The sequence below is a fragment of the Pseudomonas machongensis genome (assembly GCF_034961125.1).
GTDB classification, from domain to species: domain Bacteria; phylum Pseudomonadota; class Gammaproteobacteria; order Pseudomonadales; family Pseudomonadaceae; genus Aquipseudomonas; species Aquipseudomonas machongensis.
In genome coordinates this window covers 55,271-112,941 of sequence record NZ_JAYFUI010000197.1, presented here as the reverse complement: position 1 = coordinate 112,941, position 57,671 = coordinate 55,271, and the positions used below count along the sequence as shown (strand labels likewise).

Here is a 57,671-nt window from a genome sequence, read left to right as displayed (position 1 = left end):
CTGTTCGATGAATGGCTGATTCCGGTCTGCCACCCCGACTACCTCAAGGATCCTGAGCCAGACTTGTCGGTGCTACGCGACTGTGAATTCCTGCATCCCTCGTCCGACCGCCGTGATTGGCGGCGCTGGTTGGCGCGGGTCGATGCCCTGGACATCAGCATCGATCAAGGGCAGGTGTTCGACACCCTTGACCAAGGGATCTCCGCAGCCCAGCAAGGGCTGGGCATTTCGGTGGTCGATCTGGCACTGGCCAGTGCCGACCTGGCCGCCGGGCGCCTGATCACACCCTTCAAGCAGGCCGTGGCGACTGGCGATGGCTATTACATGACCTGGCTCAAGGCCAGCCCCAAGGCCCGGCAGATGAGCAAGCTGCGCGATTACCTGCTTGGCCAGGTGCCACCGCTGGCGCTCAAGGACATCAACTACCTGTACGGTTGAATACCGTAAAAGCACTTCGCCCAGGCCTGTCACGACAGGCCTGGGCGAATGCGTCTGCAAGATCAGAAACCGAAGCTGCTCAGCCCCGGATGGTCATCCGGACGACGCCCCAGCGGCCAACGGAACTGGCGTTCTTCTTCCGTGATCGGCATCTCATTGATGCTGGCGTGACGGTTCTGCATCAAACCATCGGCGGCGAACTCCCAGTTCTCGTTGCCATAAGCGCGGTACCACTGGCCGCTGTCATCGCGGTACTCATAGGCATAGCGCACGGCGATGCGGTTTTCGGTGAAGGCCCAGAGCTCCTTGATCAGGCGGTATTCGTGCTCACGATTCCACTTGCGGGTCAGGAAGGCCTGTGCCTCGTCGCGGTTGGTGGCGAAGTCGACCCGGTTACGCCAGCGAGTGTCGAGGGTGTAGGCGAGGGCAACCTTGGCCGCATCGCGGCTGTTCCAGCCATCCTCGGCCAAGCGGACTTTCTCGATAGCGGTTTCGCGGGTGAACGGGGGCAATGGTGGGCGGGACATCGCGGGACTCCTCATGTGCAGGCCCGGAAGAAGTGGCCTGATGGATGAAGCGTAGGCTCAAGCGTGTTCGCTGGGAATCAGTGCAAGCGGCAGTTCATAATTGCGGCAAGTGGAATAATGCATGGACCAGCCTCAGGGTTCGACTTCGTCCACATAGGCCTCAAAGAACCAGTCCGGGATCTCCTCGGTGCGATACTCCAGCTGCGTGCCATCGGTGATCTCTGCGAGCCATAGCGCGCTCTGCTGCGAGTTGTCGAATACATACGCCCGGTTGCTGGCGGCGATGGCCTCCGGCAACAGGTCGAGCGAACGTCCATAGCGACTGCGCACCAGGTCCGGCCTGACCGGATGCCCGCCCTGGCGGACACGGATGGCCACCCGGTCGATGTTGATTTCCGGGTTCTCCGTCGAGACGAAGTAGAGGTAGGTGCGGTAGCCACTGGCTTGCGCCTGGCGCATGAACTCGATCTTGCTGCCATGGGACATGACGGTCTCGAAGGTGAAGCTGGCCCTGGCTTCGAGCAGGCGCTGGCGGATGAAATCGGCGATGACCGAGGCGAAGTAGGCATCCATGCGTACCGCACGGTAGTCGATCCGCTGCTCCTCGAGCCCCAGTCGCCCGACCTGCCCGGCAAGTCGCTTGCTGATGATCAAGGGATGCTCGAGGTGGAACGCCAGCAAGTCAGGCAGCGTGGCCTGGATGCCGAAGAGGGAGAGGTCGATGAAGCCGCTGGCCTTGGCCTGGGTTTCCAGCTCGTCGGCATTGACGAAGAGGCGGGTCAGTGCGGCGGGGAGGCTTGCCTTGATGGTGCTCTTGCCGGAGCCGTTCGGACCGGCAAAGACCCGCAGCCTAGGCACGCTCACTGGCGCTGCTGTCGTCGACCTTGCGAACGGTGACAACCTCGCCGAGCTTGACCCTGCGCCGTGGGCCGGCCTTGGCCAGGACGGTCCGGGCGCCATCCGCGCTGACCCTGACCAGTTCGCCGTCGTCAGTGGTCAGCACCCCCTGCTGGCTCATCTGCAGGGCGCGCTGATAGGCGCTGAGTGTCGCCTCACGGGCATGCTCGGGTACTGTCTGCTCAAGGGCGTCGAGCTCAGGTTCGGAGACTTTCCTGGCTTTTGCGGTCATCGTGATGTACCTCCGGTCAGCCACGAAGGGGCTGTGTGCATGAGGAGCATCATAGCGCTGGCCGCGCAGGAAAACATCAGCAGGTGGCATGGCGAAGGTCCTGAAGAGGGGCCATTCGATACTGGCAGAAGACGCGGTTCAGCGTTTCCCCATTACCTGTAGTCCCCCTCCGAAGAGCCCTGTACCGCGCTTACAGCGCTTCGCTGATGGTGCTGTTCGCCACCTTGTTGCGTCCATCCAGCCATACCAGCAGCAGCGCGGCCGCCGACAGCAAACCGCCGGCCATCGGCACCGCGGCGTAGCCCAGGTCCAGGCTGATCACCGCGCCGCCCAGTGCGGCACCGACCGCATTGCCAAGGTTGAATGCCCCCACGTTGATCGACGAGGCCAGGCCTGGGGCCTCGGCCGCCGCGATCATCACCCGCATCTGCAGCGGCGGCACCACGGCGAAGGTGAATACTCCCCAGACCAGCAGGGCCAGCGCAGCACCGACATGGCTACCCAGCACCAACGGCATCAGCAGCATGATCACCGCCAGGGTACCGAGGAAGATCCGTGCCGCGCCGTCCAGCGACCAGTCGGCCAGACGACCTCCAAGGCTGTTGCCGAGGGTGAAACCGACACCGATCAGCACCAGGCCCAGTGTGACGAACGCATTGGAGGCACCGGTCAATTCCGCAAGCACCGGGGCCACATAGGTGTACAGCGTGAACATGGCGCCTGCGCCGAGCACCGGGGTGGCCATCGCCAGCAGCACGCTGGGGCGGGCGATCACCGCCAGTTCCTTGCGCACATGCGGCACGCTGCCACGCTCGCCTTTGGGCAGGGCGTACCACAAGGCACTGATGGCGATCAGACCGAGCACGGCGGTGCCGGCGAAGGCCATGCGCCAGCCGATCTGCTGGCCGATCCAGGTGGCGGCCGGTACGCCGCCGATATTGGCGATGGTCAAGCCCATGAACATGGTGGCAATGGCACTGGCCTGCTTGTCCTTGGGTACCACGCTGGCCGCGACTACCGCGCCCAGGCCGAAGAATGCGCCGTGGTTGAGGCTGGTGATCAGGCGCGAGGCCAGCAGGGTGTAGTAGTCCGGCGACAGCGCCGACAGCAGATTGCCGACGGTGAAGATGCTCATCAGCATCATCAGTGCAGCACGCTTGCCGAAGCGGCTGAACAGCAGGGTCATGATCGGTGCGCCGACCATCACGCCGATGGCGTAGGCGGTGACCAGCATGCCGGCAGTGGGGATGCTGGCGTTGACACCTTCGGCAATGACCGGCAGCAGGCCCATGGGGGCGAATTCGGTGGTGCCGATGCCGAAGGCGCCGATGGCCAGGGCAAACAGGACCCGTTTAGGGGAAAGCGCGCTCATCGGAAACTCCGGGTTATGGCGAATTCAGGAATGTCGGGTGTGGCGTCGACCGCAGTCGACGCCCAAGTACGGCGAGGGATCAGTCCCAGGCCGGCGCCAGGCCGTCCGGGCTGACTTCGCGGCCATTACGCTCCAGGTCTGCGATCTGCGCCATGTCCGCTTCATCCAGGCGCAGGTCACGGGCAAGCAGGTTGCTGGCCAGGTTCTCGCGCTTGGTGGAGGAGGGGATGACGGCATAGCCCAGTTGCAGCGCCCACGCCAGGGCGACCTGGGCCACCGTGGCCTTGTGCTTGGCAGCGATCTTGGCCAGTACCGGGTCCTTGAGCACCTTGCCGTAGGCCAGGGTCATGTACGACGTGACGGCGATGCCCTGTTCCTTGAGGAAAGCAGTGAGCTTGCGGTTCTGCAGGTAGGGGCTGAGCTCGATCTGGTTGGTGGCGATCTCGCCCTTGCCAACTACATCGATGGCTTGGCGGGTCAGCTCGATGTTGAAGTTGGAGATGCCGATCTGGCGGGTCAGGCCGAGCTTCTTGGCTTCGGCCAGGGCGCCCATGAATTCGCGCAGCTCGACACCGTTGCCTGGGGCGGGCCAGTGGATCAGGGTCAGGTCGACATGATCGGTGCGCAGCTTGGCCAGGCTCTCGCGCAGGCTGGGGATCAGCTTGTCGGCAGCATAGCTGTCGGTCCAGATCTTGGTGGTGATGAACAGCTCCTCACGAGGCACACCGCTTTCGGCGATGGCCTGGCCGACGTCGGCCTCGTTCTTGTAGATCTGCGCAGTGTCGATGACCCGGTAGCCCAGCTCCAGCGCGGACTTGACCGAGTCGATGACGGCTTGGCCGGTGAGGCGGAAGGTGCCGAGGCCGAAGGATGGAATGCTCATGGATCTGCTCCTGCTATAGGGGAATTCGGGATCGATCGGGAGGCGCTGGCGCCTGGACACATCGACCATTCGAGTGGGGAGCAGTTTGAAGGTTGCAGCGGGGTTGATTAAGAGCGGCGGGGGGCAAGGTCTTTTGACCTGGAGTCATGAATGGCGGGTGATTGCTTCGTGTGGTGGGCGTTTCGATCGCGCCAGAGTAGATCGGGCCTGGCTGGCAGGCCCGAGGGTGCAGAGGTTACAGCGTCCACCTCATGGTGACGGTGAAGTTGCGCGGATCGCCGAAGATGTTGGCCCCGGCCGGGTTGCTGATGTTCTGGTAGTAGCGCTTGTCGAACACGTTGTTCAGGTTGCCTTGCACGGTGAAGTGCTTGTTGATCCGGTAGGCGGTCATCAGGTCGGTCACGCTGTAGCCGCCCTGCTGCACACCGAAGCTGGTATAGGCCCGGCTCTGGGTGCGGAAGCCGCCACCGATGCTCCACTGGTTCAGGTCACCCGGCAACTGGTACACGGTGTTGACCTTGAACAGGTTGTAAGGGGTGTCGCTGTCGAAGCGGTCGCCCTTCTGTTGAGTACCGGTTTCCTTGGCGTACTTGTCGGCGGCATAGGTGTAACCGACCGACGCCTGCCAGCCCTCGGCGAGCATGCCTTGCACTTCCAGCTCGACGCCCTTGGTTTCGACTTCGCCCGCCGCCTCGTAGCAGCCGTCGGAGAGGTCCGGGCAGGACGACTGTGGCAGGGCCGTGGCGAGGTTCTCCTGGTTCAACTGGAAGTAGGCCAGGCTCACGTTCAGGGCGCCGCCGAAGTATTCGCCCTTGATCCCGGTCTCGTAGTTGGTGCCGGTGACCGGGTCGAGTATGGAGCCGGTGGCCGAGCGGGATACCTGTGGTTTGAAGATACGCGTCCAGCTGGCGTACACCGAGTAGGTGTCGTTCAGGTCGTAGACCACGCCGGCATAGGGCGTGAACTCGCGGGTGGCCTTGGAGCTGCCGCCAAAGGCGTACTGGCCGGATTGGGTCTGCTGTTCGTATTCATACCAGTCCAGGCGCGAACCGAGAGTCAGCTTGAGGTCGTCCTGGAGGTTGAAGCGAACGGTGGCGTAGGTGCTGGACTGCTCGACCTTGCCCTTGCGCGACCAGTTGAAGTCGATCTCGGGCTTGGGCACCGAGCCGAAATCGAACGACAGCGGATCGACCGGGTAATCGAAGGTGCCCAGCGGGCCGCCGCCAGGGCCGTCGTCGGTGCGGTCGTGGCGGTAGCTGCCACCGAGCACCAGTTCGTGGGTGCGACCGAACAGGCTGAACGGGCCACTGACATAGCCATCGACGCTCTTCTGGGTGTGCTCGTAGGTGTAGCGGCCTACGTTGAGCTGCAGGGTGTCGGCCGCCTGGTCGAGGCGATAGAAACTGGTACCGAGCATGTCCATCTCACCGCGCAGCCAGGTGGTGTTCAGGCGCAGCTTCCAGTCATTGTCGAAGTGGTGCTCGATCTCGGCGAAGACGCTCTTGTTCTTCTTGTCCCAGTAGGTCCAGGACGGGCTCATGCGGTGCGAGCGAGAGATCGGCAGGAAGTTGCCGTTGGCGTAGGTCGGCAGCCCGGACCAATCGGCGCCAGGGTTGTCCTCGCGGTTGTAGTAGCCGCCCAGGGTGAGGGTGGTGTCCTCGGTCAGGTCGAACTCGGTGATGCCGTACATCAACTGACGTTTGTTGCTGTAGTCGTCGACGAAGCTGTCCTTGTCCTGCAGCGCGACGACGGCGCGACCCCGTACGCTGCCGCTGTCGTTGAGCTTGCTGCTGGCGTCGAGTTCGGTACGAAAGTTGTTCCACGAGCCTGCGCTGGTGGTGATCGACATCTGCGGCTCGATGGTTGGTCGCTTGCGGATCAGGTTCAACGTCCCCGACGGGTTGCCGGCACCAACCATCAGTCCGGAGGCGCCGCGCACCACTTCCACGCGATCGAACATCGACAGCATCGAGGTGCCGAGGGTGTCGGTATCGTAGGCCACTGGCAGGCCGTCGATCATGATGTTGTCGACCGAGGTGCCGCGTGAATAGAAGGTCGGACGTTCACCGCCGGTCTTGCGCAGGGTGAGGCCAGGGGTGTACAGCGAGACGTCTTCGAGGGTCTGCATGTTCTGGTCGTTCATGCGTTGGCGGGTCAGCACCGTGACCGACTGCGGCGTGTGGCGCAGCGACGTCGGCAACTTGGTCGCCGTGCTCATCGAGCCTGTGGTGTACGAGCCTGTGCCTTCGGTGGTCTCGCCCAGCACGCCAGCGTTGACGTTGGTCGCCCCCAGTTCCACCGCGCCGCCTTCCCTACGGCCGCTGATGGTCACTGTGGTGCCGTTGATGCTGTAGCCAAGGCCCGTGCCGCCGAGCAATTGGCGCAACGCGGCATCGGGCTCCAGCGAACCCTTGACTGCGGTGCTGCGCAGGCCGCTGATCTGGTCGGGAGAGTACAGCAGTTGCCACTGGCTCTGCTGCCCGAACGCAATCAACGCGCTACCAAGCGCCTGCTGGGGAATGTTGAAGACCACTTGCTGGGCCTGGGCAACCATCGGCGCTGCCAGCATCATGCCGACAGCGGTGGCGGGCAAGCCGGACGCCATGAGGCGCCGGACAAGCATGGCCTTTGACAACGGGCGAAGGTTAGGGAAGACGTGCATTGGCAGACTCTATGATTATGTTGTAGATAATGATTTGCATTACATCTAGTGAGACGCACACACACAGCAGAACCGGAAAAATCCGGTTCTGTTTTTTTCAGGCGGGTGTCAGCTCCTCGACGACCTTGCCGGCTTCCAGCCTCACGAGCTGATCGGCCATGTCGAAGTAGCGGTCATCGTGGGAGATCACGATGATGGTCTTGCCCAGGCGCTTGAGGTCCGGGAGCAGCTCGGTATAGAAGATGCGACGGAAGGTCGGATCCTGGTCGGCGGCCCATTCATCGAAGACCAGCACCGGGCGTTGTTCGATCCAGGCATTGACCAGCGCCAGGCGCTTGCGTTGCCCGGTGGACAGGTCGGTGGTGCTGAACTGGCCATCGCTGACCTTGACCTTGTGGGCGATTTCCAGGCGCTCTAGGTACTGGTTGGCATCCTCGGGAATCGCCTGGTCGCCCTGAACCAGGTCGTCGAACAGGTAGTAGTCGGCGAAGACCGTGGTGAACAGTTGGCGGTAATCGTCGCGCGATTCGGCATCCACGGCCTTGCCATTGACCTTGATCTGGCCTTGCTGGGGAGCATACAGCCCCAGTAGCAGCTTGATCAGGGTGGTCTTGCCGCAGCCGTTCTCGCCGACGATGAACACGATGTCGCCTTGGGCAATCTTCAGGTTGACCGGCCCGAGGGTGAAGGGGCGGGCATCGCCGACCGCCGGGAAGGCAAAGCCGACATCGCTCAATTCCAGGCTGTGCACCTGCGGTGCGGCTTGACCGGAGTCGGCCAGCAACAGGTGAGGCTCCGGGGTGGCGAAACGCTCCGACAGCTCGGCAATGCGCTGGAAGGCAATGCGCGCCCGGCCAATGATCGGCAGGGTGCTGATCAGGTGCTCCAGCGGCCCTTTCATGTACAGCAGCACCAGCACGAAACCGCTCATGACGCTGGCATCGGCACTGGGCCAGAGCGATTGCAGTACCAGGGCCAGGCCGATGACCACGAAGAACAGCATCGAGCCCAGGCTCTTGGCGACCACGAAGGTGTTGATCGAGCGTGTCTGCAGATCGCGGATCCGTTCGGCGGTGTCGCTGATGCCGTGCTGGAACATGCGCTGGCGGCGCGGGCGGTGGATCCGCAGCTCCTTGGCACCGGCGGCGATTGCACTGTAGTGCTTCTGCAACTGGTCTTCGGCATCGCGCGCCGCCATGAACCCACGAATACCGCGGGACTGCGCCACCGACTGGATGGCGATGCCAATGGCCAGCGCAGCCAGCATCATCAGGAACATCGGCCAGGACAGCATCGCCAGGTAGCCCAGGCAGCCCAGGGTGACGGTCAGCGAAATCGCCAGTGGCGCGAAGGCGAAAGCGAAGTCGCTGATGGTGTCCACATCATGGGTCAGGACCGGGATCAGGCGGTGGCTGCGAAAGCGCTCGATCTGTTCGATCGGTGCCGCCAGCACCTTCTCGCCCAGCTCCTTGCGCAGCTTGGCGATGATGTGCTGGCCCACCTGGTTGGTGCCGATGTCGGAGAGGATGCTGCTGACCAACGCCAGGGCACACAGCCCGACGAAGCCCAGCACCAGCCCCTGGCTCAGCCCACCTTCGGTGTGCAGCCCGGTGTTGATGGTGGCCAACAGAGCGGTGACGCTCAGGCCACCGACCATGCCCAGGGCAATCGACAGGGCGACCACCGGCCAGAAGGGCCGCAGCAGCGTCAGCAGCTCACGCACGGCCCCACGGGGTTGTTTGCTCATCGGAAGGTTCCTGTCTTCAGGCGCTGGTCATGCGCAGCGCGGCGGGGGCGTTGCTGGCCTGCTTGCCCAGATGCTGATAAAGCGACTGACCGATTTCTGCGGCACGTGACGGCAGCACCGACAGCAGGGTGTCGCTGAGCCCATGCGAGGCTTCGCAGAAGCCTTGCAGGTAGACGCTGGCACCGAACTCGGGGCTGGCCAGGGCGCGGTAGTCGCGGTCGACCTCGAAGTCTTTCAGGTGCTGCTGCAGCGGAGCCAGCAGCTCGCGATGGGAGCGGCGCTCGTAGCCGGTGGCGAGGATCACCGCGTCGTAGCGGTGGGTCTGGCGAACGTCGGTGGCCAGGTCGCGCAGGGTCAGCTCGATACCTTCGGCGGTGTCGACCACCGTTTCGATGGTGCGTCGGCACAGCACGGCATGGCGGTACTGATGGGCGACTTTCTGGCGGTACAGGATGCCGTAGATGCGTTCGAGCAGGTCGAGGTCGACCACCGAGTAGTTGGTGTTGTGGTACTCGCCGATCAGTTTCTCGCGTTCGGCGTGCGGCTGGTTGAACACCAGGTCGGTGTACTCGGGGGCGAAGATTTCATTGACGAACGGGCTGTCGTCGGCAGGCTTGAGTGCCGAGGCGCGCAGGATCATGTCGACCTTGACCGACGGGTAGCTGTCGTTGAGGTCGATGAATGCCTCGGCAGCGCTCTGGCCCGACCCGATCACGGCGATGCGCATGGGCTTGCCGCTGTTGCACGGCAGTTGCTGCAGGGCACTCAGGTACTGGGAGTGGTGGAACACGCGCGGGTCGTTCTTGAACGGGCGGAAGGCATCGGGAACCTTGGGCGTGCCGCCGCTGCCGACCACCACCGAGCGGGCCCGGCGCTGGTGCTCCTGGCCGTGCTGGTCACGCGAGACCAGACGCAGGTGATCGACCCGGCCATCACGCAGTTCCGGTTCGATGCGCAGCACTTCCTCGCCATACACCGCCTGGGTGGCGAAATGTTCGGCGGCCCAGCGCAGGTAGTCGTTGTACTCCAGGCGGCAAGGGTAGAAGGTGCCCAGGTTGATGAAGTCGGCCAGGCGCTGCTTCTGGTGCAGGTAATTGACGAAGCTGTAGGGGCTGGTGGGGTTGCGCAGCGAGACCAGGTCCTTGAGGAAGGAGATCTGCAGTTCGCTCTGGGTAGCCAGGGTATTGCCGTGCCAGCGGTAGTCGCTCTGCTTGTCGATGAACAGCGCGTCGAGGGCGTGGCCGTTGGTTTCGGCGAGCTCTTCCAGGGCAATGGCCAGTGCCAGGTTGGAAGGGCCGAAGCCGACGCCGATGAGGTCGTGGATTTTGTCGGGCGAAGAGGTCTGGCTCATGGTTGCGGTTCCTTGGATGGTCGAGTGGGGGCGCCGCGTGGGGCGCCCCGAGTCCTGCGCAAGTACACCGATAAGAACGAGCCGAGGGTGGGAGAATTTACCGCCGCGTAGCGCCTCAGAGCTCGCGGACTACCCGAAAACCGAGCCAGTCGCCACGGTCGTCGCGAACCGTGGTGTTGCGGTTGCCCGAACGCGAGAAGATCGGCGCTTCACCCCAGTCGTTGCCACGGATGGAGATTTGCGTGCAGCTCGCCTCGGTGCGCGCGCTGCCGTCGGCGGGGGCGCCGACATAGCTGTCGTGGTAGCAGTCGGCGACCCATTCGTAGACATTGCCGTGCATGTCGTAGACGCCGAAGGCGTTGGCCGGGAAGCTGCCGACCGGCGAGCTGAAGCTGTAGCCATCCTTGGGGCCGTAGACGTTGGCGTTCTTGCTGATCTCGAGGTTGGCGTCCGGCTCGAACGGGAACATGCCGGTGCTGCCGCCGCGTGCGGCGTATTCGCGCTGGGCTTCGCTGACCATGGCGTAATGCTTGCCGGTCTTCTTCGACAGCCAGGCCACATAGTGCTCGATGTCGTCGTAGCTCATGCACACCGCTGGCTGGCGAGGGCCTTGCGGGTAGCTGGGCTTGCTGTTGGTGCAGCGCCGTCCGGGCCGATCGTCGCCGTCGGCGATGACGATGCCGGTGGCCTTCTGGTAGTCGGCCCATTCACCGGCGGTGATCTGGAAGCGGCTGATGGCGAACGGCTTGGCGAAGGTCACCGGGTGCTGCGGACCTTCGTCGTCCTGGCGGCCCATCTCGTCGGGCGGTGTGCCCATGGTGAAGGTGCCGGCAGGCAGCACGACCATTTCCGGGCAGGTCCTGGCGCAGTCGCGGAACACTGTGCCGGGCTTGTCCGACGGCTGCGCGGCCAGGGCCGGCAGGCTGCAGGCGGCCAGCACGGCGGCCAGGGTGAGGCGGTGCAGAGGTGTGCTCATGGAAGATGCCTTGTTCAAAGTTGCTGGGTAATCAGGTGCATGACCCGGTCGATCTGCTGTTCGTCGTTGAGCAAACCTGGCGCCAGGCGGATGACGGGGCCGACGTCGCGTTCGACGGCATCGCACATCACCTTGCCCGCGATCAGTTTGGCGGCGAAGGCATCCGGGTCCTTGCCGGGCACGCGGAAGAAGGTGAAGCCTGCCGAGAACTGCGCGCTGCGCGGCGTCACCAGTTCGATGCGGCGGTCTTCGAGCAGGCGCTCCTTGAGCAGCGCGTTGAGCTGGTGGATACGCGCCTGCACATCGGCCTTGCCCAGTTGCAGGTGCAGCTTGAACGCCTCGCCCAGTGACCAGCGGTATTCGAAGGCGTGGTAGCCGCCGGGGGTCATGATGGTGGCGAAGTCTTCATCGCGGGAGAAAGTGGCGACGCTGGGGGTCAGGTGATCCATGCCGGTCGAGGCGGCGCAGATGATGCCGGTGCCGCGCGGGCCGAACATCCACTTGTGGGTGCCGGCGATGAAGTAGTCGCAGTTGAAGTCGGCGAAGCGCTGGTTCTCCACGCCGAAGCCGTGCACGCCGTCGACCACATAGAGGATGCGCTCGGCTTCACTGCGGTCGCGGTTGTGGCGGCGCACCAGTTCGCCGATCTCGCCGACCGGCAGCTTGACGCCGCTGCTCGAGTGCACCCAGGTCATGCCCAGCACGCGGGTCTCTGGGCGGATATTGCGCTCCAGGGTTGTCAGCACCTGGTCGGTGGACACTTCCCATGGGTTGTCGAACAGGCGGATCTTGCGCACCTGCGTACCCTCGCGCTGGGTGCGGAAGGCCAGGGTCTTGTGGGTGGAGTAATGCTCGTGCTCGGTGGTCAGGATCTCCTGCTTCGCGCCGACCTGCAGGCCGCCATAGATCATGGCCAGGCCTTCGGTGGTGCTGCCGGTCAGTGCGATCTGCCGCGGACCGACCTCCAGATAGCGTGCGGCCCAGTCACGCACTTCGTCCTCGCGCTGCCATTCGTACTGGCTTTCCCAGTCCATCAGGGCGGCGGGGTTGCGGTCGAGGTCGGCGCGGTGGCGGTCGATCGCTTCCTGCACCGGCCGCGGGTGGGCGGTGACCAGGAAGTTGGCGAAGTGGGCGATGTCCGGGTCCAGCGGGAACAGCGTGCGCAGGTTGCGCCATTTGTCCGTGCCGGTGAGCGTTGCTGGCGACGAGGTTGCAGCCAGGGCGCCAGGCAGCAGCGGCAGGCTCGCGGCGACCAGGCCGGCCTGCTTGAGAAAGGTACGACGGTTGCTCATGCGGGCAGGCCTTGATCAGTGTTGGGTGGAAGCGACAGGTTGACCGGCTTTTTGCACCTGGTCCCAGACCCTCAGGAAGTTGCCGGCCCAGAGCTTGGCGATATCGGTTTCGCTGTAGCCACGGCTGAGCAGCTCGGCGGTGACGTTGCGAATCTCGCTGACATCCTTCCAGCCATCGAGGCCGCCGCCGTCGTTGAAGTCCGAGCTGAGGCCGACGTGGTCGATACCCACCTTCTTCACTGTGTAGTCGATGGCGTCCGCGTACTGCTTGAGGGTCGCCTTGGGTTCTTCTTCAAGAATTCCGTACAGGCTGCTGGCGTACTCGCCGAAACGTGATTCAGGCCAGATGGCGATCACCGCATCGCCCGGCATCAGGGCATTGGCCAGGCCCTGCAGGGGTTGCAGGTCGAAGCGCGCACGCAGCGCCTCGAGTTTTTCCAGCACCGGCTTGCCCAGGGGCTTGAGGTATTGGCCGAAGCCCACCACCTGGATCACGCCGCCGCTGTCCTTGATCAGCTGCATTTCCTTGTCGGACAGGTTGCGCGGAATGTCCACCAGCGCCCGCGGCGCCGAATGCGAGGCCACGATCGGCGCGCGGCTCAGGCGCACGACGTCTTCCAGTGCCAGGGTCGACATCTGCGAGACGTCGATGATCACGCCCAGGTCGTTGAGGCGCTTGACCGCCTGTTCACCCAAGGGCGACAGGCCGCCCAGGGCGTCGGCGGTGTCGTTGAAGAACGGCAGCGGGCGCGAGGAGTCGGCCCAGTCGTTGTTGCCGGTGTAGCTGAAACCGAACATGCGCATGCCGCGTGCTGCCCACAGGTCGAGCTGCGACAGGTCATGGCCCAGCGGGTAAGCGTTGAGCATGCTGATGAAGATGGCGAACTTGCCTTCGCCGTTCAGGCGCCGGAAGTCGTCGGGGGTATAGGCGATACCGACCTGGTTGGGGAAGTCGCGGACCATGCCGCTGATGATCTTGTAGCGCACTTCCTGCTGCTGGCGCGCCTCGTCGACGAAGCCTGGGGTAGGGCGGTGCGGGGCGTTCGGGCCGTTCCAGATTTCCGGCCAACCGAAGATTGTGAGGGCCGCACCGGAAAGACGACCGCGGTTGGCCTTGACCAGGTCGAACTGCCCCGGGCCGTCCTTGTCGATCTCGTTGCCGGTGCTGCCCAGGTCCAGCGGCACCGTGATGTGGCTGTCGAACGAGAGCATGTGCTCATGCAGGGCGTTGGCCTGTTCGACGATCTTGTGCGGGTAGCCAGCATCCTGGCGTTGCCAGTAGAAATAGCCGGCGGCACTGCCCAGGGCGGCCACCAGGGCCAGAGGCAGGCCTATATACAGGGCTTTGCGGGAACGGGTCTTGGTCATTGCCATCTCGTTGCAGGGCTGATCGCAACCGCCTGGCGGGCAAAGGAGCCGCCGGGCAGGGTTCGGGTATCAGGTGGACGAATGGCATGGGGCGAGATTTACGTGCAGCAGCGGGTTTACCCGCGAAAAGCGCGCCTCGGTGGGTGGCATCGGCAATGAAGCGTTCAGATCGACAGACGCACCATCCGGTTGTCCAACGGCTGCTCCGGTGCGCGGCGCTTGTTCACCACCAGCTCACCGATGGCGATCAGCCGCGTGCGCGTGACGTTGCGCGACAGCCCCAGCAACTGCGCGGTATGCACCTGGTTGTAATGGCAGAAGTGATAGGCCGAGCGCAGCAACGCATTCTCCACCTTCTCGTACAGGTCTCCCGGCTGCTCCTCGTACAGCCGGCTGAACGCCTGCTGCAGCAGTTCATCGATGCCGCCGTCCTTGCTGGCAGAGGCCGGCGAAGGCAGATCGTCCTGACGTTCCAGGCGCAGGTTCGACAGGCGCAAGTCGCGGGCATGGATCAAGCCGTCGCCGCAGGTCAGCAGACTGTGGTGAATCACGTTCTCCAACTCGCGGATGTTGCCCGGCCAGCTGTAGGCCACCAGCTTGGCCTGGGCGTCGGCTGCCAGTTCCACCGGGCCGTAGCCCAGGCGCTCGCTGTAGCTGCGGATGAAGTGGCGCGCCAGCGGCAGGATATCGCCCGGCCGCTCGCGCAGCGGGTGCAGCGAGAGGGTGACGACGTTCAGGCGGTAGTACAGGTCTTCGCGAAAGTGCCCGGCGTTGATGGCCTTTTCAAGTTGCACGTTGGTGGCGGCCAGCACGCGCACATTGATCGGGATGCTCTTGCGTGACCCCAGGCGCACCACTTCGCGTTCCTGCAGCACACGCAGCAGCTTGACCTGGATGGGCAGCGGCAGGTCGCCGATTTCATCGAGGAACAACGTGCCGCCGTTCGCCTCCTCGAACCAGCCGGCCTTGGACGCGAGAGCGCCGGTGAAGGCGCCTTTCTCATGGCCGAACAGTTCGGCCTCGACCAGCGACTCGGAAAACGCGCCGCAGTTGACCGCAACGAACGGGCCGTCGCGGCGGGCACTGAGGTTGTGGATGTGGCGTGCGACCAACTCCTTGCCCGTGCCGGTCTCGCCAATGATCAGGACGCTGGCCTCGCTGGGAGCGACCTGTTGCAGGTGGGCGAGCAGCGCCTGCGACCTGGGGTCTTCGAAGACCTGTGCGGTCGCCCTGATCGAGGTAGCCAATGACGGTGAAGGGGGGAGGGTCAGCAATTGCATGGACGTGCCTTTAGGAATAGAAGGACGGGGCAGGGCGTTTGTCGTTCAGCGCCCACTCGCCCAGTTCATGGATGCGATAGTCCACCGGGTCGTGCAGGGTCTGGGTCCTGAGGTTGCGCCAGTGCCGGTCGAAGCGCAGTGAGGCATGGGTGGCGCGGGCGCCGGTGACTTCGAACAGACGGTTGCAGATGTCCAGCCCATGGCGCGTTGCGGCAACCTTGGCGGTACCGATGGCCAGGGCCAGGTCGCCACGCGCCTCGGCGCTCAGGTTGTGCTCAAGGGCCCAGGCCGCATCGAGCTGGTCGCAGGCGCGGCGGATCAGCAGGCGCACGCTTTCCAGGCCGACCCAGAACTCACCATAGTGGCGCAGCACATAGGGGTCTTCGCGGCTCTCACTGGCGCTGGAGCGGAACCAGGGGCGACTTTCCTTCAGCGTGTACTGGCGCGCTTCGTCGAAGGCGCCTTCGGCGATACCCAGGAACAGGTTGGCGAAGTGCAGTTGCGCGATCAGCGGACGCAAGGCGGCGAACGGCGTGCTCAGCGGGCCGGGATCGAGCAGCAGTTCGTTGTGCTCGACCCGCACCCTTTCGAAGGTGGCGCTGCCGCTGTCGGTCTGGCGTTGACCGATGTTGTCCCAGTCACCGTGCAGGCTGATGCCGGTACGACCACTGGGGATTGCGGCGATCAGCAATTTGCCGCCGGCGCGTTCGTCCACCGCCGAGGCGATGAGCATTTCCGAGTCGCTGGCGCCGGAGCAGAAGCTTTTCTTGCCGGAAAACTCGCACCACCCCTCGAAGTGCTTGACCTGGGTGCGCGTGTCCAGCGGGTTGAGGGCGTTGCCCCAGAACCAATGCTTGCGCGCAGTCTGTTCGAACCAGGGTTGCCATTGGTCAGGGCGTGAGAACAGGCGCACGGTGGCCAGCATCAGGTGGTGGAAACCGAACACGTGAGCAATGGAGCTGTCGACCCGGGCGAACTCACGCACCACATCGAAGGTTTCACGCCAGGTCGCCCCTTGGCCACCGAAGGCCGTGGGGATGGCCAGTGACAGCAGGCCGCTGTCGCGCAGGGCATCGCGCTCGGCCTTGGGGGTGCCGCCGCGTTCGTCGCGTTCGACAGCAGTGAGGGCGAATTGGGCGGCCAGATCGTGGGCAATGGCCAGTGCCGGGCGCGTGGTGGGTGTCACGGGTGCATTCATGGTGGTCACTCAGGCACTCTTGCGCAGCTGATGGTGAGGGGCGAACAGCGGTACGGCACGTTCGGCGGCCAAGCCAATGCGCGCAGCCAGGGCATCACTGGAAACGCGATAGTCCTGCAGCTCGGCCTGGCTGGCATAGACGCCGATGGGCAGGGTCAGTGCCTGCAGGAAACTGAACAGCGGGCGCAACTGATGATCCAGCACCAGCGCGTGGCGCTCGCTGCCGCCAGTGGCTGCCAGCAATACCGGGGTGTCCACCAGGGCGTCCTGGCCGATCAGGTCGAACAGGTGCTTGAAGTGCCCCGGGAAGCTGCCCCGGTAGACCGGAGTGGTCACCACCAGCAGGTCCGCCTGTTCGATGTGCTGCAGTTGCTGCTCGACGGTGTCGGGCAGTTCGCTACGCCACAGTGCAGCACCCAGTGGGCGGGCAATATCGCCCAGCTCGATGAGGTGCGGCCGGATGTGCAGATGCTGGCCAAGCTCGGCGAGGATGGCTTCGGTCAATGCCAGGGTGCGCGAAGGGCGGGAAGTACCACCGGAGAGGGCAACGACGTTCAAGGGGGTGCTCATGGCGAGTCTCCTGTTCGGGTGAGCGGGGGACTTTGCTTGAGCAATCGTCGTGCCGAAGTTTCGATTCCTTTTGAATCAACGGGTTGCCGCGATTTCTGCGACAACGGCCGTGTTGCCAGCGCAGCGGGGTGTTGATCAGGTGTTGCGCTGCAAACAGTTGGCCGGTGTTGGCTGCTGTACAGTTCGAAACGTTATAGAGGAAGTTTCACACGCGTAAAAGAAATAAGAATTCATATTCTTATTCCTGTTTTGGCAGTCCGTGCTTTGTCCCCCCTTACCCTGTCACCCCTCGCACCCCCGATCCTTTAGCGTGGCGCCATTTCCGACTGGCAAAAGCAGGATGCTTACCCATGCGCTTCAGCGAACTGATGGCTGTGCTCTCCACCCGTGCGATCCGACTTCAGCGTGACGATCAGGACCTCGTCGTCCATGGTGACGACGATGCCCTGGATGACGCCCTGTGGGACGCATTGGCCGCACACAAGCCGGCGTTGCTGGAGATGCTCGCCCGGCAGAACGACGACTGGCTGAGCCCGGCGTTCAAAATTACCCCGCAGATGCTGCCGCTGGTGGACCTGGACCAGCAGGCCATCGACCGCATTGTCGCCAGCATTCCCGGCGGCGCTGCCAACGTACAGGACATCTATCCCCTGGCGCCGCTGCAGGAGGGCATGCTCTACCACCACCTCTCCGCCGATGCGGGCGACCCCTATCTCTTGCAGGCACAACTGCGCTTTGCCGACCAGGCACACCTGGATGCCTTCGCCGATGCGCTGGACTGGGTGATCCAGCGCCACGACATCCTGCGCACCTCGATGTACTGGGAGCGCCTGGACGAGCCGGTGCAAGTGGTCTGGCGCGAAGCACCGCTGGTGCGCGAAGCACTGCAACTGCCTGGCCAGGACGAGCCGCTGGCGCAATTGCGCCGGTTGCACGACACCCGCCACTATCGCCTCGACCTGCGCCAGGCACCGCTGCTGCGTCTGGTGCATGCCCGGGGCACAGGCGAGGAGGTCGTCGCCCTGTTGCTGTTCCACCACACGGTGATGGACCACACCGCACTCGACATCGTGCGCCGCGAGATCGGCGTCTGGCTGGCTGGCAATGCCGAGCAGGTTGGGCCGGCGGTGCCGTTTCGCAACCTTCTTGCGCAGGCGCGCCAGGCGCTGGACGTGCCGGCGCATGAAGCGTTCTTCACCGCGATGCTGGCCGATATCGACGAACCTACCCTGGCCTTCGGCGTGGCCGACGTCGAGGATCAGGCCGTGGAGGAAGCCCGCCTGACCCTCGAGCGCGGGCTGAGCCTGCGCCTGCGCGTCCAGGCACGCCGCTTGGGTGTGAGCCCTGCGGCCATCGCTCACCTGGGCCTGGCCCGGGTCCTGGGCCAGTTGTCCGGGCGCGAGGCGGTGGTGTTCGGCACCGTGCTGCTCGGGCGCATGGAGGCCGGCGAGGGCGGCGAACAGGCGCTGGGCATGTTCATCAACACCTTGCCGTTGCGCATCGATGTTGGCGAGCACAGCGTGCGCCAAGGGCTGCAGGCGACTCACACGCGCTTGACCGGCGTGCTCGGCCATGAACAGGCGCCGCTGGCACTGGCCCAGCGCTGCAGTGCGGTGGCGGCGCCTGCGCCGCTGTTCAACACCGTCCTCAACTATCGCCATAGCGATGCCGCCGACGCTGCCGAAGTCATCGACATCGCCCCTGGTATCCAGGTGCTGGGCGCCGAAGAACGCACCAACTACCCACTGACGATCAATATCGACGACCTTGGCGAGGACCTGCGCATCACCGCCCTGGTCGCTGGCGGGCTAGGCGCCCAGCGTCTCGCGGGTTACCTGGCGCGGGCGCTCGAGCAGATCGTCGAGGCCCTGGACAGCAATCCAGAAGCGCCGCTGAACGGCATCGATATCCTGCCCGCCGACGAGCGCGAGCAACTGATCCATGGCCAGAACCGCCCCTTGCTCGAGTTCGCCCTGACGCCGTTGCTGCACCAGCGTTTCGAGGCCCACGCCCAGGCGCGTCCGCAGGATACGGCGCTGATCTTCGAGCAGCAGAGCCTGAGCTACGGCGAGCTCAACCAGCGTGCCAACCAACTCGCTCATCGCCTGATCGCACTGGGCATCGGCCCGGATGACCGCGTGGCGATCTGCGTCGAGCGTGGCCTGGGCATGCTGGTCGGCCTGTTGGGCGTGCTCAAGGCCGGTGCGGGCTATGTGCCTATCGACCCGGCCTATCCTGCCGAGCGTATTGCCTTCACCTTGAGCGACAGTGCCCCGCGGGCCATCCTCACCCAGGCGGACAGCCTGGCGCTGTTGGGTGAGGTGGCGGCGCCGGTGATCGACCTGGACGACCCGTCGCTGCAGCTACAGCCCACCGGCAATCCGATGCTCGCTGGGCTGCTGCCTTCGCACCTGGCCTATGTGATCTACACCTCCGGCTCCACCGGCCTGCCCAAGGGCGTGATGGTCGAGCATGGCAATGTCTCGCGCCTGTTCTCGGCGACCCACGACTGGTTCGCCTTCAACCGCCAGGACATCTGGGCGCTGTTCCACTCCTTCGCCTTCGATTTCTCGGTCTGGGAAATCTGGGGAGCGCTGGCCTTCGGTGGCCAGTTGCTGATCGTGCCGCAACGCATCAGTCGCTCGCCGGACGAGTGCTACGCCTTGCTTTGCCGCACCGGCGTCAGCGTCCTCAACCAGACTCCCAGCGCCTTCCGCCAACTGATCGCGGCGCAGGAACGCAGCGAACTGCAGCATTCCCTGCGCCAGGTGATCTTTGGCGGCGAGGCGTTGGAGCCCGGGCTGCTCAAGCCCTGGTATGCACGCATCGGCAATGCCGGCACGCGCCTGGTGAACATGTACGGCATCACCGAAACCACCGTGCACGTCACCTACCGCCCGCTGCAGGCGGCCGATGCGCAACTGGTGGGGGTAAGCCCCATCGGTTCGCGTATTCCCGACCTGCAACTGTATGTGCTGGACGCCCGCCGTCAGCCTGTACCGACCGGTGTCACCGGCGAGCTGTACGTGGGTGGTGCCGGTGTCGCCCGCGGCTACCTGAATCGCGAGGCGCTCAGTGCCGAGCGCTTCATCGCCGACCCGTTCAACCCTGGCGGGCGTCTGTACAAGACCGGCGACCTGGCGCGCTGGGCCGCCGATGGCAGCCTGGATTACCTGGGCCGCAACGACGACCAGGTGAAGATCCGCGGTTTTCGCATCGAGCTGGGCGAGATCGAGGCACGCCTGGCGGCGTGTGAAGGTGTGCGCGAGGCCGTGGTCATGGCGCGCCGCGACAGCGCCGGCGAGCAGCGCCTGGTCGCCTACTGGCTGGCCGCGGCAGGCGCCGAGCCCGATGCGGCGGCACTGCGTGACAGCCTGCTGTGCCACTTGGCCGAGTACATGGTACCGGCGGCCTTCGTGCGCCTGGAGAGCTTCCCGCTGACCGCCAATGGCAAGCTCGACCGCAAGGCCTTGCCCGAGCCCGATGGCGAGGCCTTTGCCCGTCGCGCCTTCGAAGCGCCGCACGGCGAGGTGGAGCAACGCATCGCGACCATCTGGCAACAGTTGCTGGGCCTTGAGCAGGTCGGTCGGCACGACAACTTCTTCGAGCTGGGCGGCCACTCGCTGCTGGCGGTCAAGCTGGTGGAGCGCATGCGCCAGCAGGAACTGGCGGCCGATGTGCGCGTGCTGTTCGGTCAACCGACCTTGTCGGCACTGGCGGCTGCGGTGAGCGCCGATCTACCGGCGCAGGTGCCGATCAATCGCATTCCGGCGAACTGCCTGCGCATCGAACCGCAGATGCTGCCACTGGCCAACCTCAGCCAGGACGAGATCGACGCATTGACCGCCGGTATCCCGGGCGGTACTGCCAATGTCCAGGACATCTACGGCCTGGCACCACTGCAGCAGGGCATCCTCTACCACCACCTGGCCAGTTCCGGGGCCGACCCTTACGTGCTGCGGGCACGCTTCGCCTTTGCCGGTGAAGTGGAGCTGCAAGGCTTCGTCAAGGCGCTGGATGCGGTGATCGCCCGCCACGATATCCTGCGCACCAGCCTGCACTGGGAGGGGCTGCAGGAAGCGGTGCAGGTGGTGCATCGCCAGGCGCAACTGCCCGTGACAGAGCATGCCGACCTGCAGCGCCTGGACCTGACACGCGCGCCGTTGCTGCAACTGGTGCGCCATGCCCAGGGTGAGCGCCTGGAGGCGACCTTGTTGCTGCACCATATCCTGCTCGACCATACCGCCGTCGAACGGCTGGTGGCGGAGGTGGGTGCTGCACTGCAGGGCCAGCCAGTGCACATCGACAGCGTGCCGTACCGCAACTATGTGGCGCGTGCGCGACTGGATGCCGATCCTGCGGCCGATGAAGCGATGTTCAGCGAGATGCTGGCAGATATCGACGAGCCGACCGAGGTCTTCGGCTTGCGCGATGTGCAGGGCAATGGCGTGGAGGTGGTCGACAGCCACCAGGCGCTGGACGGCACACTGGCAGGGCGCCTGCGCGTGCAGACCCGCGCGCTGGGGGTGAGCGTCGCCAGCCTGGTGCACCAGGCCTGGGGGCAGGTATTGGCGCAACTGAGCGGGCGCAGCGAGGTGGTGTTCGGTACTGTGCTGCTGGGACGCCTGCAGGGTGGCGCCGGGGCAGATCGGGCGCTGGGCATGTTCATCAACACCTTGCCGCTGCGGGTCAGTGTCGATGCCGTTGGCGCCGCCGAGGGTGTGCGTCGTACCCACCAGCGCCTGGCACGCCTGCTCGGTCACGAGCAGGCATCGCTGGCGCAGGCCCAGCGTTGCAGCGGTGTGCCGGCGTCCCAGGCGCTGTTCACCAGTTTGCTCAACTTCCGCCACAGCAGCGCCAAAGGCGCAGGGGACGGCCTGGGTTGGTCGGGCATCGAGCTGTTGGCCTCGCGTGAGCGCAGCAACTATCCGCTGGTGGTCAACGTCGACGATCTGGGGCAGGGCCTGGAACTGACCGTGCAGGCTGTGCCGCAGGTCGATGGCGCTCAGGTGTGCGCCTTGCTCGGGAGTGCCCTGGCGAACTTGGCCGATGCCCTGGAGACTGTCCCGGAAACACCCCTGCACGCGGTGTCCTGCCTGTCGCCCGAGGCGCGCGAGCAGGTGCTGCACGGATTCAACGCCACCAGCCGCGCCTACCCACGCGAACACGCGGTGCAGAGCTTGTTCGAGGCGCACGCCGCCCAGACCCCGGACGCGGTTGCCGTGGTGCACGGTCAGCGCCACTGGCGTTACGGCGAGCTCGATCAGCACGCCAACCGGCTGGCTCGTCACCTGCTGGAACTGGGCGTGCGCCCGGGGCACCGTGTGGCGCTGCTGCTGCCGCGCTCCTTCGACCTGCTGGCCAGCCAGTTGGCCGTGATCAAGTGCGGTGCGGTCTATGTGCCAATGGATGCCAATGCGCCCGCCGAGCGTCAGGCGTTCATGCTCGAAGACAGCCGCGCCACGCTGTTGCTGACCCAGGCCGATCAGCCGCAGGTCGGCGCCACGCGCCGGGTAGAGCTGGATACGCTGGAACTCGCAGCCTATCCCGCCCATGGCCTGGACGTTGCCGTGGATGCGCGGGCTGCGGCCTACATCATGTACACCTCCGGCTCTACCGGCCTGCCCAAGGGTGTGCTGGTGGCCCATCGCTCGATCGTGCGGCTGGTCATCAACAACGGCTTCGCCGACCTGCAAGGCGATGACCGCGTAGCCTTTGCTTCCAACCCGGCATTCGACGCCAGCACCCTGGAGGTCTGGGCGCCGCTGCTCAACGGCGGGCGCGTGGTGGTGATCGATCAGCATCAGGTGCTGTCGCACGAGGCCCTGGGCCAGGCATTGCTGGAGCATCAAGTCACGGTGCTGTGGCTGACCGCCGGGTTGTTCCATCAGTACGCCGCGCACCTGCTGCCGGTGTTCCGCTCGCTGCGCTACCTGATGGTCGGAGGGGATGTGCTCGATCCCCAGGTGATTGCCCATGTACTGCGCGAAGGCGCTCCGGCGCACCTGCTCAACGGTTATGGCCCGACCGAAGCCACGACCTTCAGTACCACCCATGAAATCCTCGCAGTGGGCGAGGGGGCGATCCCGATTGGCCGGCCAATCGGCAACAGCCTTTGCTATGTGCTCGATGCGCGGCGCCAGCCAGTGCCGATCGGTGCCGTCGGTGAGCTGTATATCGGTGGAGATGGGGTTGCCCTGGGCTACCTGAACCAGCCGGCCTTGACCGCCGAACGCTTCTTCGAAGACCCGTTCAGCGAGACGCCAGGCGCACGCCTGTACCGCAGCGGCGACCTGGTAAGTTGGCAGGCTGATGGCACCTTGCGTTACCTGGGCCGTAACGACCAACAGGTCAAGCTGCGCGGCTTCCGTATCGAGCTGGGTGAGATCGAAGCGCGTCTCGCAGCGTGCGCCGGGGTACAGGAAGCCGTGGTACTGGTGCGTGAAGAAGCCCCGGGCGACAAGCGCCTGGTGGCCTGGTTCAGCACTGAAGGCCGCGTCCCGCCGATCACCGAGCTGCATGCGCAATTGCAAGGCCAGTTGCCTGACTACATGCTGCCGTCGGCCTATGTCCATGTCGGCCAGTGGCCGTTGACCGCCAACGGCAAGCTGGATCGCCAGGCGTTGCCGCAACCAAGTCAGGCCGCGGTGGTGAGTCGTGCCTTCGCCGCGCCGGAGGGCGAGGTGGAGATCGCGCTGGCGGCGATCTGGGCCGATGTGCTCAAGGTCGAGCGTGTTGGCCGGCATGATCACTTCTTCGAGCTGGGTGGCCATTCGCTGCTGGCCGTCAGCCTGATCGAGCGCATGCGCAAGGTCGGCCTGGCCGCCGATGTGCGCGTGCTGTTCGCCCAGCCGACCCTCGCCGCGCTGGCCGCTGCGGTGGGCAGCGGGCGCGAGGTGCGGGTGCCGGATAACCGCGTACCGGCCGGCGCCTCGCAGATCACCCCCGAAATGCTCAGCCTGATCGAACTGGACCAGGCCACCATCGAGCGCATCGTCGCCACGGTACCGGGCGGGGCTGCCAATGTGCAGGAAATCTACCCCCTTGCCCCGTTGCAGGAAGGCATTCTCTACCACCACCTGAGTGCCGGCCACGGAGACCCCTACCTGCTGCAGTCACGCCTGGCCTTCGACACCCTCGAGCGCCTGCAGACCTGGGCTGATGCCTTGCAGCAGGTCATTGACCGGCACGACATCCTGCGCACCTCGCTGATCTGGGAAGGCCTGGCGCAGCCGGTGCAGGTGGTGTGGCGCCAGGCGAAGCTGGCCGTGGTGCCGGTCGAGCTGGAGGGCGAAGGCGAGGTCATCGACCAATTGCAGGCGCGCTTCGACGCCCGTCAGCATCGGATCGACCTGTCCCAGGCACCGTTGATGCGCCTGGTCTACAGCCAGGACCTGCGCAACAGCCAGGTCGTGGCAATCCTGTTGTTCCACCATCTGGCCCTCGACCACACTGCGATGGACGTGGTTGGCGCCGAAATGCACTCCCTGCTGTTCGGCGATGTGGCCAAGCTGAATGCGCCGGTGCCGTACCGCAACTACGTGGCCCAGGCGCGCCTGGGCAGCGATGCGGCCGGCGCCGAGGCGTTCTTCCGTGACATGCTCGGTGATATCGACGAGCCGACCCTGCCATTTGCCCAGCAGGATGTGCAGAGCGAAGGGCACGGCATCGCCGAGGCGCACCAGGCCCTCGATGGCGCGCTGGCCCGACGTCTGCGAGAACAGGCGCGTACCCTGGGCGTAAGCGCCGCAAGCTTGATGCACCTGGCCTGGGCGCGCCTGCTCGGCGTGTTGGCCAATCGCAGCGAGGTGGTCTTCGGCACGGTGCTGATGGGCCGGCTGCAAGGCGGCGAGGGTGCCGACCGGGCACTGGGCGTGTTCATCAACACCTTGCCGCTGCGGGTCGACACCCAGGTGGCGGTGGCCGAAGCGGTGCGTGCCACCCATGCCCGTTTGTCTGCACTGCTGGGCCATGAGCATGCGTCGCTGGCCATGGCCCAGCGTTGCAGTGGCGTACCGGCCGGGCAACCGCTGTTCAGCGCCTTGCTCAACTACCGCCACAGTGCTGCCGATGCGCCACGCGATGGCGAGGGTATCTGGCAGGGCGTGCGCCTTCTGGGCGGCGAGGAGCGCAGCAACTATCCGCTGACCTTGAGCGTCGATGACCTGGGTGAGGGGTTCACCCTGAGCGTGCTGGCCGTCGCGGACATCGGCGCCGAGCGTGTTGCGCAGTGGATGGCCAACAGCATCACGCGACTGGTCGAGGCGCTGGAGCAGGCACCGGGCACACGGCTGGATGACCTGTCGGTGCTGGGCGCCGATGAGCGTCGCCGTCTGCTGGTCGATTTCAACCCCCGTGCCCGTGATTATCCGCAGGGCCAGACCGTGCATGCGCTGGTCGAGGCCTGCGCGGCCCGCTCACCACAGGCTCAAGCGGTGGTGCAGGGCGACGAAAGGCTCAGCTATGGCGAGCTCAATCGTGCCGCCAACCGCCTGGCCCACCACCTGATCGGGCTGGGTGTGCAGCCCGGTGCCCGGGTTGCCTTGTGCCTGCCGCGCACGCCGCAGCGCCTGGTGGCACTGCTGGCGGTGCTCAAGGCGGGCGCCGCCTATGTGCCGGTCGACCCCGGCTACCCGGCCGAGCGTATTGCCTATCTGCTCGAGGACAGCGCCCCGGTACTGGTGCTCGCCGACACGCACCAGCACAGCTTGCCGCCGCACGTCGCACGTCTGGACCTGGACCAGGGCGCCTGGCAGTCCGCTGCCGAGCATGACCCGCAGGTGCCGGGCCTGGACGCCGATGCGCTTGCCTATGTGGTCTACACCTCCGGCTCCACCGGCCAGCCCAAGGGCGTGATGGTCGAGCACCGTACCCTGGCCAACCTGGTGCACTGGCACTGCGAGGCCTTTGCCGTGCGCGCCGGTAGCCACACCTCCAGCGTGGCCGGCTTCGGTTTCGACGCCATGGCCTGGGAAGTCTGGCCGGCCTTGTGCGCCGGCGCCGTGGTGCACCTGCCGCCCGCAACACTTGCCAACGAACAGGTCGATGCCTTGCTCGACTGGTGGTTGCAGCAACCGCTGCAGGTCAGCTTCCTGCCAACCCCGGTAGCCGAGCAGGCCCTGCGTCGGGAGCGTCAGCACGCCAGCCTGCGGACGCTGCTGATCGGCGGTGACCGTCTGCGCCAGTTCGAGCGTGATCCAGGCTTTGCCGTGATCAATAACTACGGCCCGACCGAAACGACCGTGGTCGCCACCTCGGGTCAGGTGCAGGTCGGTGGCGCACTGCACATCGGCACCGCCATCGCCAATACCCAGGTCTATGTGCTCGACGAACGCCGCCAGCCGGTCCCGGTCGGCGCGGCGGGCGAGCTGTACATCGGTGGTGACGGGGTTGCCCGCGGCTACCTGAACCGGCCCGAACTGACCGAGCAGCGTTTCGTCGCCGATCCGTTCAGCTCGCGGGCTGGAGCGCGGATGTACCGCAGTGGCGACCTGGTGCGCTGGAACGCCGATGGCACCCTCGACTACCTCGGGCGTAACGACGACCAGGTAAAGATACGTGGCGTACGTGTCGAACTTGGCGAGATCGAAGCGGCCGTGGCCGCCCAGCCTGGCGTACGTGACGCGGTGGTACTGGTGCGCGGCGAGCGGCTACTGGCCTGGTACACCGCGAACGCACCGGTCGATGGCCTGCGCCAGGCCTTGCAGGCCAGCCTGCCGGGCCACCTGGTGCCGTTGGCGTTCATCCGCCTGCAGGCCTTGCCGCTGACCCGTCACGGCAAGCTCGACCGCAGGGCGCTGCCAGACCCGGATCCGGCCGACCTGCCGGTTGCGGCCTATGCAGCACCGCAGGGCGAGACCGAGCAGGTCATGGCGGCGGTCTGGGCCGAGCTGCTGGGCCTGGAGCGGGTAGGGCGCCATGACAACTTCTTTGAACTGGGTGGGCATTCGCTGCTCGCGGTCAGCCTGATCGAGCGCCTGCGCCAGCAAGGCCTGGAGGCCGATGTGCGCTTGCTGTTCGGCCAGCCGAGCGTGGCGGCGCTGGCCGCAGCGCTTGGCCAGGGCCGCCAGGTACAGGTGCCGGCCAACCGTATAGTCCCCGGCTGCACCCGTATCACACCCGACATGCTCAGCCTGATCGAACTGGACCAGACCGCCATCGACCGTGTGGTGGCAAGCGTACCCGGCGGCGCGGCCAATGTGCAGGACATCTACCCCCTCGCGCCGCTACAGGAAGGCATTCTCTACCATCATCTGAGCGCCGCCGGAGCCGACCCGTACCTGCTGCAATCGCAGCTGGTATTCGACAGCCCGGCGCGACTGCAGGCGTTTGCCGGCGCGCTGGAAAGCGTCATCGCCCGTCACGATATCCTGCGCACCGCAGTGCTGTGGGAAGGGCTGGCGCAGCCGTTGCAGGTGGTCTGGCGCCATGCCCAACTGCCGGTGATCGACATCGCCAACGAGCCTGCGCAGCGTTTCGACACCCTGGCGCTGAACCAGGCGCCGCTGGTGCGCCTGCTCTATCGCCGTGCAGGAACGCGCATCGAGGCGACCTTGCAGTTCCATCACCTGGTGCTCGACCACACGGCGCTTGAGGTGGTGCGCGCAGAGATGCTCGGTTACCTCCGCGGGCTGCCTGCGCCGAGCGAGCCGGCCGTGCCGTACCGCAACTATGTGGCCCAGGCGCGCCTCGGTGTCAGCGAGGCCGAGCACGAGGCGTTCTTCCGTGAACAACTGGCCGATATCGACGAGCCAACCCTGCCGTTCGGCCTGCGTGACATCCAGGGTGATGTGCGCAATATCGAGCAGGCTCAGGTACACCTGGCCCCTGACCTGAACCAGCGCCTGCGCAGCCAGGCACGCCAGCTCGGCGTGAGCACTGCCAGCCTGCTGCACCTGGCGTGGGCACGTCTGTTGGGCAGTGCCAGTGGTCGCGACAACGTGGTGTTCGGCACGGTGTTGCTGGGGCGCATGCAAGGTGGTGCAGGCAGCGGGCACGGCCTGGGCATGTTCATCAACACCTTGCCACTGCGCGTTGACCTGGCGGGGCTCGGCGTACGTGAAGGCGTGCGTGCCACCCACGCACGGCTGAGCGCGCTGCTGACCCACGAGCATGCCTCGCTGGCCCTGGCCCAACGTTGCAGTGGCGTGGTCGCACCCATGCCGCTGTTCAGCGCCATGCTCAACTACCGGCACAGCGCCAGCGCTGCCGAGACCGAAATCCAGCGTCAGGCTTGGCAAGGCATCGAGACACTGGCCAGTGAAGAACGCACCAACTACCCCTTGAGCCTGAACGTGGATGACCTCGGCGATGGCCTGCGCCTGACCGTGCAGGTACTGCCCGCGGTAGGGGCCGAGCGGGTCTGCGGGCAGCTGCAGCAGGTGCTGACGGGCCTGGTGGATGCCCTTGAGCGTCAGCCCGACCTGGCGCTGAACCAACTGCCGGTGCTGGAGCACGAAGAGCGCCAGCGCCTGCTGGTTGGCTTCAACGACACCGCCGTAGGCTACGACCTGGAGCAGACGGTGCACGGGATGATCGAGGCCCAAGTCGAACGCACGCCTGAGCGCATCGCCCTGATCGCCGAGCAACACCAACTGAGCTACCGCACGTTGAACGCCGAGGCCAACCGTCTGGCCCATCACCTGATTGCACTCGGGGTGCAGCCGGACGACCGTGTGGCGATCTGCGTCGAGCGCAGCGCTTCGATGGTCATCGGTTTGCTGGCGATCCTCAAGGCCGGCGGCGCCTATGTGCCGGTTGACCCGGATTACCCGGCCGATCGTATCCGCCATATGCTCACCGACAGCGCGCCAGTTGCGGTGTTGGGGCATGCGGCGACTCGCGAGATGCTGGCGACGTTCGAGGTGCCGCAGGTCGATCTGGATGTGCCGGTGTGGCAAGCGCTTTCCAGCGACAACCCTCAGGTTGCGGGCCTTACGCCGCAACATCTGGCCTACGTGATCTACACCTCCGGCTCCACCGGCCTGCCCAAGGGCGTGATGAACGAGCACGCCGGGGTGGTCAATCGCCTGCTCTGGACCCAGGACGCCTACGGACTGGGCGCCGATGACGTAGTGCTGCAGAAAACCCCATTCAGCTTCGACGTATCGGTATGGGAGTTCTTCTGGCCGCTGCAGACCGGCGCACAACTGGTGATGGCGTGCCCGGGCGGCCATCGCGATCCGCAGTACCTGGCCGACGTCATCGCCGAGCGTGGCATCACGACCCTGCACTTCGTGCCGTCGATGCTCGATGTCTTCCTCGCCCACGGCGACCTGCAGGCCGCACGCCTCAAGCGCGTGCTGTGCAGCGGCGAAGCGTTGCCCGGCAGCCTGGTGCGGCGCTTCAAGGCGCAGTTGCCCAGCGTTGAGCTGCACAACTTGTACGGCCCGACCGAAGCGGCAGTGGACGTCAGTGCCTGGCATTGCGCCGAGCCACTGGAGCAGACCCCGGACAACACCCCGATCGGCAAACCGATCGCCAACACCACGCTGTACGTGCTCGACGCCCAGGGCCAGCCAGTGCCGCAGGGCGTTGCCGGTGAGCTATATATCGGCGGCGTACAGGTTGCCCGTGGTTATCTGAACCGCGAGCAACTGAGTGCCGAGCGCTTCCTCGAAGACCCCTTCAGCACCCGTCCTGGCGCACGTTTGTACCGCACCGGGGACCTGGCCCGGCACCTGGCCGATGGCACCCTGGAGTACCTGGGGCGTAACGACGACCAAGTCAAGATCCGCGGCCTGCGCATCGAACTGGGCGAGATCCAGGCCTGCCTGACCCGCATTGCAGGGATCAAGGAGGCGGTAGTGCTGGCGGTGGATCAGCGCCTGGTCGCCTATTACACCGGTGCCGTGGAGCCCGTCGAGGGCATGCGCCAGCAGCTGTCGGCGCAACTGCCGGAATTCATGGTCCCGGCGCTGTTCATGCACCTGGACGCCTTGCCGCTGAGCCCCAACGGCAAGCTCGACCGCAAGGCGCTGCCGGCCGCCGCCGTGGCCGATGCGCGTCCCTACGAGGCGCCACAGGGCGATACCGAGCAGCTGCTGGCCGCGCTCTGGAGTGAGCTGCTGGGCGTGGAGCGAGTAGGGCGGCACGACAACTTCTTCGAACTGGGAGGCCACTCGTTGCTGGCGGTGACCCTGACCGCCCGCCTGCGCCAGGAGGGCCTGGAGGCCGATGTGCGCGCGCTGTTCGAACAACCGACCTTGGCAGGCTATGCCGCCATCACAGACAGAATGGAGATCGTCCTGTGAGCATCAACGACCTACTGGCGACATTGTCAGCCAACGATATCCAGCTGGCGCTCAAGGATGGCCAGCTGGTGGTCCAGGGCAACCGCCAGGCGCTGACCGATGCGAGCCTGGTAGCGCGCCTGCGTGAACACAAACCGGCGCTCATCGCGCTGCTCGAGCGCGGTGAGTACGTGGCCAGGGCAGGCAATGTCGGCGCTCCGCCCAACGCCATCCCGGCCGACTGCACGCGGATCACCCCGGCACTGCTCAACCTGGCCGAGCTCGACCAGGCGGCCATCGATGCGCTGGTCGGGCAGATTCCCGGCGGCCATGCCAACGTGCAGGACATCTACCCGCTGGCGCCCCTGCAGCAGGGCATTCTCTATCATCACGCCAGCGCAGAGGGCAGCGACCCTTACGTGATGCAGTCGCGCTTCGCCTTTGCCAGCCAGGCCCATCTGCAGGCGTTCGTCGAGGCGCTGCAGGCGGTGATCGACCGCCACGATATCCTGCGCACCTCGGTGCATTGGCAAGGGCTGGAGGCGCCGCTGCAGGTCGTCTGGCGCGAGGCCCGGCTACAGGTGTGCCGAGGTTTGCCACTGGACGAGCGTATCGACCTCGGCAAGGCACCGCTGATCCGCCTGCACTGCGAGCCTGCGGCCAGCGACGGTCGCGTGCAGGCCACGCTGCAGTTCCACCATATCGCCATGGACCACAGCGCCCTCGAGGTGGTGCGTCACGAAATGCAGGCCGTGTTGCGCGGCGATGGCCACCTGTTGGGCGCGGCAGTACCGTTTCGCAATTACGTCGGCCAGGCCCTGCTGGGCGTCAGCCAGGCGCAGCACGAGGCGTTTTTCCGCGAGCAACTGGGGGATATCGTCGAGCCGACGCTGGCCTACGGCCTGCAGGACGTGCAGGGTGACGGCAGCGCGCCGCACGAAGAAAGCCTGAGCCTGGCGCCGGCCCTGTGCGACGGCCTGCGCAGCCAGGCGCGGGCGCTGGGCGTGAGCCTGGCAAGCCTGTTCCACCTGGCCTGGGCGCGGGTGCTGGGTGGCCTGACCGGGCGCGAGCAGGTGGTGTTCGGCACCGTTTTGATGGGCCGCCTGATGGGCGCGGAGGCCAACGACCGTGCACTGGGCATTTTCATCAATACCTTGCCACTGCGGGTGGACCTGGCTGGTCTGGACCTGATCACGGCGGTCAAGGCCACTCACCAGCGTCTGACCACCCTGATGCGCCATGAGCACGCGCCGCTGGCCCTGGCCCAGCGTTGCAGCGGCGTTGCCGCGCCAACGCCATTGTTCAACGCCTTGCTCAACTACCGTCACAGTGCGCCGGTTGCCGATGGCCAGGCCCGTGCGGCGTGGGAGGGCATCGACGTACTGACCAGCGAAGAGCGCACCAACTATCCGCTGACCCTGAGTGTCGACGACCTGGGCGATGCCCTGCGCCTGACCTTGCTGGCAACGGCTGAAGTGCCGAAGCAGCGGGTCTGCGCCTATCTTGAGAAAACCCTCGAAAGCCTGGTACAGGCCCTGGCACAGAACCCAGGGCTGAATGTCGATCGGCTGGACATGCTGCCCGCTGTCGAGCGCGAGCGGGTGCTCGAGACCTTCAACGACCACCCGGGTGACACCGACACCGTGCTCACGGTGCACCAGCGCATCCAGCACCAGGCCCGCCAGCAGCCCGATGTCGTGGCCGCCACCTGCGCAGGCACCGCGCTGAGCTACGGTGAGCTGGAACTGCGTGCCAATGCACTGGCTCAACGCCTGGTCATGCTCGGGGTGCAGCCTGAAGACCGCGTGGCGATTCTGGCCCGGCGAGGTCTGGACACCCTGGTCGGCCTGGTGGCGATCCTCAAGGCCGGCGCGGGTTACGTGCCGATCGACCCCGCGCATCCCGACGAACGCATCGCCTATCTGCTCGATGACAGCGCCCCGAGCGTGGTGCTGACCCAGCACGATCTGCGCGCGCGCCTGGGCCAATGCCCGGTGCCGGTGATCGAGCTCGACCGGGCAGACTGGCCGTCGAGCGAGCACGCCCCGCAGGTCGATGGCCTGGCTGTCGGCAACCTTGCCTACGTGATCTACACCTCCGGTTCCACCGGCCTGCCCAAGGGCGTGATGGTCGAACATCGGACCCTCAACAACCTGATCGACTGGCATTGCCGCGCCTTCGACCTGTGCCAGGGCCGTCACACCTCGAGCCTGGCCGGCTTCGGCTTCGATGCCATGGCCTGGGAAGTCTGGCCGGCCCTGTGCGCCGGCGCGACCCTGCATATCGCGCCGCCAAGCGAACAGGGCGAGGACATCGACGCCTTGCTCGCCTGGTGGCGCGGCTGCCAGCTGGATGTCAGTTTCCTGCCGACGCCGGTGGCCGAATACGCCTTCAGCCACCAGATCGATCACCCGACCCTGCGCACCCTGCTGATCGGTGGTGACCGCCTGCGGCAGTTCACCCGTCACCCCGGATTTGCCGTGATCAACAATTACGGGCCCACCGAAGCCACGGTGGTCGCAAGCTCCGGGGCGATGGTGCCTGGCGGCGTGCTGCACATCGGCGCACCGGTCGATAACGCCCGGCTCTACGTGCTCGATGCGCACCACCAGCCGGTGGCGCAGGGGGTGGCCGGCGAGCTGTACATTGGTGGCGCCGGGGTTGCCCGGGGTTACCTGAACCGCGCGCAGATGACGGCCGAGCGTTTTCTCGATGACCCGTTCAGCGCGCAACCGGGCGCCCGCATGTACCGTACTGGCGACCTGGTGCGCTGGCTGGATGACGGCACCCTCGACTACCTCGGGCGCAACGACGACCAGGTGAAGATCCGTGGCGTGCGCATCGAGCTGGGTGAGATCGAAAGCCGCCTGGCAGCCCTGCCAGGCATCAATGAAGCCGTGGTGCTGGCCCGCGAGGACCAGCCGGGGCAGCCGCGGCTGGTGGCCTACTTCACTGGCCAGGACAGCGTCGAGGTGGCCGCGCCTGCACAACTGCGTACACAGCTGCAGGCGCACTTGCCCGATTACATGGTGCCGGTGGCCTTCGTGCGGCTCGAGTCGCTGCCGCTGACGGCCAACGGCAAGCTCGATCGCCGGGCGCTGCCGGCACCCACCCGCGCCGACCTGTTCGAGCGTCGCTTCGAGGCGCCCCAGGGTGAGCTGGAGCAGACACTGGCGCAGATCTGGCAGGGGTTGCTGCAGGTCGAGCGGGTCGGGCGGCATGACCACTTCTTCGAGCTGGGCGGTCACTCGTTGCTGGCCATGCGCCTGGTTGCCCAGGTTCGTCAGCGACTCGGTGTGGAGCTCACGCTGGGGACACTGTTCGCCCAGGCCGAGCTGGCGGCGATGGCCGAGGTAGTGGCGGGGGCTGCGCGCAGTGAGCTGCCGCCGGTGCTGGCGGTGGCACGCGAGCAGGCGCTGCCGTTGTCGTTCGCCCAGCAGCGCCTGTGGTTCCTGGCACAGATGAACGGAGCCAGCCAGGCCTACAACATTCCCCTGGCACTGGAGCTGTGCGGCGAGCTGGATGCCGACGCCTTGGCGCAGGCCCTGGTGGCACTGGTCGAGCGTCACGAGGCGCTGCGCAGCGAGTTCTTCGAGGTCGATGGCGAGCCGCGGGTACGGCTGTCAACGCAGCGCCTGGTGGTGCAGCGCGAGCAGGTGCCTGGGGCCGATGAGCAGCGCCTGCGTGCACTGGTGCGTGAAGAAGCTGCGCGGCCGTTCGCGCTCGGCGAGGCATTGCCGCTTCGCGCTCGCCTGCTGCAGATGGCGCCACAGCACCATGTACTGCTGCTGACACTGCACCATATCGTCGCCGATGGCTGGTCGATGGGCGTGCTGACCCGTGAGCTGAGCGCGCTGTACCAGGCACTGCGCGAAGGCCGCGAGGCGCGACTTGCGCCGTTGCCGATCCAGTATGGCGATTACGCGATGTGGCAGCACCGTTGGCTGCAGGGCGAGGCGCTGCAGCGCCAAGGCGAGTTCTGGCGCAACAACCTGGCCGGTGCACCTGCGCTGCTGAGCCTGCCGACCGACCGACCGCGTCCGGTGCGCCAGGATTACGCAGGCGACAGCGTGCGTATCCGCCTCGACGCCCGACTGGCAGACGATCTCAAGGCCCTGTGCAAGCGCCACCAGGTCACGCCGTTCATGCTGTTCATGGGCGCCTGGTCGGTGCTGCTGGCTCGTTTGTCGGGGCAGGGCGAGGTGGTGATCGGTACGCCGGTGGCCGGGCGTCGGCAGGCTGAGGTCGAGGGGGTGATCGGGCTGTTCGTGAACTCTTTGGCCATCCGCCTGGATCTGGCCGATGCGCCGGATGTCGGCACCTTGCTGGCGCGGGTCAAGGCCCAGGTACTGGCCGCACAGGAGCATCAGGACTTGCCGTTCGAGCAGGTGGTGGACCTGATCAAACCATCGCGCAGCCTGGCCCACACGCCGCTGTACCAGGTGTCGCTGGAGTGGGAGGGCGGTCATGATTTCGCCGCCGGGCTGGACGGCTTGAGCCTGCGCAACCTCGGCCAAGGGCAGGGCTTTGCCAAGTTCGACCTAAGCCTGAGCCTGGGCGAGACCGCAGATGGCTTCGGCGGCGCATTGAACTATGCCACCGCGTTGTTCGACCGGGCCACGGTAGAGCGCTACTGCGGGTATCTGGACCAACTGCTGTGGGCCATGGCCGGCAGCGACGGCGCGGTGCTGGCAAGCGTTGCCCTGCCGGATGCGCAGGAGCGTCGTCGACTGTTGGTCGACTACAACGACACCGCCGTAGGCTACGACCTGGAGCAGACGGTGCACGGGATGATCGAGGCCCAAGTCGAACGCACGCCCGAACGCATCGCCCTGCGTGCCGAAACCGGACAGTTGACCTACCGCGCACTGAACGCCGAGGCCAACCGTCTGGCCCATCACCTGATTGCACTCGGGGTGCAGCCGGACGATCGCGTGGCGATCTGCGTAGAGCGCAGCGCTTCGATGGTCATCGGCTTGCTGGCGATCCTCAAGGCGGGCGGCGCCTATGTGCCGGTCGACCCGGATTACCCGGCCGATCGTATCCGCCATATGCTCACCGACAGCGCGCCGGTGGCGGTGTTGGGGCATGCGGCCACTCGCGAGATGCTGGCGGCGTTCGACGTGCCGCAGGTCGATCTGGATGAGCCGGTGTGGCAAGCGCTTTCCAGCGACAACCCCCAGGTTGCGGGCCTTACCCCGCAACATCTGGCCTACGTGATCTACACCTCCGGCTCCACCGGCCTGCCGAAGGGTGTGATGAACGAGCACGCCGGGGTGGTCAATCGCCTGCTCTGGACCCAGGACGCCTATGGCTTGGGCGCTGATGACGTAGTGCTGCAGAAGACCCCGTTCAGCTTCGATGTGTCGGTGTGGGAGTTCTTCTGGCCTTTGCAGACCGGCGCACAACTGGTGATGGCCCGCCCAGGCGGGCACCGTGACCCGGGCTACCTGCGCCAGGTGATCGCAGCCGAATCGGTAACGACCCTGCATTTCGTCCCTTCGATGCTCGATGTGTTCCTCGCCTATGGTGATGCCGAGCCTGCAGCGCTACGCCGGGTGCTGTGCAGCGGCGAAGCGTTGCCCGGCAGCCTGGTGCGGCGCTTCAAGGCGCAGTTGCCCAGCGTCGAGCTGCACAACTTGTATGGCCCGACCGAAGCGGCAGTGGACGTCAGTGCCTGGTATTGCGCCGAGCCACTGGAACAGACCCCGGACAACACCCCGATCGGCAAACCGATCGCCAACACTACGCTGTACGTGCTCGACGCCCAGGGCCAGCCAGTGCCGCAGGGCGTGGCTGGTGAGCTGTACATCGGCGGCGTGCAGGTCGCCCGCGGCTATCTGAACCGCGAGCAACTGAGTGCCGAGCGCTTCCTCGAAGACCCGTTCAGCACCCGCCCTGGCGCACGCCTGTACCGCACCGGGGATCTGGCCCGGCATCTGGCCGACGGCACCCTGGAGTACCTGGGGCGCAACGACGACCAGGTGAAGATCCGCGGCCTGCGCATCGAACTGGGCGAGATCCAGGCCTGCCTGACCCGCATCGCAGGCATCAAGGAGGCCGCTGTGCTGGCCCTGGACCTGCCGCCCGCCGGCAAGCGCCTGGTGGCGTACTACACCGGAGCTGTGCACACGGCAGACACATTGAAGGGGCAGTTGCTGGCTCAACTACCCGAGTTCATGGTGCCTGCACAGTTCGTGCATCTGCCTGCACTGCCGCTGAGCCCCAACGGCAAGCTGGACCGCAAGGCCCTGCCGATTCCCGCCGTCGAAGCCTTGCAAGGCCAGGCCTACCAGGCCCCCGAAAGTGATAACGAGCGCCTGCTCGCCGAGTTGTGGGGCGAGTTGCTGGGTGTGGAGCGGGTAGGGCGTCCCGACAACTTCTTCGAATTGGGTGGCCATTCGCTGCTGGCCGTGACCCTGGTCGCTCGCCTGCGCGCCCGAGGGTTGGCCTTGGATATCCAGGGGCTGTTCACCGAGCCGAACCTGGCGGCCCTGGCCGCGACGGTCGAGACCCTCGACGAGGTGCAGGTGCCTGCCAACCGCATCGCCGCCGACTGCCCGCACATCACGCCTGAGCTGCTGCCGCTGGTGGCGCTGACGCAAGAGGCGATCGACCGCATCGTCGGCCAGGTAGCTGGCGGTACCGCCAATGTCCAGGACATCTATCCGCTCGGGCCGCTGCAGGCGGGCATGCTCTATCACCATCTGGCCGGTGAAGGTGAGGCGGCCTACGTGCTGGAGGTGCGTTTCCTGCTCGCCGATCGGGGTCGTTTGCAGGCGCTGCACCGCGCCTTGGACCAGGTGATCGAGCGCAACGATATCCTGCGCAGCGCCTTCCACTGGGATGGCCTGGCTGAGCCTGTGCAGGTGGTCTGGCGCCGTGCTCCGCTGGATGTCGTGCAGGAGGGGGATGCCATCGAGCCTCGCCGCTTCGACCTGGCCCGCGCACCGCTGTTGCGCCTGGTACACCGTACCGAGCCGAGTACCGGCCGAATCAGCGCCACGCTGCTGTTCCACCATCTGGTCATGGATCACGTGGCGCTCGAGGTGTTGCGCAGCGAACTGCAAGCCTGCCTGCTAGAGCAGGCCCATGCCCTGCCAGCGGCGGTGCCTTACCGCAACTACATCGCCCAACTGCAGCGCGGGGCGGGCGAGGCGGCCCATGAAGCCTTCTTCCGCGAGCAACTGGCCGACATCGACGAACCGACCCTGCCTTACGGCGGTTATGCAACGCCACACCAGGATGCCGTGGCGCAGCACCATCAGCGCCTCGACCATGCGCTGAACCTGCGCATTCGCGAACAGGCGCGACGCCATAACGTCAGCGCTGCCAGCCTGATGCACCTGGCCTGGGCACAGGTGCTAGGGCAACTGAGCGGGCGCGACAGCGTGGTATTCGGCACCGTGCTGCTCGGTCGGGTGCAGGGTGGCGAGGGCGCCGAGCGCGCCTTGGGCGTCTACATCAATACCTTGCCACTGCGCCTGGACCTTGCCGGACAGCCCGTGTTGGCAGCCTTGCAGCAAGCCCACCAACGTCTGACCGGCCTGCTGGCCCATGAGCACGCTCGCCTGGCGCTAGCCCAGCGCTGCAGTGGCTTGCCTACGGGGGCTGCGCTGTTCAATGCATTGCTCAACTATCGCCATGGCTCGCTGGCCGGGCAGGGCGAGGCGGCGCGCCAGGCCTGGGAGGGCATCGAGCTGGTCGAGGCGCACGAGCGCAGCAATTACCCGCTGGCGTTGAGCGTCGATGACCTGGGCCTGGCGTTCGAGCTGACCGCGCAAACCGCACAGGGCATCGACGCCCGGCGGATCTGCAGCTACGTGGAGCATGCCCTGCACCTTCTGCTGCAGGCGCTTGAGACCGGCGCCTGCGAAGGGCTCGAGCGCCTGAGCGTGGTGCCGCTGGCCGAGGCTCGGCAGTTGCACGAGGCCTTCAACGCGACCACCCGCGACTACCCGCGCGACTTGCCAGTGCATCGCCTGTTCGAACAACAGGTCGCACGGCATCCATTGTCCATCGCCGCCCGTGACAGGGCGCACAGCCTGACCTACGGCGAGCTCAACGAGCAGGCCAACCGCCTGGCTCATTACCTGATCGAGCAAGGCGTGGCGCCGGGCGATCATTTGGCGATCCTGCTGCCGCGTTCGTTGGCACTGCTCCAGGCTCAGCTGGCCGTCGCCAAATGCGGTGCGGCCTACGTGCCGCTGGACATCCATGCGCCGGCCGAGCGACAGGGCTTCATGGTGCAGGACTGCCAGGCCGTAGCGCTGATCTGCGACAGCTCGGCGACCCTGAGCTACCGCGCGCGCCGCATCGACCTCGATCGCCTGGACCTGAACCGTCAGCCCGGTCATAACCCAGGGCTGGCCCAGGGTGGGGATACGGTCGCCTACGTCATGTACACCTCCGGCTCCACCGGCACGCCCAAGGGCGTGCGCGTGCCCCATCGTGGCATCGCTCGCCTGGTGCTCAACGATGGCTACGCCGACTTCAGCGCCCAGGACCGTATCGCTTTCGCCTCCAACCCCGCGTTCGACGCCAGCACCATGGATGTCTGGGGTGCGCTGCTCAATGGCGGCCAGGTGTTGGTGATCGACCATGACACCTTGCTCGACCCTGTGCGTCTGGGCGTGGCCCTGCGTGAGGGGGGCGCGACAGTGCTGTTCGTCACCACGGCGTTGTTCAACCAGTACGTGCAGATGATCCCTGACGTGCTGGCAGGGTTGCGCGTGCTGCTATGCGGTGGCGAGCGAGCCGATCCGGCGGCGTTCCGCAGCTTGCTGGCGCAGGCACCGGACTTGCGCCTGGTGCACTGCTATGGGCCGACCGAAACCACCACCTATGCCACCGCCGGGCAGGTTCGCCATGTGCCGGCCGACGCCGAGCTGGTGCCGATCGGGGGACCGGTCGGCAGTACCCAGGTGCATGTGCTGGACGCGCACCTGCGCCCGCTGCCGCTGGGGGCGGTAGGTGAGTTGTACATCGGTGGCGACGGCGTGGCGCTGGGCTACCTCAATCGCCCGGAACTCACCGCCGAGCGCTTTATCGACGACCCGTTCAGCCCGCAGCCTGGCGCACGCCTGTACCGTACCGGCGATCTGGGCCGCTGGCGCGACGACGGCCAGTTGGAGTGCCTGGGGCGCAACGACGACCAGGTGAAGATCCGCGGTTTCCGTATCGAGCTGGGCGAAGTCGAGCAGCACCTGGCGCTGTGTCCAGGCATTGGCGAAGTCGTGGTCATGGCGCTGACCCTGACGCAGGGGCCGGCTCACCTGGTGGCCTGGTTCACCCGCACAGACCCGACCCTCGATGCCGCCGCTGTGCGGGGTTGGCTGCAGGGACGCCTGCCGCCGTACATGGTGCCGTCGGCCTGCATCGTGCTCGATGCGCTGCCGTTGACCAACAATGGCAAGATCGACCGCAAGGCGCTGCCGCGTCCGGCGATGCAGGACCTTGCCGAGAGCCGTTACGAGGCACCAGCCACTGCGCTGGAACAACAGCTCGCGGCGCTCTGGGCGCAGGTGCTGGAGATCGGGCAGGTGGGGCGGCATGACAGCTTCTTCGCCCTGGGCGGTCATTCGCTATTGGCCATCCGCCTGGTGGGCCTGTTGCGCGGACAGGGGCTGCAGGTCTCGCTCGCCGAGCTGTTCCAGCATGCCAGCGTGGCGGCATTGGCCGAGCATCTGCAGGCGGCGACACAGCAAACGGACCTGGTGTGCGTGCGCGCCGAGGGCGACGCACCGGCACTGTTCCTGACCCACGAATTCAGCGGCATGGACTTCTACTTCCCGGTACTGGGCCAGCAACTGGAGGGTGACTTCCCGATCTATGGGGTGCCGGGCCTGGCCTTGGGCGAGGCGCAGCCGGACACCCTGGAGGCCCTGGCCCGCGCGCAACTGGAGCGCATCCGCCGGGTTCAGCCTCACGGCCCTTACCGGCTTGCCGGCTGGTCGTTCGGCGGCTTGCTGGCCTATGAAATCGCCGCGCAACTGCTGGGGGCGGACGAGCAGGTCGAGTTCCTGGGCTTGATCGACACCTGGCAGCCACGCCTGGTCGACCAGGGCAAGGCACGCTGGCAAGGCGCGCGCCTGTTGCAACAGCAACTGCTGCTGCATTGCGCCGGACACTGGCAGGGGCTCGGCACGGCAGGCGCGCAGCAGCTGGCCAGGGTCAATTCCTTGGACGATGGCCAGGCCGACTTCACCACCTTGCTCGCCGCCTGCCGTGAACAGGGCTTGCTGTATGCGGAACTTGCCGCTGCAAGCGACGACGAGCTGAAGCTGTTCTTCGAACGCGAAATTGCCCACGGCCATGCCATGGCCCATTACCGTCCCGAACCGCTGGGCATCGCCATCCACTTGCTGCGCGCCGAACAAGGCGTGCAGCGTCACGGTGATCAGCCATTGCTTGGCTGGGAGCGCACGGTGCCGGCCGGTCAGGTCCGGTGCATCGAGGTGCCGGGCGATCACCTGAGCATGATGCAGGCGCCGCACGTACAGGTGCTGGGCCGTGCGCTCGGCACGGCGCTGCAGGCGGCCCGCGCGGGTATCGGTGAGAAACCGCCGGCGGCGTATCAGCCGCTGGTGGCGATTCAGAGCGGGCAGGGCGGCCATGCGCCGCTGTTCTGCGTGCCGGGTGCCGGCGATAGCGTGACCAGCTTCATCGGCCTGGCCGAGGCCCTGGGCACCGACTGGCCGGTGTACGGCCTGCAAGCGCGTGGCCTGGATGGCACCGCCACACCACACAGCAGCATCGACGCCGCGGCGGCTTGCCATGTCCAGGCCATCGAAGCGCTGTACCCGCAGGGGCCGTTGAACCTGGTCGGGCATTCCTTTGGCGGCTGGGTGGCGCATGCCATGGCGGTGCGTTTGCAGGCACAGGGGCGGGAGGTGCGCTCACTGACCTTGATCGACAGCGAGTCACCCGGTGGCAACAGCGTCTGCGGTCGGCCCTACACCGCAGGAGCAGCGTTGGACCGGCTGATCGAATCGTTGCAGCTGGCCAGTGGGCGCTCGCTGGAAATCGACCGCCAGGCCTTTGCCGCACTGGACGATGAGCAGCAGCTGGAGCGCTTGCACCAGGCCATGGTTCGCGGCGGGCTGATGCCGGCGCGTTCGTCTGTCAGGGCGTTGCACGGAATCACCCGCACCTTCTCCAGCGCGCTGCGTACGCCGTACCCGGCGCAGGCCGGCTACAGCGGCCCGGCCAGCCTGGTACTGGTGGCCGACGCGACCCTGGATGCGGCTGGCAACCAGCGCGAACAGGCGGCGATGCTTGCCGGTTGGCAGCGCCTGCTGCCGCAACTGGCGGTGTGGCATGGGCCTGGCAACCACTTCAGCATCCTCAAGGCCCCGGATGTGTTCAGCCTTGCGGCCTGGTGGCACGACGGGCAGGCGCTGCAGCGGGTCACTCATTGATTTGGCGCGAACCCTGTGGGTGCGGGCTGGGCCCGCGATTGCAGCACCGTAGTATCTGGCATCGGCTTGCCCGGTGATTGCGAGGCCAGCCCGCCCCCACAAGGGGCGGTGTGGCACGCAGGCCTTTGGAACGGATGAACGAGCATTTATGGACAAGAGCAGATTTCGCAAGATAAGCCTGGGCTGTGCCCTGGCACTGGTGGCCGGGATCACGTTGTACGCGGTACAGGCCCCGGCCACGCCGCCACGCTACATCACTGCCACGGTCGAGCGTGGTGACATCGAGAACGCGGTGCTGGCCACCGGCGTGCTCGAGGGTATCCGCCAGGTCGATGTCGGTGCCCAGGTTTCCGGCCAGTTGCGCTCGCTGAAGGTCAAGCTGGGCGACAAGGTGACCAAGGGCCAGTGGCTCGCCGAGATCGATCCGCTGGTGCTGCGCAACACGCTGCGCCAGGCCCAGGTCGATGAAGAAAAGCTGCAGGCCGAGCGGCGCTCGACACTGGCCCGTGTCAACCAGACCCGCCGGGTCTACGAGCGCTACAGTGCGTTGCAGGACGACGAGTCGATCTCGCGCCAGGACTTCGAAAACGCCGAGTCCGAATACCAGGTGCAGCAGGCGACCCTGCATTCGCTGGACGCGCAGATCAAGAGTGCCCAGGTGCAGATCGACACGGCCAAGGTCAACCTCGACTACACCCGCATCAGTGCACCCATCGACGGCGATGTGGTGGGTATCGTCACCCAGGAAGGGCAAACCGTGATCGCCCAGCAACTGGCGCCGGTGATCCTCAAGCTTGCCGACCTGGATACCATGACGGTCAAGGCGCAGGTCTCCGAAGCCGACGTGATCCATATCAGCCCCGGCCAGCAGGTGTACTTCACCATCCTGGGCGAAGACAAACGCTACTACGCGACCTTGCGCGGCACGGAGCCTGCGCCGCAGAACTACCTGGAGAGCACCGACAAGAGCGGCGCCGCTGCGCCAAAGCAGAACACCGCGGTGTTCTACAACGCCTTGTTCGAGGTGCCCAACCCAGACCACCGCCTGCGCATTTCCATGACCGCTCAGGTACGCATCGTGCTGGCCACCGCCGAGGCGGTGCTCAGTGTGCCGGTGGCGGCGCTCGGGCCGCGCAGTGGCGACGGCAGCTTCCCGGTGCGGGTAGTCGACGCCAAGGGCTTTGCCCAGGTGCGCCAGGTGCAGGCCGGGATCAACAACAATGTCAGGGTCGAGATCAGGCAGGGGCTGGACGAGGGCGACCGGGTAGTGATCGGTGAGCCCATCGGCGATGCGGCGGGGGCATGAGCATGAACATGAACGTCGAACTGGCCTCGCAGCGCACCACCGCCGTCGAAGCCGGCCAGCCGCTGCTGCGCCTGGAGGGCGTGAGCCGCAGTTTCATGGCGGGAGACCGCGAGTTTCTCGCCCTGCGCCATATCGATCTGGAAATCGACGCGGGCGAGTTGGTGGCGATCATTGGCGCGTCGGGCTCGGGCAAATCGACGCTGATGAACATCCTTGGCTGCCTGGACCACGCCAGCGCCGGTTCCTATCAGGTGGGCGGCCAGGAAACCCGCGACATGGACGATGAGGCGCTGGCAGCGCTGCGCCGCGACCATTTCGGCTTCATCTTCCAGCGCTATCACCTGCTGCCGCACCTGGACGCCCTGCGCAATGTCGAGATCCCGGCGGTGTATGCGGGCACGCCCCAGGCCCAGCGCCACGAGCGGGCCCAGGAACTGCTTAGGCGCCTTGGCCTGGCCGGGCACCTGACGCATCGCCCCAGCCAACTGTCGGGCGGCCAGCAACAGCGGGTGAGTATCTGCCGGGCCTTGATGAACGGCGGCGAGGTGATCCTTGCGGACGAGCCTACCGGCGCCCTCGACACGGCCAGCGGCAAGGAAGTGATGGCCATCCTGCTGGAGCTGCACGCCGCCGGGCACACCGTGATCCTGGTGACCCACGATCCCAAGGTCGCAGCCCATGCCGAGCGCATCATCGAAGTCAGCGACGGGCAAATCGTCAGTGATCAGCGCAACACGCGGCAGACTGCGCCCGATGCGGCCATCCCCGAGCCGCAACGCAAGGCCCGTCCGCCGCGGCGACTGGTGGCCAGCCTGGGGTTGTTCCGTGAAGCGTTCAACATGGCCTGGATCGCGTTGATCTCGCACCGAATGCGCACGTTGCTGACCATGCTCGGCATCGTCATCGGCATCACCTCGGTGGTGTCGATCTCGGCAATCGGCGAGGGCGCAAAAGGCTATGTGCTCAAGGATATTCAGGCGATCGGCAGCAACACCATCGACATCTATTCGGGCAGCAACTTCGGTGACAGCAGGGCCAAGGCCATCGAAACCCTGGTGCTGGCCGACGTCACTGCGCTCAACCAACTGTATTACGTCGACAGTGCAACGCCGGTAATCGGCCGCAGCATGCTGGTGCGCTACCGCAACCTGGACCTGGACGTACAGCTCAATGGCGTCAGCGAACGCTACTTCCAGGTACGCAACATCAACCTGGCCGCCGGCATCGCCTTCAGCGAAAGCGATGCCCGGCGCCAGGCGCAAGTGGTGGTGATCGACCACAACACGCGCTTGCGGCTGTTCGGCGAGGGGGTAGACCCGCTCGGGCAGGTGATCCTGATCGGCAATCTGCCGTGCACGGTGATCGGCGTGACCACCGAGAACAAGAACCTGTTCGCTGCCAGCAACGCGCTGAACGTCTGGGTGCCCTACGAAACCGCTGCCGGGCGCCTGCTGGGGCAGCGCCACCTGGACAGCATCAGCGTGCGGATCAAGGACGGCATGCCAAGCAAGCGGGTGGAGGAGGAGGTCAACACCTTGATGCTGCAGCGCCATGGCACCAAGGACTTCTTCACCAACAACCTCGACAGCATCATGCAGACGGTGCAGAAGACCAGTCGTTCGCTGACCCTGCTGCTGTCGTTGATTGCGGTGATTTCATTGGTGGTGGGGGGTATCGGGGTGATGAACATCATGCTGGTGTCGGTCACCGAACGTACCCGTGAGATCGGCATCCGCATGGCCGTCGGTGCCCGGCAGTCGGACATTCGCCAGCAGTTCCTGGTGGAGGCGGTGATGGTCTGCCTGTTCGGCGGGCTGGTGGGGATCGCGTTGTCGTACGGGATCGGCTATCTGTTCACACTGTTCGTCAAACAGTGGGAGATGGTGTTCTCGCCGGCCTCGATTGCCACCGCGTTCGCCTGTTCGACGTTGATCGGCATCGTGTTCGGCTTCGTGCCCGCACGAAACGCCGCGCGACTGGACCCGATCGAAGCCTTGGCGCGTGATTGAACTGAACGGCAGTCGCTGACGCGAGGGGGCGTCAGCGACACGATCAATGCAGGACCTAACCGAGAACTTTGAACATAAAAGGCTTCTGGCTATCAAACCATCTGGCTACGCCACGGATTTCACTGCCGTTCAAAAACATATGTCTGAATTGCACCGCATTATGATGCACGAACCTGCCGGCGTCGCCAAACGACAGGTCCGCGTTGCCAGCCCAATCGAATCGATAGATCATGGCTGCAAAGGGCGCAGGGGACGTACCGAAAATCATGCTACTGGTGAAGCCGACGAGGATACGGCTCTTCGCATCGACGGCGATATGTGGCGAGGAAATAATCACCGAGTCTTTTACCACCTCGCTTTTACGCTGGAATGTACTGTCACGTTGTCCTGTCAAGAGATACGCATCCAACGTCAACAGTGACTCAGCGTTCTCTACCCGCTCCGTAGAGGCAATCAGGATTCGACCTCGATGCACGTGCATGCAGCTGTTTTGATAATTAAGACCCGGTATTTCAACGTAGCCCGATTTGTTAAATGCCGTGTCAAGCATCCCCGTGTCAGTGAACTTCGTCAGGTAGCCTTGTTGTTCTCTGTAGGCCAACATAATAAACCCACCGTCCTTGAGGAAATGGACATCTGCCGGCTCCCATGTCGTGCTTCCAAGGGGCTCTAGTCGGTGAGCCGAGAGCAACTTTCCGGTGACTTCGTCAAATTTTGAAATCCAACTTTCGAACGGCGGTTCTCTAAATTCGTGATAGCTGCTGGATACTGACCACATAGCGCCGTTAATGAGCTGGGCCTCTCCACTGGTCACTTGGTAGAGTCGTTTTACTGACGCCTCGGCATGGTCGGCGTCGAGCGCTTCAAACTTGGGCGTCGTGTTGAGATTGGCGCTTTTCTCGCCCAAGTCTGCGGGTGTAATTGTCGCAATGCCATTTTCACCGAACTCTGGCTGCGGTTTCAGATTTGGTAGGAAACAACCAACGGCCGAAGTGTATATGATGGGGTCGGCTTCATCTTCGGATGGCCAGAATACATTCGGCAAGTAACAGGCTACACGATCGAGCTGGCTGTATTTGATGCGGAAAGAAAGGGCTCGGTCCGGCAAAGTTTCATAGGGCAGGATGACCTGTTCCCGATGGATCAGTGCGCCGTGTTTGTCGAAGGTGACCAGGTAGTACTCTTCATCGTCGTAAGCCCGGACAACATGCACGCTCCGGCCATCTTGCAGGTCTGCGGAGTCGAGGATTTCGAATTCACGCCGATCACTGAATATCTTCAGATCTAGGACGCCCCCATCTCCGAAATCCGGGTCCAGTTGCCCTGCGTTACCAATATCTTCTGTCTTTTTCATGAGACTTACTCTCCTGGGGTGGTAAGCGGTAGGAACTATTTACCGTACTGGTAAGAATCTGCGGTACGCAGGTTGCTGCAGAAGCCGGTCAGCCGTGCAGCTTGAGTACCCTTTCCAGGAAGTACGCGCCGCTGGTAGGGAACAGCGTCAGGATGTGTATGCCGTGCTCACTGGCAAACACCTTGTTCGCCGTCCTGAAGTCAGGGCCGCCGTCAAAGAGGCCCTGGTTGCCGAAGGCGCTGTCGAACTCTCCCGACCGTGTCAGGCGATACACATGCAAACGGCCGACGTTGATGGCGGTCAGCAGGGCGCCACCAAGCACAATGCGATCCTGATCATCAATGTGAAGCTCGCCCAGGGCCAGGCCATGGCCATCGCTGCCGAGCATCAGGGGCTGGCCGCTATTGAAGGTCGTGTCGTTCGTCCCGGACTCGGTCAGCACGAACACTGTCGTGGCCTGTTGGAGCTGGAATTCCACGCCCCGGGAAACAGCGATCCGGCCGTTCCTTGCGAACATGCCGAGGCGCATGCTTGCTTGAACGGCGAACAGGTCCCGCTGGCCCTGGTCATCATTGAAGCGTTCATCGGCGATGGCGTGCCGGTCATAACGCCTCACGATGACTCGCTGGCTGGCGTTTTCTGCCAGCACCAGGAAACTACCGTCGGCGAAGAAGTGCGCACGCAAGACCCGCAACGAAAAACCAGCCTTGTCGGTCAGTGGCAACATGCCGAGATCACGCGCCTCGCCGAGCTCAGGTGCCAGCTTGCCAGTCAGGGGGTTGAAGACCGCCAACCAGCTTTGAGTGTGCTCGTCGTTCCCGTCGCCGAGGGTGTAGGGGAAGATGGCTCGCAACAAGCCGTTCGCTAATACCAGAGGGCGCTCCTCGGACGACAGAAGCGCTTTCGTCGAGTGCTTCACTTGATGCTTCTTGGTGTCGCCTACGTCACCCTTCTGCCAACCTTCGCCCGGGTCTGGTAAAGCATGACCGTTATCGCCAAAGGACGTTACCGGTTGGAAGCTTTCATCAAAACGGCTGATACCGACGAAGTTCAGATACCGTTCGAAGTCGGCATCGAAATAGGTGGGCACGCCAACGGCGAAGTAGGTCTGCTGGCCATCGATCGTGGCGCCGACAAGCCCTTTGAAGTCCAGTGCCTCATCGGGCAGATTCGCAGCGTCTACGACCACATGGCCGGTGCTTTCGTCCCACTGGCCATCGGCGTTGAGCCGGGTGAGCAATCCTGGGCTGGAGTCTGCGGGGTTACGGCCGAATACCACCAGCCGCCCTTTGGCGTCGAGGGTTGATGGCCCGACTTGGAGAGAGGCCACGTCCGGGTTATAGGGAGGTTCGGCCGGAATATTGGCCACTCCTTGCGTGCCGTAGGCATGGTCAGGCGTGCCGGAAGATTGCACGGACATGGTGGTGAGCTCCATCGTGTCAGGATGGCGTCGAAACTAGCGCAGTCGATGTGCTGCTCCAACTGGCAAAAATGATAGGTGGCACTGCGCCACATCGACTGCGGGGGTTGAATGCCCCGGTAGCGGGGCGCTCAGGGGTGTATCGAGGAATGGGCGCCATACATCCAGCGCATCAACGAATGCCGCCCGCTGATCCCCAACTTGATCGCCGCGCGACGCAGGTAGCTTTCCACCGTATTGACCTTCAACTGCAGCAGTTCGGCCTGTTGCGGTGCGGTATGACCGGCCAGCAGGCCCAGGCAGACCTGCATTTCCCGTTCTGACAGGGCAAGGCCGGTCTGGCTCAGGCGCTCGCGGAAACGCTCCTGCAGGCTGTCGCCTGTCGGGCGTTCGCTGATGCTGGGCTGCAAGGCATCCAGGTGCTTTTGCAGCATGGGCAGCAACAGCGGCGAGATGTCCTGCAGGCAGTCGCGCTCGCGCGGCGAGAAACTTGCGCGATCAGCGCGCAGGATGTGCAGTTCGTAGTGATAGTCGGCAGTGCGGCGCACCAGATGCAGACGGGCCGGGTCCAGAAGCTCGTCGCAGGCGGGTTCTCTGGCGCTGAACACGGTTTCACTGAGCAGGGTGGTGCTGTCGTGCAAACCGGGTGAGGCCAGGCGCACCTGGCGGATATGCGTGGCATCGATGCTCAGGTGGGTCTGGATCAGGTCGTGCAGCAGGCGCGGGAATTGGCGGCTGCCGGTGCTGGCAATGACTTTGCCGATCTGCGGAAAGAGCAGGTGCGAATTCATCGTATCGTCCATGAGTAGCGGTCATCCGAAAGTCACGATATGGCTTTTAGCCAGTATTTGGGCGCGACTGCTTGCTATCCTAGTACAACGATTCAGCTACCGCTTGATGAAATGGTCATAACCCCATGCCCGAAAGTGAGGTGCCTGTGCGCCTGCGACGCCGTGCTGGGGTATCATGGCCGCCTTTTTTCTACGAGGCCGGTCCCATGTCCCTGAACGCTGAGCAGATCGCAGAGTTTCGTGCTTTTGCCGAGCAACTGGCCGACGCCGCTGCGCTGGCGATCCAGCCGTATTTTCGCGCGAGCCTGGAGGTCGAGGACAAGGGCGGGCGCCTGTACGATCCGGTGACCGTGGCGGACAAAGCCGCCGAAGACGCCATGCGTGCGTTGATCCAGGCGCGATATCCGACGCATGGCATCCTGGGCGAGGAGCAGGGCGTGGCGAAAGGCAGCAGCCCGTTGACCTGGGTGCTGGACCCGATCGATGGCACCCGGGCCTTCATCACCGGCCTGCCGCTGTGGGGCACGCTGATTGCGCTGAACGATGGCCAGCAGCCAGTGGTGGGGGTGATGAACCAACCCTTTACCGGCGAGCGTTTCGTCGGTACGCCCGAGGGCGCCTGGCGTAGCGGTGCGCCGCTGAAGACCCGCACCTGTGGGTCGCTCGAGGCGGCCACGCTGATGTGCACGACACCGGACATGTTCGATACCCCGGCGCGCAAGGCGGCATTCGAACACGTGGCCGGGCAGGCGCGGCTGATGCGTTATGGCGGCGACTGCTATGCCTATTGCATGCTGGCGTCGGGGTTTGTCGATGTGATCGTCGAGGCGAGCCTGCAGCCCTATGACGTGCAGGCACTGATGCCGATCATCGAAGGGGCGGGCGGTGTGATCACCGCGTGGGATGGCAGCTCGGCGCAGAACGGTGGCTGCATCGTGGCCTGCGGCGACCCAGCGCTTCATGCCCAGGTGGTGGAGATGTTGCGCGCAGCGATGTAACGCTCAGTCGCGGTAGAACACCTGCACCAGGTGATAACCGAACTTGGTCTTGATCGGCCCATGCACCACGCGCAGGGCCTTCTTGAAGATCACCTGGTCGATGGCCCCGACCAACTGGCCAGGACGCACCTCGCCCAGGTCACCACCGCGCTTGCCTGACGGGCAGGTCGAGAACTTCTTCGCCAGCACGTCGAACGCCTCGCCCTTGGCCAGGCGTTGCTTGAGTTGTTCGGCCTCATCGGCGGTCTTGACCAGGATATGGCGCGCTTGTGCTTTCATGTGACACCTGTGCTTCGGGCAAAAAAGGGCGCCATTATGCCTGATCGCGCAGCTCGGCGCGGTCACGGAAATGCGCCAGCGCCTCGGGGTTGGCCAGGGCATCGGTGTTCTTCACCGCCAGCCCGTGCACCACGTTGCGCACCGCCAGCTCCACCAGTTTGCCGCTGACGGTGCGTGGGATGTCTGGCACCTGAGCAATCACCGCTGGCACATGGCGCGGCGTGGTGTATTGGCGTATCACCTGGCGGATACGCTGGCACAGGTCGTCGTCCAGTTGCAGCCCCTCGCGCAGACGCACGAACAGCACCACACGCACGTCGCCTTGCCAGTCCTGGCCGATGGCGATGCTCTCGACCACCTCCTCGACCTTCTCCACCTGGCGATAGATCTCTGCCGTACCGATGCGCACGCCGCCGGGGTTGAGCACTGCGTCGGAGCGCCCGTGGATCACCAGGCCGCCGCTGGCGGTCTCTTCGGCGTAGTCACCCTGCGCCCATACGCCAGGAAACAGGCTGAAGTAAGCCTCGTGATAGCGGCTGCCGTCGTTGTCGCCCCAGAACCCCAACGGCATCGACGGGAAATGACGGGTGCAGACCAGCTCACCTTTCTCACCCACCACCGCCTCGCGTCGTTCGTTCCACACCTGCACGGCCATGCCCAGGCCCCGGCATTGCATTTCCCCGCGCCGTATTGGCAAGGTCGGGTTACCCAGCACGAAGCATGAAACGATGTCGGTACCGCCGGACATCGACACCAGGCACACTTCACGCTTGATCTGACGATAGACGTAATCGTAGCTGTGCGGCGACAGCGGCGAACCAGTGGAAAGCAACAGGCGCAGGCTGTCGAGACGATGGCTGCGCATCGGCACCAGGCCTTGCTGTTCCAGGGTGGCCAGGTACTTGGCGCTGGTGCCGAATACCTGGATGCCTTCGGCGTCGATCAGGTCGAGCAGGCGTTCGGGGCCCGGGTGCAGCGGCGAGCCGTCGTACAGCACCAGGGTGGCACCGACCGCCAGGCCGCTGGCCAACCAGTTCCACATCATCCAGCCACAGGTGGTGTAGTAGAACATCACGTCATCGGCCTTCAGATCGTTGTGCAGGCCATGTTCTTTCAGATGCTGCAGCAGAACGCCTCCGGCACCGTGGACGATGCACTTGGGCACGCCGGTGGTGCCGCTGGAGTAGAGGATGTACAGCGGGTGGTCGAAAGGCAGGGCGGTGAACTCAGGTTCGCCGCCGGCCTGATAGACGTCCTGCCAGAGGCTGACCTCGAGGCCGACGAACTCATCGGTGCGCGTCTGCTCGCGGGTGTAGGGCACGACCAGCAGGTGCTCCAGCGCCGGCAACTGGGTGCAGACCTGGTTGATCTTCTCCACCTGGTCGATGACCTTGCCGGCATAGTGATAACCGGCACAGGCGATCAGCAGTTTGGGCGCGATCTGGCCAAAACGATCGATGATGCCGTGCAGCCCGAACTCGGGGGAGGCGTTGGACCAGACCGCCCCCAGGCTAGCGCTGGCAAGCATGGCCACCAGCGTTTGCCAGGTGTTGGGCATGATCGCGGCGATACGATCGCCTGGCTGGATGCCGAGGGCCTTGAAGGCGCGTTGCAGGCCGGCGACCTCGGCGGCCAGTTGACGGTGGCTGAGTACCTCGCGTGTGCCGTCCTCACGCACGGCGATCAGCGCCGGATGCGTGTCGCGCCGGCGCAACAGGTGTTCTGCATAATTGAGTGTGCCACCTGCGAACCAACGCGCGTCCGGCATCTGCGCGCCTTCGCTGAGCACCTGCGAGGGCAGACTGTGCCAGCGCACTTCGAAGAACGCGCAGAGGTTCTGCCAGAACGATTCGCGCTGCTCGATGCTCCAGCGGTGCAGGTCTGCATAGTTGGCGAGCTGCAGCCCAAGGTCCTGGTTCACCTGGCGGCGGAAGTGGTCCATTCGGCTGGCCTGGATCTTCGCGGGGCTGGGGCGCCACAGTACGTCGCTCATGCGAACCTCCTCGGTCGGTGGGGCATCGACACGGCCTGCCAGGCGCCGTCTTGAAGGTACATTCAAGACGGTCCCTGATTGAACTCTAGACCTTACTGCGCCAACCAGCCGCCATCCACGTTCCAGGCGGCGCCACGCACCTGGCTGCCGGCCTCGCTGCACAGGAACAGCGCCAGCTCGCCCAGGTGCTCGGGGGTGACGAAGGCCAGCGAGGGCTGTTTTTCGGCCAGCAGGTCATGCTGGGCCTGCCGAGGGTCGCCGCCTGCCGCTGCGCGGTCGTCGATCTGCTTCTGCACCAGCGGGGTCAGCACCCAGCCGGGGCAGATGGCATTGCAGGTCACGTTGCTGGTCGCGGTTTCCAGCGCCACCACCTTGGTCAAGCCGATCACTCCGTGTTTTGCCGCCACGTAGGCGGCCTTGCCGGTGGAACCCACCAGGCCGTGCACCGAGGCAATGTTGATGATGCGCCCCCAGCCGCGTTCGCGCATGCCCGGCAGGGCCAAGCGGGTGCCGTGGAACACGGCCGAGAGGTTCAAGGCGATGATCTTGTCCCAGCTCTGCACCGGGAAGGCTTCCACCGGCGCGACGTGCTGGATGCCGGCGTTGTTGACGAGGATGTCGACGCCGCCGAACTCGCGCTCGGCCAGGGCGAACAGGGCCTCGATCTGCGTCACCTCGGACAGGTCGGCCGGATGGTGGGCGACCTTCACGCCGTGGCGGGCGATCTCGGCGAGCGCCGGTTGTGGATCGCCGAAACCGTTGAGCAGGATGTTGGCACCCGCCCGGGCCAGTACCTGGGCGATGCCCAGGCCGATACCGCTGGTGGATCCGGTGATGAGTGCCGTCTTGCCGTCTAGAGTCATATGCCGCTCCTTACACGATGCCGATAGCGTTGAAACGATCAGTGTGTCTTTCAGTCGAGGGCCGAATCAGCGCCGCGGGTCGAACGCCTCGCGCAGCGCATCGCCGATGAATACCAGCAGCGACAGGATCACCGCCAGCGCGAAGAATGCGGTGAAGCCCAGCCAGGGAGCTTGCAGGTGCTGCTTGCCCTGGGTCACCAGCTCACCCAGCGACGCGGTGCCGGCCGGCATGCCGAAGCCGAGGAAGTCCAGCGCTGTCAGGGTGGTGATGGCACCGGTCAGCATGAACGGAATGTAGGTCAGTGTGGCGTTCATGGCATTGGGCAGGATATGCCGCAGCATCACCTGGGTGTCAGGCAGGCCCAGTGCACGGGCGGCCTTGACGTACTCCAGGTTGCGCCCGCGCAGGAACTCGGCGCGTACCACGTCGACCAGGGTCAGCCAGGAGAACAGCGCCATGATCCCCAGCAACCACCAGAAATTCGGTTCGACGAAGCCGGACAGGATGATCAGCAGATACAGCACCGGCAACCCCGACCAAACCTCCAGCAGGCGCTGGCCGAGCAGGTCGACCCAGCCGCCGTGGTAGCCCTGCAGCGCGCCGGCGGCGACGCCGATCAGCACGCTGACCAGGGTCAGGGCGAAGGCGAACAGCAAGGAAATCCGGGTGCCATACAGCACCCGTGCGAGCACGTCGCGGCCCTGGTCGTCGGTGCCCAGCCAATTGCTGGCGCTGGGCGGGCTGGGGGTGGGCACCTGCAGGTCGTAGTTGGGCGTCTCGGCACTGAAGGGGATGGGGGCGAACAGCATCCAGCCGCCCTGGCCTTCGATCAATTGGCGTACATAGGCGCTGCGGTAGTCGGGCTGGAAGGGCAGCTCACCGCCGAACTGCTGCTCGGTGTAGCGCTTGAGTGCCGGGGTGTACAGCTCGCCCTTGTACGAAAGCAGCAGCGGCTTGTCGTTGGCCACCAGCTCTGCACCCAGGCTCAGCAGCAGGAGGGCGGCGAACAGCCACAGCGAAACCCAGCCCAGGCGGTTATGGCGAAAACGCTGCAGGCGGCGCCGGGCGACAGGCGAGAGCATCAGTGCGCCCTCGTGTCGAAGTCGATGCGCGGGTCGAGCAAGGTGTACGACAGGTCGCCGACCAGACGAATCAGCAAGCCTGCCAGGGTGAAGATGAACAGGGTGCCGAACACGACCGGGTAATCCCGCGAGACGGCCGCCTCGTAGCTCATGCGCCCGAGGCCGTCGAGCGAGAAGATCACTTCGATCAGCAGCGAACCAGCGAAGAACACCGTGATCAACGCCTGCGGCACCCCGGCCACCACCAGCAGCATGGCATTGCGCAGCACATGGCCGTACAGCACCCGGCGTTGGCTCAAGCCCTTGGCCCGGGCGGTGACCACATACTGGCGCGAGATCTCGTCGAGGAAGGCGTTCTTGGTCAGCAGGGTGAGGGTGGCGAACCCACCGATCACCAAGGCCCCGACCGGCAGCACCAGGTGCCAGAAGTAATCGGCGACCTTGCCCAGCAGGCTCAGTTGGTCGAAGTCTTCCGAAACCAGCCCGCGCACCGGGAACCAGTTCAGCGACGTGCCGCCGGCGAACAGTACGATCAGCAGCAGGGCGAAGAGGAACGAGGGCAGTGCGTAGCCAACCACGATCAGCGCGCTGCTCCAGGCATCGAAGCGGCTGCCGTGGCGCACAGCCTTGCGGATGCCCAACGGGATCGAGACCAGGTAGGTGATCAGCGTCGCCCAGAAGCCCAGTGACAGGGTGACGGGCAACTTGTCGAGAATCAGGTCGGTGACCTTGGCGCCACGGAAGAAGCTCTGGCCAAAATCGAGACGGGCGTACTGGCCGAGCATCAGCCACAGGCGTTCCGGGGCGCTCTTGTCGAAGCCGTACTGGCGCTTGATCTCCTCGATCAGCTTGGGGTCGAGCCCACGACTGGCGCGGGACTCGCCCTGCACCACTTCGACCTGCGCGCCGGGGGCGCCGCCGCCGATGCCTTGCAGGCGTGCCACGGCCTGTTCCACCGGGCCGCCGGGGGCGGCCTGGACGATGGCGAAGTTGACCAGCAGGATCGCCAGCAAGGTCGGGATGATCAGCAGCAGGCGCCGCAGGATATAGGCTGTCATGGCTTGGCCTTGAGGCGTTCGGCCATCTGCTGGTCGGTCAGTGCCGTCGGGCTGACTTCCCACCAGGTATCCAGGCCTTCGTCGTAAGCGGCCTGCACCTTGGGCAGGCCGAAGCGGTTCCACCAGACGGTCGAGCTGCCGGGCGGGTAATAGTTTGGAATCCAGTAGTAGTTCCACTGCAGCACCCGGTCCAGGGCGTGGGCATGGCGCAGCATGTCGGCCTGGGTCGAGGCGCGTACCAGGCCATCGAGCAGGTGGTCGACCGCCGGGTCCTTGAGCACCATGAGGTTGTTCGAACCAGGGTCGTTGGCGGCGGCGGAACCAAAGTAGTTGTATTGCTCCGAGCCGGGTGACAGCGTCACCGGGTAGCCGGTCACGACCATGTCGTAATCGCGGGCCATCAGCCGGGTGATGTATTGGGCCGAGTCGACATTGCGGATATTCAGCTCGATGCCGATTTGCGCCAGGTTGCGCTTCCAGGGCAAGAGCAGGCGCTCAAGACCCGATTGCCCGTTGAGGAAGGTGAAGCTCAGCGGTGTGCCTTCGGCGTTTACCAGGCGGTCGCCTTCAGGGCGCCAGCCGGCGGCCTGGAGTAGTTCCAGCGCTTGCAACTGCTGTTTGCGGATGATGCCCGAACCATCGGTCACCGGTGCCGTGAACACTTGGCTGAAGACCTCGTCGGGGATCTGGCCGCGTAGCGGTTCGAGCAGTTTGAGTTCCTCGGCGTCGGGCAGCTCGCGTGCTGCGAGCGGGGTGTTGGAGTACAGGCTTTGCTGGCGGATGTAGAGGTTGCGCATCATCTGCCGGTTGCTCCACTCGAAGTCCCAGAGCATGGCCAGCGCCTGGCGTACACGGCGGTCGCGAAACACCGGCTTGTCGAGGTTGAACACGAAACCCTGGGCGTTCTGGGGCTTGGCAGGGCCCAGGTGGGCGCGCTGCAGGCGGCCGTCGTCGAGCTGGGCGCCGTTGTAGCCCAGGGTGTAGGCGGTGGCGGAGAACTCACGGTTGTAATCGTAGCCGCCGCCCTTGAGTACCTGGCGGGCAACCTCGGTGTCGCCGAAGTACTCGACGCGCAAGCGCTGGAAGTTGAAGCGCCCGCGGTTGACTGGCAGGTCCCTGGCCCACCAGTTGGGGTCGCGCTCGAAGGTGATGCTGCGGCCGTTGTCGATCCGGCTGATGCGGTAGGGGCCACTGCCTACCGGTTTCTCGAACCCGGCGCCATTGGCAAAGTCGCGTGCCTGCCAGTCGTGTTCCGGCAGTACCGGCAGGCTTGCCAGGTCCAGCGGTAGGGTGCGGCCATGGGGTTGCTTGAAGTCGAAGCGAACGCTGCGCGGGCCTTCCACGGTGACCCCGGCAACCTCGGCGAACTGCGTGCGGTATTTGAGGCTGCCCTGGCTCATCAGCAGCTCGAAGGTGAAACGCACATCCTCGGCGCGCACTGGTGTGCCGTCGGCAAAAGTGGCACGCGGGTCGATTTCGAAACGCAACCAGGCGTCGTCCGGACCACGCTCCATCCGGCGGGCGATCAAGCCATAGACCGTGTACGGCTCATCGAACGAGCGGACTGCCAGCGGTGCATACAGCCAGCCATCGACCTCGCTGACGCCGGTGCCCTTGTCGATATACGGCAGGATATGGTCGAACTGGCCAATCTCGATGGCCGAGCGCCGCAAGCTGCCGCCCTTGGGGGCGTGCGGGTCGACGTAGTCGAAGTGCGAGAAGTTGGCGGGGTAGCGCGGCGCTTCACCGTAGACGGTGAGGGCGTGGGAGGGCGCGGCCTGGGTGGTCAATGCCAGGCATGACAGCAAGCATCCGACCAACAGAAGGCTCAGCCCCCGGCAGCAGCGGGCTTGCCCCGCGATCGGGAGCTGCGAGACGCAGGAGGTGACGGTACTGGCCCTGGCGCGGGACAAGCCCGCTCCTACAAGGGCGCTGCAGGGGCGGGCGAACAAGACCGAATCAGTCCTGGCGGCTGGTCACTTCCAGCAGGTGGTAGCCGAACTGGGTTTTGACCGGGCCTTGCACGGTGTTGACTGGCGCGCTGAACACCACGGTGTCGAATTCCTTGACCATCTGGCCTGGGCCGAAGGAGCCCAGGTCACCGCCCTGGCGGCTGGACGGGCAGGTGGAGTTGGCCTTGGCGATTTCGCCGAAGTCGGCACCGGCTTCGATCTGAGCCTTGAGTTCGTTGCACTTCTCTTCGCTGCTGACGAGGATGTGGCGGGCGGTGGCACGTGCCATGGGAACTGCTCCTTGATGTGAAACGGCAAGCCTAGCGCAATTGGCGGCGAAATGTCTCGCAAGGCTTGCCGTTAGCCTCCTACAACTGATCTGCCGCCCGGCGCAGCAAGGCGTCGGTCGAATCCCAGCCCAGGCAACCATCGGTGATCGACACGCCGTATTTCAACGCGCCCTTGCCCAGCGCCTGGCAGCCGTCGAACAGGTGCCCCTCGAGCATCACGCCGACGATCGAGGTGTCACCGGCCAGGCGCTGGTTCAGCACATCTTCGAATACCGCGGGCTGACGCGCCGGATCCTTGCCGCTGTTGGCGTGGCTGCAATCGACCATGATTCGCGCCGCAAGCCCGGCCTTGGCCAGCCCCTGGCGGGCCAGGGCGATGCTGTCGGCATCGTAGTTCGGGCCCTTGTGGCCGCCGCGCAGCACCAGGTGGGTGTCTGGATTGCCGAAGGTCTCGATGATCGCCGGGTAGCCTTGCGCATCCATGCCGAAGTGGCGGTGCGGCGCCGCGGCGCTGCGCATGGCGTCGGTGGCGATGGCGACACCACCGTCGGTGCCGTTCTTGAAGCCGACCGGCAGCTCCAGGCCGCTGACCATCTCACGGTGAATCTGTGATTCAGTCGTACGCGCGCCGATGGCCGCCCAGCTCAGCAGGTCATCGAAATAGCCCGCGGCCATCGGCTGGAGCAGTTCGGTGGCGATCGGCAAGCCGCGTTCGAGCATGCCCAGCATCAGGCCTCGGGACAGGGCGATACCGGCATGCATGTCGTCGCTGCCGTCCAGGTGCGGGTCGTAGGCCAGGCCTTTCCAGCCGACGGTGGTGCGCGGTTTTT

31 protein-coding genes (2 of these 31 running past the window's edge) are annotated in these 57,671 nt (G+C 65.3%); 6 read left to right on the top strand and 25 right to left on the bottom strand.

Annotated features, from left to right (window positions below; translation table 11 throughout):
- Nucleotides 1-438, top strand: partial view of a LysR substrate-binding domain-containing protein gene (locus VA602_RS26235; RefSeq protein ID WP_063544980.1) — the final stretch only. It extends 483 nt beyond the left edge of the window; only the last 438 of its 921 coding nucleotides appear in the window; its start codon lies off the left edge, out of view; its stop codon occupies nt 436-438.
- Nucleotides 439-500: 62 nt separating this feature from the next.
- Here the strand turns inward: VA602_RS26235 and VA602_RS26230 are convergent, their stop codons facing one another.
- From VA602_RS26230 to msuE, 14 genes are all read right to left on the bottom strand, one after another.
- Nucleotides 501-965, bottom strand: a complete 465-nt coding sequence (locus VA602_RS26230; RefSeq protein WP_063544979.1) for a nuclear transport factor 2 family protein — start codon at nt 963-965, stop codon at nt 501-503.
- Nucleotides 966-1,097: 132 nt separating this feature from the next.
- A complete protein-coding gene (locus VA602_RS26225) occupies nt 1,098-1,829 on the bottom strand; it encodes a zeta toxin family protein (RefSeq protein ID WP_323454743.1) in 732 nt (243 codons plus the stop codon).
- The gene (locus VA602_RS26220; protein ID WP_323454742.1) at nt 1,816-2,094 is read right to left on the bottom strand and encodes a hypothetical protein; all 279 of its coding nucleotides are present in this window, start codon (nt 2,092-2,094) and stop codon (nt 1,816-1,818) included. The genes VA602_RS26225 and VA602_RS26220 overlap by 14 nt, the downstream gene beginning before the upstream one ends.
- Before the next feature lie 190 nt (nt 2,095-2,284).
- A complete protein-coding gene (locus tag VA602_RS26215; RefSeq protein WP_323454741.1) occupies nt 2,285-3,466 on the bottom strand; it encodes an MFS transporter in 1,182 nt (393 codons plus the stop codon).
- Nucleotides 3,467-3,545: 79 nt separating this feature from the next.
- Nucleotides 3,546-4,349, bottom strand: coding sequence for a 2,5-didehydrogluconate reductase DkgB (gene dkgB / locus VA602_RS26210; RefSeq protein ID WP_323454740.1), 804 nt, complete (start codon nt 4,347-4,349; stop codon nt 3,546-3,548).
- A gap of 235 nt (nt 4,350-4,584) precedes the next feature.
- A complete protein-coding gene (locus tag VA602_RS26205) occupies nt 4,585-6,942 on the bottom strand; it encodes a TonB-dependent siderophore receptor (protein WP_323454739.1) in 2,358 nt (785 codons plus the stop codon).
- A 166-nt stretch (nt 6,943-7,108) separates the two neighbouring features.
- Nucleotides 7,109-8,758 carry a cyclic peptide export ABC transporter gene (locus VA602_RS26200; RefSeq protein ID WP_323454738.1) on the bottom strand — a complete coding sequence of 550 codons (1,650 nt, stop codon included), beginning with the start codon at nt 8,756-8,758 and terminating at the stop codon, nt 7,109-7,111.
- Between the two features lie 16 nt (nt 8,759-8,774).
- Nucleotides 8,775-10,109, bottom strand: a complete 1,335-nt coding sequence (locus tag VA602_RS26195) for a lysine N(6)-hydroxylase/L-ornithine N(5)-oxygenase family protein (protein WP_153773697.1) — start codon at nt 10,107-10,109, stop codon at nt 8,775-8,777.
- A 115-nt stretch (nt 10,110-10,224) separates the two neighbouring features.
- On the bottom strand, nt 10,225-11,085 hold the full coding sequence (locus VA602_RS26190; RefSeq protein WP_323454737.1) for a formylglycine-generating enzyme family protein: 861 nt from the start codon (nt 11,083-11,085) through the stop codon (nt 10,225-10,227).
- 14 nt (nt 11,086-11,099) lie between these two features.
- Complete coding sequence (pvdN, locus tag VA602_RS26185; protein ID WP_200602389.1) at nt 11,100-12,377, bottom strand: pyoverdine-tailoring periplasmic protein PvdN; 1,278 nt, start codon at nt 12,375-12,377, stop codon at nt 11,100-11,102.
- Between the two features lie 15 nt (nt 12,378-12,392).
- On the bottom strand, nt 12,393-13,745 hold the full coding sequence (gene pvdM, locus VA602_RS26180; protein ID WP_112898326.1) for a pyoverdine-tailoring dipeptidase-like protein PvdM: 1,353 nt from the start codon (nt 13,743-13,745) through the stop codon (nt 12,393-12,395).
- Between the two features lie 164 nt (nt 13,746-13,909).
- Nucleotides 13,910-15,025 (bottom strand): sigma-54 interaction domain-containing protein, encoded by a 1,116-nt coding sequence (locus VA602_RS26175; protein WP_054890660.1) that lies wholly within the window; start codon nt 15,023-15,025, stop codon nt 13,910-13,912.
- A 10-nt stretch (nt 15,026-15,035) separates the two neighbouring features.
- Nucleotides 15,036-16,223, bottom strand: a complete 1,188-nt coding sequence (locus tag VA602_RS26170; protein WP_151924639.1) for an acyl-CoA dehydrogenase family protein — start codon at nt 16,221-16,223, stop codon at nt 15,036-15,038.
- A 9-nt stretch (nt 16,224-16,232) separates the two neighbouring features.
- On the bottom strand, nt 16,233-16,793 hold the full coding sequence (gene msuE, locus VA602_RS26165; protein ID WP_054890659.1) for an FMN reductase: 561 nt from the start codon (nt 16,791-16,793) through the stop codon (nt 16,233-16,235).
- A 350-nt stretch (nt 16,794-17,143) separates the two neighbouring features.
- Here msuE and VA602_RS26160 point away from each other — a divergent pair, with 350 nt between their 5' ends.
- From VA602_RS26160 to VA602_RS26145, 4 genes are all read left to right on the top strand, one after another.
- Nucleotides 17,144-30,046 carry a non-ribosomal peptide synthetase gene (locus VA602_RS26160; protein ID WP_323454736.1) on the top strand — a complete coding sequence of 4,301 codons (12,903 nt, stop codon included), beginning with the start codon at nt 17,144-17,146 and terminating at the stop codon, nt 30,044-30,046.
- Nucleotides 30,043-41,445, top strand: coding sequence for a non-ribosomal peptide synthetase (locus VA602_RS26155; protein ID WP_323454735.1), 11,403 nt, complete (start codon nt 30,043-30,045; stop codon nt 41,443-41,445). Before VA602_RS26160 ends, VA602_RS26155 begins: the two co-directional genes overlap by 4 nt.
- Before the next feature lie 148 nt (nt 41,446-41,593).
- Complete coding sequence (gene macA, locus VA602_RS26150) at nt 41,594-42,751, top strand: macrolide transporter subunit MacA (RefSeq protein ID WP_063544969.1); 1,158 nt, start codon at nt 41,594-41,596, stop codon at nt 42,749-42,751.
- Between the two features lie 2 nt (nt 42,752-42,753).
- The gene (locus VA602_RS26145) at nt 42,754-44,760 is read left to right on the top strand and encodes a MacB family efflux pump subunit (protein WP_323454734.1); all 2,007 of its coding nucleotides are present in this window, start codon (nt 42,754-42,756) and stop codon (nt 44,758-44,760) included.
- 55 nt (nt 44,761-44,815) lie between these two features.
- Here the strand turns inward: VA602_RS26145 and VA602_RS26140 are convergent, their stop codons facing one another.
- The 3 genes from VA602_RS26140 to VA602_RS26130 form a co-directional block, all read right to left on the bottom strand.
- A complete protein-coding gene (locus tag VA602_RS26140) occupies nt 44,816-46,114 on the bottom strand; it encodes a hypothetical protein (RefSeq protein ID WP_323454733.1) in 1,299 nt (432 codons plus the stop codon).
- 88 nt (nt 46,115-46,202) lie between these two features.
- On the bottom strand, nt 46,203-47,534 hold the full coding sequence (locus VA602_RS26135; protein WP_323454732.1) for a hypothetical protein: 1,332 nt from the start codon (nt 47,532-47,534) through the stop codon (nt 46,203-46,205).
- Between the two features lie 131 nt (nt 47,535-47,665).
- Nucleotides 47,666-48,325, bottom strand: a complete 660-nt coding sequence (locus VA602_RS26130) for a helix-turn-helix transcriptional regulator (RefSeq protein WP_323454731.1) — start codon at nt 48,323-48,325, stop codon at nt 47,666-47,668.
- A gap of 206 nt (nt 48,326-48,531) precedes the next feature.
- Between VA602_RS26130 and hisN the strand changes: the two genes are divergently transcribed.
- The gene (gene hisN / locus VA602_RS26125) at nt 48,532-49,323 is read left to right on the top strand and encodes a histidinol-phosphatase (protein ID WP_323454730.1); all 792 of its coding nucleotides are present in this window, start codon (nt 48,532-48,534) and stop codon (nt 49,321-49,323) included.
- Nucleotides 49,324-49,326: 3 nt separating this feature from the next.
- Here the strand turns inward: hisN and VA602_RS26120 are convergent, their stop codons facing one another.
- The 8 genes from VA602_RS26120 to VA602_RS26085 form a co-directional block, all read right to left on the bottom strand.
- Complete coding sequence (locus VA602_RS26120) at nt 49,327-49,602, bottom strand: peptidylprolyl isomerase (RefSeq protein WP_054890650.1); 276 nt, start codon at nt 49,600-49,602, stop codon at nt 49,327-49,329.
- A 34-nt stretch (nt 49,603-49,636) separates the two neighbouring features.
- Entirely contained in the window at nt 49,637-51,595 is a 1,959-nt protein-coding gene (locus VA602_RS26115) for an acetoacetate--CoA ligase (protein ID WP_323454729.1), read from the bottom strand.
- 92 nt (nt 51,596-51,687) lie between these two features.
- The gene (gene hbdH, locus VA602_RS26110) at nt 51,688-52,458 is read right to left on the bottom strand and encodes a 3-hydroxybutyrate dehydrogenase (RefSeq protein ID WP_054890648.1); all 771 of its coding nucleotides are present in this window, start codon (nt 52,456-52,458) and stop codon (nt 51,688-51,690) included.
- 66 nt (nt 52,459-52,524) lie between these two features.
- Nucleotides 52,525-53,541 carry an ABC transporter permease gene (locus VA602_RS26105; protein ID WP_323454728.1) on the bottom strand — a complete coding sequence of 339 codons (1,017 nt, stop codon included), beginning with the start codon at nt 53,539-53,541 and terminating at the stop codon, nt 52,525-52,527.
- Nucleotides 53,541-54,599 (bottom strand): microcin C ABC transporter permease YejB, encoded by a 1,059-nt coding sequence (locus tag VA602_RS26100; RefSeq protein ID WP_323454727.1) that lies wholly within the window; start codon nt 54,597-54,599, stop codon nt 53,541-53,543. The genes VA602_RS26105 and VA602_RS26100 overlap by 1 nt, the downstream gene beginning before the upstream one ends.
- Nucleotides 54,596-56,395 carry an extracellular solute-binding protein gene (locus VA602_RS26095; RefSeq protein ID WP_323454792.1) on the bottom strand — a complete coding sequence of 600 codons (1,800 nt, stop codon included), beginning with the start codon at nt 56,393-56,395 and terminating at the stop codon, nt 54,596-54,598. Before VA602_RS26095 ends, VA602_RS26100 begins: the two co-directional genes overlap by 4 nt.
- A gap of 163 nt (nt 56,396-56,558) precedes the next feature.
- Nucleotides 56,559-56,840: a peptidylprolyl isomerase gene (locus VA602_RS26090; RefSeq protein WP_054890645.1), complete on the bottom strand. Its 282-nt coding sequence runs from the start codon at nt 56,838-56,840 to the stop codon at nt 56,559-56,561.
- Nucleotides 56,841-56,919: 79 nt separating this feature from the next.
- Nucleotides 56,920-57,671, bottom strand: the 3' portion of a protein-coding gene (locus VA602_RS26085; RefSeq protein ID WP_323454726.1) for a 3-deoxy-7-phosphoheptulonate synthase. It continues 310 nt past the right edge of the window; 752 of the gene's 1,062 nt are visible here — the last part of the coding sequence; its start codon lies beyond the right edge, outside the window; its stop codon occupies nt 56,920-56,922.

Coding starts and splice junctions, on each gene's coding strand:
- VA602_RS26230 (WP_063544979.1), bottom strand. CDS start 965: ATGTCCCGCCCACCATTGCCCCCGTTCACCCGCGAAACCGCTATCGAG.
- VA602_RS26220 (WP_323454742.1), bottom strand. CDS start 2,094: ATGACCGCAAAAGCCAGGAAAGTCTCCGAACCTGAGCTCGACGCCCTT.
- VA602_RS26215 (WP_323454741.1), bottom strand. CDS start 3,466: ATGAGCGCGCTTTCCCCTAAACGGGTCCTGTTTGCCCTGGCCATCGGC.
- dkgB (WP_323454740.1), bottom strand. CDS start 4,349: ATGAGCATTCCATCCTTCGGCCTCGGCACCTTCCGCCTCACCGGCCAA.
- VA602_RS26200 (WP_323454738.1), bottom strand. CDS start 8,758: ATGAGCAAACAACCCCGTGGGGCCGTGCGTGAGCTGCTGACGCTGCTG.
- VA602_RS26195 (WP_153773697.1), bottom strand. CDS start 10,109: ATGAGCCAGACCTCTTCGCCCGACAAAATCCACGACCTCATCGGCGTC.
- VA602_RS26190 (WP_323454737.1), bottom strand. CDS start 11,085: ATGAGCACACCTCTGCACCGCCTCACCCTGGCCGCCGTGCTGGCCGCC.
- pvdN (WP_200602389.1), bottom strand. CDS start 12,377: ATGAGCAACCGTCGTACCTTTCTCAAGCAGGCCGGCCTGGTCGCCGCG.
- pvdM (WP_112898326.1), bottom strand. CDS start 13,745: ATGACCAAGACCCGTTCCCGCAAAGCCCTGTATATAGGCCTGCCTCTG.
- VA602_RS26175 (WP_054890660.1), bottom strand. CDS start 15,025: ATGCAATTGCTGACCCTCCCCCCTTCACCGTCATTGGCTACCTCGATC.
- VA602_RS26170 (WP_151924639.1), bottom strand. CDS start 16,223: ATGAATGCACCCGTGACACCCACCACGCGCCCGGCACTGGCCATTGCC.
- msuE (WP_054890659.1), bottom strand. CDS start 16,793: ATGAGCACCCCCTTGAACGTCGTTGCCCTCTCCGGTGGTACTTCCCGC.
- VA602_RS26160 (WP_323454736.1), top strand. CDS start 17,144: ATGCGCTTCAGCGAACTGATGGCTGTGCTCTCCACCCGTGCGATCCGA.
- macA (WP_063544969.1), top strand. CDS start 41,594: ATGGACAAGAGCAGATTTCGCAAGATAAGCCTGGGCTGTGCCCTGGCA.
- VA602_RS26145 (WP_323454734.1), top strand. CDS start 42,754: ATGAACATGAACGTCGAACTGGCCTCGCAGCGCACCACCGCCGTCGAA.
- VA602_RS26140 (WP_323454733.1), bottom strand. CDS start 46,114: ATGAAAAAGACAGAAGATATTGGTAACGCAGGGCAACTGGACCCGGAT.
- VA602_RS26135 (WP_323454732.1), bottom strand. CDS start 47,534: ATGTCCGTGCAATCTTCCGGCACGCCTGACCATGCCTACGGCACGCAA.
- VA602_RS26130 (WP_323454731.1), bottom strand. CDS start 48,325: ATGAATTCGCACCTGCTCTTTCCGCAGATCGGCAAAGTCATTGCCAGC.
- hisN (WP_323454730.1), top strand. CDS start 48,532: ATGTCCCTGAACGCTGAGCAGATCGCAGAGTTTCGTGCTTTTGCCGAG.
- VA602_RS26120 (WP_054890650.1), bottom strand. CDS start 49,602: ATGAAAGCACAAGCGCGCCATATCCTGGTCAAGACCGCCGATGAGGCC.
- VA602_RS26115 (WP_323454729.1), bottom strand. CDS start 51,595: ATGAGCGACGTACTGTGGCGCCCCAGCCCCGCGAAGATCCAGGCCAGC.
- hbdH (WP_054890648.1), bottom strand. CDS start 52,458: ATGACTCTAGACGGCAAGACGGCACTCATCACCGGATCCACCAGCGGT.
- VA602_RS26105 (WP_323454728.1), bottom strand. CDS start 53,541: ATGCTCTCGCCTGTCGCCCGGCGCCGCCTGCAGCGTTTTCGCCATAAC.
- VA602_RS26100 (WP_323454727.1), bottom strand. CDS start 54,599: ATGACAGCCTATATCCTGCGGCGCCTGCTGCTGATCATCCCGACCTTG.
- VA602_RS26090 (WP_054890645.1), bottom strand. CDS start 56,840: ATGGCACGTGCCACCGCCCGCCACATCCTCGTCAGCAGCGAAGAGAAG.